This window comes from Hymenobacter arcticus (assembly GCF_054779975.1).
The window spans coordinates 1-50948 of the sequence record NZ_BAAGXF010000024.1; the positions used below are offsets into that span (position 1 = coordinate 1).

At 60.0% G+C, this 50948-nt stretch carries 50 protein-coding genes and 1 riboswitch; of the genes, 19 read left to right on the plus strand and 31 right to left on the minus strand.

Annotated elements, in window-relative coordinates; all coding sequences use genetic code 11:
• Positions 1 to 257 precede the first annotated feature (257 nt).
• The 4 genes from ACYVGC_RS23355 to ACYVGC_RS23370 all read left to right on the plus strand — a co-directional run bounded on the left by ACYVGC_RS23355 (position 258) and on the right by ACYVGC_RS23370 (position 3093).
• Positions 258 to 518, plus strand: coding sequence for a hypothetical protein (locus ACYVGC_RS23355; protein ID WP_460586258.1), 261 nt, complete (start codon positions 258 to 260; stop codon positions 516 to 518).
• 22 nt (positions 519 to 540) lie between these two features.
• Positions 541 to 1260, plus strand: a complete 720-nt coding sequence (locus ACYVGC_RS23360) for a hypothetical protein (protein WP_460586259.1) — start codon at positions 541 to 543, stop codon at positions 1258 to 1260.
• Positions 1261 to 1285: 25 nt separating this feature from the next.
• Positions 1286 to 2047 carry an SHOCT domain-containing protein gene (locus ACYVGC_RS23365; RefSeq protein ID WP_460586260.1) on the plus strand — a complete coding sequence of 254 codons (762 nt, stop codon included), beginning with the start codon at positions 1286 to 1288 and terminating at the stop codon, positions 2045 to 2047.
• Positions 2048 to 2124: 77 nt separating this feature from the next.
• The gene (locus ACYVGC_RS23370) at positions 2125 to 3093 is read left to right on the plus strand and encodes a DUF3089 domain-containing protein (protein ID WP_460586261.1); all 969 of its coding nucleotides are present in this window, start codon (positions 2125 to 2127) and stop codon (positions 3091 to 3093) included.
• Here the strand turns inward: ACYVGC_RS23370 and ACYVGC_RS23375 are convergent.
• From ACYVGC_RS23375 to recA, 11 genes are all read right to left on the minus strand, one after another.
• A complete protein-coding gene (locus ACYVGC_RS23375) occupies positions 3090 to 3413 on the minus strand; it encodes a hypothetical protein (protein WP_460586262.1) in 324 nt (107 codons plus the stop codon). The two genes, ACYVGC_RS23370 and ACYVGC_RS23375, sit on opposite strands and share 4 nt — an antisense overlap.
• A gap of 69 nt (positions 3414 to 3482) precedes the next feature.
• Entirely contained in the window at positions 3483 to 4319 is an 837-nt protein-coding gene (gene tsf / locus ACYVGC_RS23380; RefSeq protein WP_460586263.1) for a translation elongation factor Ts, read from the minus strand.
• A gap of 167 nt (positions 4320 to 4486) precedes the next feature.
• A complete protein-coding gene (gene rpsB / locus ACYVGC_RS23385; RefSeq protein WP_460586264.1) occupies positions 4487 to 5260 on the minus strand; it encodes a small ribosomal subunit protein uS2 in 774 nt (257 codons plus the stop codon).
• Between the two features lie 18 nt (positions 5261 to 5278).
• The gene (gene rpsI, locus ACYVGC_RS23390; protein ID WP_283562669.1) at positions 5279 to 5665 is read right to left on the minus strand and encodes a 30S ribosomal protein S9; all 387 of its coding nucleotides are present in this window, start codon (positions 5663 to 5665) and stop codon (positions 5279 to 5281) included.
• 45 nt (positions 5666 to 5710) lie between these two features.
• A complete protein-coding gene (rplM, locus tag ACYVGC_RS23395) occupies positions 5711 to 6163 on the minus strand; it encodes a large ribosomal subunit protein uL13 (RefSeq protein WP_460586265.1) in 453 nt (150 codons plus the stop codon).
• 151 nt (positions 6164 to 6314) lie between these two features.
• On the minus strand, positions 6315 to 6884 hold the full coding sequence (locus tag ACYVGC_RS23400) for an SMI1/KNR4 family protein (RefSeq protein WP_460586266.1): 570 nt from the start codon (positions 6882 to 6884) through the stop codon (positions 6315 to 6317).
• 23 nt (positions 6885 to 6907) lie between these two features.
• Positions 6908 to 7621 (minus strand): RluA family pseudouridine synthase, encoded by a 714-nt coding sequence (locus tag ACYVGC_RS23405; protein ID WP_460586267.1) that lies wholly within the window; start codon positions 7619 to 7621, stop codon positions 6908 to 6910.
• Positions 7622 to 7769: 148 nt separating this feature from the next.
• The gene (locus ACYVGC_RS23410; RefSeq protein WP_460586268.1) at positions 7770 to 8840 is read right to left on the minus strand and encodes a sensor histidine kinase; all 1071 of its coding nucleotides are present in this window, start codon (positions 8838 to 8840) and stop codon (positions 7770 to 7772) included.
• Positions 8841 to 9004: 164 nt separating this feature from the next.
• Complete coding sequence (locus ACYVGC_RS23415) at positions 9005 to 9667, minus strand: response regulator transcription factor (RefSeq protein ID WP_460586269.1); 663 nt, start codon at positions 9665 to 9667, stop codon at positions 9005 to 9007.
• Positions 9668 to 9869: 202 nt separating this feature from the next.
• Positions 9870 to 10679, minus strand: a complete 810-nt coding sequence (locus ACYVGC_RS23420; RefSeq protein WP_460586270.1) for a DUF3108 domain-containing protein — start codon at positions 10677 to 10679, stop codon at positions 9870 to 9872.
• Positions 10680 to 10840: 161 nt separating this feature from the next.
• Positions 10841 to 11956: a recombinase RecA gene (gene recA, locus ACYVGC_RS23425; RefSeq protein ID WP_460586271.1), complete on the minus strand. Its 1116-nt coding sequence runs from the start codon at positions 11954 to 11956 to the stop codon at positions 10841 to 10843.
• Positions 11957 to 12259: 303 nt separating this feature from the next.
• Here recA and ACYVGC_RS23430 point away from each other — a divergent pair, with 303 nt between their 5' ends.
• The gene (locus ACYVGC_RS23430; protein ID WP_460586272.1) at positions 12260 to 13420 is read left to right on the plus strand and encodes a hypothetical protein; all 1161 of its coding nucleotides are present in this window, start codon (positions 12260 to 12262) and stop codon (positions 13418 to 13420) included.
• A gap of 87 nt (positions 13421 to 13507) precedes the next feature.
• On the opposite strand, the gene ACYVGC_RS23435 is transcribed toward ACYVGC_RS23430, so the two are convergent.
• The 11 genes from ACYVGC_RS23435 to ACYVGC_RS23485 all read right to left on the minus strand — a co-directional run bounded on the left by ACYVGC_RS23435 (position 13508) and on the right by ACYVGC_RS23485 (position 27164).
• On the minus strand, positions 13508 to 14074 hold the full coding sequence (locus ACYVGC_RS23435; protein WP_460586273.1) for a GNAT family N-acetyltransferase: 567 nt from the start codon (positions 14072 to 14074) through the stop codon (positions 13508 to 13510).
• 89 nt (positions 14075 to 14163) lie between these two features.
• Entirely contained in the window at positions 14164 to 14577 is a 414-nt protein-coding gene (locus ACYVGC_RS23440) for a hypothetical protein (RefSeq protein ID WP_460586274.1), read from the minus strand.
• 99 nt (positions 14578 to 14676) lie between these two features.
• Positions 14677 to 15642 (minus strand): AAA family ATPase, encoded by a 966-nt coding sequence (locus ACYVGC_RS23445; RefSeq protein ID WP_460586275.1) that lies wholly within the window; start codon positions 15640 to 15642, stop codon positions 14677 to 14679.
• A gap of 183 nt (positions 15643 to 15825) precedes the next feature.
• On the minus strand, positions 15826 to 17217 hold the full coding sequence (locus tag ACYVGC_RS23450; RefSeq protein ID WP_460586276.1) for a peptidylprolyl isomerase: 1392 nt from the start codon (positions 17215 to 17217) through the stop codon (positions 15826 to 15828).
• 98 nt (positions 17218 to 17315) lie between these two features.
• Positions 17316 to 19706, minus strand: coding sequence for a peptidylprolyl isomerase (locus ACYVGC_RS23455; protein ID WP_460586277.1), 2391 nt, complete (start codon positions 19704 to 19706; stop codon positions 17316 to 17318).
• 244 nt (positions 19707 to 19950) lie between these two features.
• A complete protein-coding gene (locus ACYVGC_RS23460; RefSeq protein ID WP_460586278.1) occupies positions 19951 to 20370 on the minus strand; it encodes an ATP-binding protein in 420 nt (139 codons plus the stop codon).
• An 86-nt stretch (positions 20371 to 20456) separates the two neighbouring features.
• A complete protein-coding gene (locus ACYVGC_RS23465) occupies positions 20457 to 20786 on the minus strand; it encodes an STAS domain-containing protein (RefSeq protein WP_460586279.1) in 330 nt (109 codons plus the stop codon).
• 21 nt (positions 20787 to 20807) lie between these two features.
• The gene (locus ACYVGC_RS23470) at positions 20808 to 22913 is read right to left on the minus strand and encodes a PP2C family protein-serine/threonine phosphatase (protein WP_460586280.1); all 2106 of its coding nucleotides are present in this window, start codon (positions 22911 to 22913) and stop codon (positions 20808 to 20810) included.
• 207 nt (positions 22914 to 23120) lie between these two features.
• A complete protein-coding gene (guaB, locus tag ACYVGC_RS23475) occupies positions 23121 to 24599 on the minus strand; it encodes an IMP dehydrogenase (protein WP_460586281.1) in 1479 nt (492 codons plus the stop codon).
• 692 nt (positions 24600 to 25291) lie between these two features.
• Positions 25292 to 26143 (minus strand): FRG domain-containing protein, encoded by an 852-nt coding sequence (locus ACYVGC_RS23480; RefSeq protein ID WP_460586282.1) that lies wholly within the window; start codon positions 26141 to 26143, stop codon positions 25292 to 25294.
• A gap of 187 nt (positions 26144 to 26330) precedes the next feature.
• Entirely contained in the window at positions 26331 to 27164 is an 834-nt protein-coding gene (locus tag ACYVGC_RS23485; RefSeq protein WP_460586283.1) for a Rossmann-fold NAD(P)-binding domain-containing protein, read from the minus strand.
• Positions 27165 to 27370: 206 nt separating this feature from the next.
• On the opposite strand from ACYVGC_RS23485, the gene ACYVGC_RS23490 reads away from it, so the two are divergent.
• Positions 27371 to 28486 carry an SGNH/GDSL hydrolase family protein gene (locus tag ACYVGC_RS23490; RefSeq protein WP_460586284.1) on the plus strand — a complete coding sequence of 372 codons (1116 nt, stop codon included), beginning with the start codon at positions 27371 to 27373 and terminating at the stop codon, positions 28484 to 28486.
• A 107-nt stretch (positions 28487 to 28593) separates the two neighbouring features.
• Here the strand turns inward: ACYVGC_RS23490 and hrpB are convergent, their stop codons facing one another.
• From hrpB to ACYVGC_RS23520, 6 genes are all read right to left on the minus strand, one after another.
• Positions 28594 to 31308, minus strand: a complete 2715-nt coding sequence (hrpB, locus tag ACYVGC_RS23495; RefSeq protein ID WP_460586285.1) for an ATP-dependent RNA helicase — start codon at positions 31306 to 31308, stop codon at positions 28594 to 28596.
• Between the two features lie 73 nt (positions 31309 to 31381).
• Positions 31382 to 32095: an RloB family protein gene (locus ACYVGC_RS23500; RefSeq protein WP_460586286.1), complete on the minus strand. Its 714-nt coding sequence runs from the start codon at positions 32093 to 32095 to the stop codon at positions 31382 to 31384.
• Positions 32074 to 33432: an AAA family ATPase gene (locus ACYVGC_RS23505; protein WP_460586287.1), complete on the minus strand. Its 1359-nt coding sequence runs from the start codon at positions 33430 to 33432 to the stop codon at positions 32074 to 32076. The genes ACYVGC_RS23500 and ACYVGC_RS23505 overlap by 22 nt, the downstream gene beginning before the upstream one ends.
• 107 nt (positions 33433 to 33539) lie before the next feature.
• Positions 33540 to 34301: a YqjF family protein gene (locus tag ACYVGC_RS23510; RefSeq protein WP_460586288.1), complete on the minus strand. Its 762-nt coding sequence runs from the start codon at positions 34299 to 34301 to the stop codon at positions 33540 to 33542.
• Positions 34302 to 34428: 127 nt separating this feature from the next.
• Entirely contained in the window at positions 34429 to 35337 is a 909-nt protein-coding gene (locus ACYVGC_RS23515) for an SMI1/KNR4 family protein (RefSeq protein ID WP_460586289.1), read from the minus strand.
• Positions 35338 to 35409: 72 nt separating this feature from the next.
• Positions 35410 to 35733 carry a rhodanese-like domain-containing protein gene (locus ACYVGC_RS23520; RefSeq protein WP_460586290.1) on the minus strand — a complete coding sequence of 108 codons (324 nt, stop codon included), beginning with the start codon at positions 35731 to 35733 and terminating at the stop codon, positions 35410 to 35412.
• A gap of 52 nt (positions 35734 to 35785) precedes the next feature.
• Here ACYVGC_RS23520 and pnuC point away from each other — a divergent pair, with 52 nt between their 5' ends.
• The 3 genes from pnuC to ACYVGC_RS23535 are packed head-to-tail and all read left to right on the plus strand — an operon-like array spanning position 35786 to position 37891.
• Entirely contained in the window at positions 35786 to 36439 is a 654-nt protein-coding gene (pnuC, locus tag ACYVGC_RS23525; RefSeq protein ID WP_460586291.1) for a nicotinamide mononucleotide transporter family protein, read from the plus strand.
• Positions 36440 to 36461: 22 nt separating this feature from the next.
• The gene (locus ACYVGC_RS23530) at positions 36462 to 36995 is read left to right on the plus strand and encodes an AAA family ATPase (RefSeq protein WP_460586292.1); all 534 of its coding nucleotides are present in this window, start codon (positions 36462 to 36464) and stop codon (positions 36993 to 36995) included.
• 11 nt (positions 36996 to 37006) lie between these two features.
• Positions 37007 to 37891 carry an aldose 1-epimerase family protein gene (locus tag ACYVGC_RS23535; RefSeq protein ID WP_460586293.1) on the plus strand — a complete coding sequence of 295 codons (885 nt, stop codon included), beginning with the start codon at positions 37007 to 37009 and terminating at the stop codon, positions 37889 to 37891.
• 34 nt (positions 37892 to 37925) lie between these two features.
• On the opposite strand, the gene ACYVGC_RS23540 is transcribed toward ACYVGC_RS23535, so the two are convergent.
• Positions 37926 to 39485: a DUF4139 domain-containing protein gene (locus ACYVGC_RS23540; protein ID WP_460586294.1), complete on the minus strand. Its 1560-nt coding sequence runs from the start codon at positions 39483 to 39485 to the stop codon at positions 37926 to 37928.
• A 111-nt stretch (positions 39486 to 39596) separates the two neighbouring features.
• On the minus strand, positions 39597 to 39827 hold the full coding sequence (locus ACYVGC_RS23545) for a hypothetical protein (protein WP_460586295.1): 231 nt from the start codon (positions 39825 to 39827) through the stop codon (positions 39597 to 39599).
• 163 nt (positions 39828 to 39990) lie between these two features.
• Positions 39991 to 40096: riboswitch (TPP riboswitch) on the plus strand.
• 58 nt (positions 40097 to 40154) lie between these two features.
• Between ACYVGC_RS23545 and ACYVGC_RS23550 the strand changes: the two genes are divergently transcribed.
• From ACYVGC_RS23550 to queG, 10 genes are all read left to right on the plus strand, one after another.
• A complete protein-coding gene (locus tag ACYVGC_RS23550) occupies positions 40155 to 42644 on the plus strand; it encodes a TonB-dependent receptor (RefSeq protein WP_460586296.1) in 2490 nt (829 codons plus the stop codon).
• Positions 42645 to 42817: 173 nt separating this feature from the next.
• Positions 42818 to 43585: a molybdate ABC transporter substrate-binding protein gene (gene modA, locus ACYVGC_RS23555; protein ID WP_460586297.1), complete on the plus strand. Its 768-nt coding sequence runs from the start codon at positions 42818 to 42820 to the stop codon at positions 43583 to 43585.
• A 184-nt stretch (positions 43586 to 43769) separates the two neighbouring features.
• A complete protein-coding gene (modB, locus tag ACYVGC_RS23560) occupies positions 43770 to 44447 on the plus strand; it encodes a molybdate ABC transporter permease subunit (protein ID WP_460586298.1) in 678 nt (225 codons plus the stop codon).
• Positions 44448 to 44458: 11 nt separating this feature from the next.
• Positions 44459 to 45271 (plus strand): P-loop NTPase family protein, encoded by an 813-nt coding sequence (locus ACYVGC_RS23565; RefSeq protein ID WP_460586299.1) that lies wholly within the window; start codon positions 44459 to 44461, stop codon positions 45269 to 45271.
• A gap of 122 nt (positions 45272 to 45393) precedes the next feature.
• On the plus strand, positions 45394 to 46629 hold the full coding sequence (locus tag ACYVGC_RS23570) for an acyl-CoA dehydrogenase family protein (protein WP_460586300.1): 1236 nt from the start codon (positions 45394 to 45396) through the stop codon (positions 46627 to 46629).
• 42 nt (positions 46630 to 46671) lie between these two features.
• Entirely contained in the window at positions 46672 to 47283 is a 612-nt protein-coding gene (locus ACYVGC_RS23575; protein WP_460586301.1) for an acyl carrier protein, read from the plus strand.
• 83 nt (positions 47284 to 47366) lie between these two features.
• Positions 47367 to 47702, plus strand: coding sequence for a hypothetical protein (locus tag ACYVGC_RS23580; protein WP_460586302.1), 336 nt, complete (start codon positions 47367 to 47369; stop codon positions 47700 to 47702).
• Between the two features lie 103 nt (positions 47703 to 47805).
• Positions 47806 to 48144: an HIRAN domain-containing protein gene (locus tag ACYVGC_RS23585; protein WP_460586303.1), complete on the plus strand. Its 339-nt coding sequence runs from the start codon at positions 47806 to 47808 to the stop codon at positions 48142 to 48144.
• Between the two features lie 106 nt (positions 48145 to 48250).
• Entirely contained in the window at positions 48251 to 49303 is a 1053-nt protein-coding gene (ruvB, locus tag ACYVGC_RS23590) for a Holliday junction branch migration DNA helicase RuvB (protein ID WP_460586304.1), read from the plus strand.
• 150 nt (positions 49304 to 49453) lie between these two features.
• Positions 49454 to 50410, plus strand: a complete 957-nt coding sequence (queG, locus tag ACYVGC_RS23595; protein WP_460586305.1) for an epoxyqueuosine reductase — start codon at positions 49454 to 49456, stop codon at positions 50408 to 50410.
• On the opposite strand, the gene ACYVGC_RS23600 is transcribed toward queG, so the two are convergent.
• Complete coding sequence (locus ACYVGC_RS23600) at positions 50393 to 50608, minus strand: hypothetical protein (RefSeq protein ID WP_460586306.1); 216 nt, start codon at positions 50606 to 50608, stop codon at positions 50393 to 50395. The genes queG and ACYVGC_RS23600 overlap by 18 nt on opposite strands.
• Between the last annotated feature and the right edge of the window lie 340 nt (positions 50609 to 50948).

A 50948-nucleotide genomic window follows, 5' to 3' on the forward strand; every position in this document is an offset into this window, starting at 1 on the left:
GCCTGGCTGCTCATTGCCAACATGACCATGTGCCTCAACCGCTTAGCGCCTGCTTAATTCCCTAACACCCTCTTAGGTAGGGGCCCGGCGGTGGTACCTCCCCACCTTTAAGGGCTCAGGACACTGAAAACGTAGTCGTTGGTGGGCGGCTAACCGGGGGCGGGCACTAGCCTGGGCGCGCTATCACATTAAAGCTGAGTTTAACCAGCCGGGCCAACCGCCGTATTACCTTCGGCTAATTCCATCTTGCTTTCTTCATGCGCCACGTTGCCGACATTCCGTATCCGCAAGTCAAAATCACCCTGCTGGCCTGGAACGGCAAATACCTGCTCAAGCTGGAGCAAGGCCCCCTGGAGCAAACCTACAAGGTGGCCGACCTCGACCTGAGCGGCGTAGCTCCGCCCGACGTGGAGATTCGCCAGCTCCTCGACGATGAGTTTCTGGCCGCCGCCGTGGCCCGCTTCCAGCTTATGCAGCAGGATATGCGCGCCGCCTTTGCCCGCCACGACTTGCGCTAGCTCCACCATTACCTTTGCCAACATGCTTAATTTGCGATTATTACTCCTCGGGGGTGCCTTATGCGCCAGCGCACCAGCCTGGGCCCAAAGCTACCAGGTGCGCCAGGGCCAGCTGCCTTACGCGGGCCACACCCAGGCCAGCGTCAACGTAGTAGTGGACGGTAACGAGGACGACACGCGCGAATTCTTGCAATCCTACATGAAGAGCAGCCAGCGCCTTTCTCTGAAGGGCGGCCTGGCGGGCTTGCTGGGCAAGAAACCCGTGCTCTCGGCCAAGCAGGTGAGCGGCACGGCTATTTCGAGCCGCCCCATCGACGTGTACGCCGCCACCACAGCCCTCACCGACTCGACTACTGAGGTGGCGCTGTTCGGCGCGTTTGGCGATAAAACCTACTTCTCGCCCGACCTCACGCCCGCGCCATTCAAGCAGCTGGAAGCGGTGCTGACCAAGTACGCGCCCGCCGCGCGCACTAATTTCTACCGCCAGCAGGTAGCCGAGGCCGAGGCTAAAATCGCGGCCATTGACAAGGAAAAGGAGAAGCTCAACCGCCACGCCGATGCCACCCGCGCCAACACGGCCGCCAACCTCAAGCGCATCGACGAGCTGCTGCGTCAAAACGAAGCTAACGCCAAAACCCTCAGCCAGGACAGTGTGCAACTCGTCAACAACGGGTTGCTGCGCGAAGCTGGCGTGAAGGTGCTGGAGCGCCGCCGCACGCGCCTTACCATTGTAACGCCTTAACTACTAGTCGCTTTCGCCTTTCGCTATGAATCCGTCCGATGCCCATTCATCGCTCGCCGCCCTGCGGCAGCTCAAAGACATGCTGGACGCGGGCACCATCACCCCGCAGGAGTTCGAAACCCTCAAGCGCCAGCTCATTTTTGGCCTAGAGCCCGCCCTGCCGCTCTCCCCGGCCGATGGCAGTTCAGTTACGGCAACGTTGCCGGCTAATGATTTGGGTAACAAGGTGTTGCCCGAGGCGCCCGCGCCCATCCCCGAAGCTACGATAGCCGCCTACGACACGGTAGCCCCCAACCCCGCCGAGCTGGCCCCGCCGCCCCCCGCTGCCACGTCCGACTGGCTAGCTGCATCCGCCGGGAGTACTCCGGATACTGAACCCGACCTCCGCCTTGCCGAAGAGGGCCGCAACCCGCTGAATCTTGTCTTTATTATCGGCGGGGCCCTGGTAGTACTGGGCCTCGTGCTCTACCTATTCATGGGCCGTCCCGCTGCGCCCGATGAGCACTTGACTAGCAGTAGCCAAACCTCTGCTGATTCTACCACCGTGGCCCCCGAAGTGGGCCCCCAGGCCGAGCAAATAACCCTGCCGCCCACCACCGTCCCCGAAACCATTCGCGTAGCTCCCATGGCCCGCCCAGTAGTTACTGCCGCAGCCAGCCAGTTCAAAGCCGATTCGGTGGCTGCCCCGGCAGCAGCCATGCCGCCCGCTAAAGCGCCGGCTTCTACGCCCGCTGCTACCACGCCTACCACCACGATGTCTACCGATTCTGCTTTTAAAATACCCTAACTGTGTCGGTTATTCGCTGGGCTTTGCTGGGGGCTAGCTTCTGCGCCTTAGGTGCGCTCAGTAGTTGCCTCACGCTATTGCGGCCTGTACACCAGTTTTCGGTCAAGGCGGCCGGGCCCGCCCCCGATTATGCCGATTCGGTTAATTGGGCGGCGCTGCCCGGCTACCGTAGTGCCGCCCGGCAGCGCCCGCCCGGCCTGCCCGCCACCGCGCCCGATACGGTAGCTGACGTGTTCTACGTGCATCCCACCACCTATTTCTGGCGGTTGGGCTACTGGAATGCCCCGCTCCGCCTGCGCCGGTTGCAGCGCTTCACAGCCCGCACCTCCCTGCGCAACCAGGCCAGCTTGTTTTATGACGTAGGCCGGCTGTACGCCCCGCGCTACCGGCAGGCCACGCTCTACACATTCTTCGCCACCGAAGACCCCAATGCCCAGCCCGCCCTCGACCTGGCTTATGCCGACGTCAAGGCGGCCTTTCAGTACTACCTTGCGCACTACAACCACGGCCGGCCCTTTATTCTGGCCAGCCATAGTCAGGGTACTACCCACCTCACACGGCTCCTGCACGAGCTAGTCGATGATAACCCACAGCTACGTAAGCAGTTAGTAGCGGCGTACCTGATTGGCCGCCTGGTAAAGCCCAACGAGTACCAGCACCTGCCCGCCCTGCGCGATTCGCTCCAAACCGGCGGCATCATCGGCTGGAACACTGCCGTGCGCGGCACCGACTACCAGCCCTACCACGGCCTGCTCGTCACCAACCCCCTCACCTGGACGCTCGACTCCGCCAACGCGCCCGCCACGCTGAATAGGGGAGGCGTGCCGCTCAATTTCCGGCGCATCGACCCCCACCTCACTACTGCCCAGCCCCACCGCGGCGTGCTCTGGGTCGATGACCCGCACCGCGCTGGCTACCGCCGCCTGCACATTCCAGGCCGCCGAGAGTTGCGCGTTTCTTTCCACATTGTCGATTATAACTTGTTCTACCTCAACGTGCGCGCGAATGCGCGGGCCCGAGTACGGGCGTGGATGCGGCAACGTTAATCAACGCTTGCTAGCAACTCTTTAATGACCGTTTCAGTGAGTCCAGCCCACCTATCAGCAGGAAAATCGTGTCTAAATCGTCTATAATCTTCCCAGAACAATTCTTCTTTGAAGCCCTCAAAATCAACAGCAGAATATAAAGCAGTGTTATGCAGCCAGTTATTCATAGCGTGAATGAATTGAATCACTTTAAGGCGGCCAGGCCTACGGTTCGTAAATAACCGTAGCAAGCCGGTAGTTGCCGATGCGCTATGCATCCGCATGTCTACCATCGCCCACCTCAGCAAATCACGGTAAAGAGCCTTCTTTTTCTGGGTCATAACCAAAAATAGAAAGCCCGCTGGCAATGCGCCAGCGGGCTTTCTATTTAAAGCGAATCAGGCTAAAAACTAAGCGCCGATTGCTACGCGCTTGAAGTCCGATACCGTCATGCCTTTCGACATTTTGTCGAGCAATTGGGCGATGGTCAGCGAGTTATCTTTTACGAACTCCTGGTTCAGCAAGGTGTTCTCCTTGTAGAACTTGTTGAGTTTGCCCTGGGCGATTTTCTCCAGCATCGCTTCGGGCTTGCCTTCGGCACGCGCCTGCTCTTTGCCGATTTCGATTTCGCGCTCTACCGTGCCAGCGTCCACGCCGTCTTTGTCAACGGCAACGGGCTTCATAGCTACGATTTGCATAGCAACGTCGCGGCCGATGGCAGCAACGTCGGCATCGCCTACGTTCTTCAGGCCCACGAGTACGCCCTTCTTGTTATCCGAGTGGATGTACGAAGCCACTTTCTCAGCGGTGATGGTGGTGTAGATGAGGTCGAGTTTCTCGCCGATTTTGCCGGTCAGCTCGGTGATATGCTCCTGCACGGTGCGGCCGTCGGCCTCCGTAGCGGCCAGCAAGTCTTCCTTGGTGCCCACGTTGGTTTTCACCGCCGTGTCCAAAATTTGCTGCACCAGCGTGCGGAAGTCAGCTACTTTCGCTACCGACTCCGTTTCGCAAGCTAGGGCCACCAGCTTGCCGGTAGTGCCATCAGCGCTCACGTTTACCAGTACCAGGCCTTCCGACGTAGCATTGTCGGCGCGCTTATCGGCAATTTTCTGACCCTGCTTACGCAGAATGTCGCGGGCGGCTTCGAAATCGCCATCGGCTTCGGTCAAAGCTTTTTTGCAATCCATCATGCCTGCACCGGTCATGGTGCGAAGCTTGTTTACATCTGCGGCGGTGATAGCGGCCATAGTAGTAGCGTGGACTCTGCGAGTCCGCGAGTTGGTGGGTGAATGGAATCTTTGAACTACGCAAGCGCGGACTGCAAAGTCCGCACTATTCTTAAAATTGAAAAAGGGAACCGCCAAGCATTTGCCTCGACCGTTCCCTTCTTCGTCAAGCTTTGACAGCGAGCGGCTTAGGCTTCTTTGTCAGCCTCAGTCTTCTCCGCTACGGCAGCCTCATCGGCTTCCTTGCGGTCGGCATCTTCTTTGTCAACTTTACGCTCCGACAGGCCATCTTCGATAGCCTTACCGATTACGTTGATGATGAGCTGAATAGACTTCGAAGCGTCATCGTTGGCCGGAATCGGGAACTGCACCAAGTCGGGGTTCGAGTTGGTATCCACGATAGCAAACACCGGAATGCCCAATTTCTGAGCTTCTTTCACGGCAATGTGCTCGCGCTTCACATCTACTACGAACAGGGCAGCGGGGAGGCGGCTTAATTCCGATATACCACCCATTACGCGTTCTAATTTGTCACGCTCGCGCGACATCATCAGCTTCTCACGCTTAGCCAGGGCGGCGTAGGCGGTGTTTTCTTTCACCATCTTGTCGATGGTGCTCATCTTCTTCAAGCTCTTGCGGATGGTGGCGAAGTTCGTCAGCATCCCGCCCAGCCAGCGGTCCGTCACGAAAGGCATCTTGAGGCGAACTGCCTCCGTCTGCACAATCTCCTGGGCCTGCTTTTTGGTGGCAACGAACATGATTTTGCGGCCGCTTTTCGCAATGTTGCGAATAGCGTTCGACGCGTAATCCAGCGAAGCCAGCGTCTTGTTGAGGTCGATGATATGGATGCCGTTCTTCTCCATGAAGATGTACGGCGCCATTTTCGGGTCCCACTTGCGCGTAAGGTGACCAAAGTGGGCACCCGCGTCAAGCAGCTCTTTGTAGGTGGTGGACTGAGCCATAATAGTCTGCTTCGAATATTAGCGTTTGGAGAACTGGAACGAGCGACGTGCCTTGCGCTTGCCGAACTTCTTGCGTTCAACCATGCGGGGGTCGCGGGTCATGAATCCTTCCTTGCGGAGAGCCGACTTCACTTCCTCGTTATCGCTTACCAAAGCTTTCGAGATGGCAAGGCGGATAGCCTCGGCCTGGCCGGCGATGCCGCCGCCCTTCACGTTCACTTTGATATCGTACTGGCCCACCTGCTCGAGGGTAGCCAGGGGCTGGTTCACGATGTTCTCCAACAGTTCGTTGGCGAAGTAGGACTTCATGTCCCGGTCGTTGATAGTGATATTCCCTTGCCCGGCCTGCATGTAAATGCGGGCCACCGAGGTTTTTCTTCTACCAGAGGTGTTAGTAGCTGCCATTTAGTGGGAAAAATATGCGGCCAAAAGTGGCCGTAAAGCAATGATTTACAGGTTCTTCAGCTCGTAAGGCTGGGGCTGCTGAGCTTCGTGCGGATGCTCGGTGCCGGCGTATACGTACATGTTGCGGTACTGGGCAGCGCCGAGGCGGTTGCCTTGCAGCATACCTTTCACGGCGTGCTCAATAGCCTTGCGCGAATCGCGGTTCATCTGCTCGCGCAGGGTGCGCTGCTTCTGGCCGCCGGGGTAGCCCGAGTGGCTGATGTACAGCTTCTCGTTCATTTTCTTGCCCGTCACGTGCAGCTTGTCGGCGTTGATAACGATTACGTTATCGCCGCAGTCGGAGTTGGGGGTGAACGAAGGCTTATGCTTGCCGCGCAACAGGTTGGCGATTTGGCTGCACACGCGGCCCAGCGGGGCCACGCTGGCGTCTACGATAACCCAGTTTTTCTGGGCGTTGGCCTTGTTGACGTGGGTCGTCTTGAAGCTCAGGTGGTCCATAGGGATGGTAAATATTTACCGGCTAAACAATTGACAATAAACCCCAAGCCGTATGGGGCTGGGGAAAAACGGACACAAAGGTACCATTTTTCTACTACATTACCAAATGCGACCGACTGATTTCTAGGGAATCAGCCGGCGGCACGAGGAATTACTCATCCAAGTCATCGACTAATACGATGCCGTTGTAGTCCTCACTAAACACGTATTCACCGGCTTCCAGGGCTGTTACGTACCGCGTAATCCACTCGGTAAAGGAGGAGGCAAGCAGCGTGCGCTCGTCAGCGTCGTGCCACATCCGAATTATTTGGCCGCATGCGCCGCCCGGCGCAGGCGATAGGTCGAGGCAGCAGTGGTTGCCCGCGCCGTCATGGGTGAGGGGCAGCCAGAGCGGATTCCACCAGTCGGCGCGCACGCCAGCGTCGGGCATGGAAGCGGCCCCCTCAAAATCGCCGCCCTTGAGCAGGTCGTTCCAGATGGTCCACTCGTCTAGCATCCGCGGTACAGATAACAATTCTTCCCCGTCGAACAGGCCACTAGCTTCGGTTTTTTGCCCGTTGTGAATGCGGTAGAAAGCCAGAAAATCGGCCGGTAGCTCGGTGCCGAGTGTCGTAGCCAGTTCGCCTAGCTCTGCGTCGGTTGCGCCAGCGTTTAGCTCAGTTAACAGCTGCGGCGCGCTCACTGCCAACCAAGCCTCGAAGCGCTTCCAAATACTTAGCATACTGTGAGTTGATTCAAATGGATTTACCGGTATTGCGCCAGCGTTTCCACCAGTACCCGGAAGTCTTTGGGGTACGGGGCATCTACTTTAATTAATACCCCATCAAGTCCCGTAAACTCCAGCTCCTTAGCGTGCAGCGCAAAGCGCTTGATGAAGGGCTGCTCGGTTTCGCCGTCCTTGAGGTTGAATTTCTTCTTGATGGTGGACAAGAAAAAGTCTTCGCCGCCGTAGAGGTGGTCGCCCACGATGGGCGCTTGCACATAGGCTAGGTGCAGGCGAATCTGGTGCATGCGGCCAGTCACGGGTTCGCACTGCACCAGCGAGTGGCGGGCGTAGGTGTCGAGGGTGGTGAAGCGTGTTTCGGCGGGCTTGCCTTTGAAGGCCAGGCGGGCCTTGCCGCTCTTGGTGGTTTCGATATTGCGCTCTACCACAAACTGTTCCAGCGGCGGGGCACCCCAGGTTACGGCGTGGTACACCTTACGCACCTCGCGGTTTTCGAACTGCATCGAGACGTGGCGGTAGGCCTCCGGGTTTTTGGCTATCACCAGCGCGCCGCTGGTGTCACGGTCGAGGCGGTGGCCCACTTGAGCGTCGTCGGCGTATTCGCGGGCCATGCGCAACAGGCTGGCGGCCACGCCAATGCGCTCGTCGAGCGTGGAGAGGAACGGGGGTTTGTTGACGACGATATAATCGTCGTTCTCAAACAGGATAAGGTCTTTGAACTTAGGTGGCTTCATGCGGACCGCAAAGGTAGCGGGTAGCGGGGGGTAGCGTAAGCTTTAGCTAGCGAGGGGGCGGGGGCATCGTGGGCCGGGCTATGCATGATTCACAGAGCGGCGCGGTGCCGGCTGCTCGCTGGCGCTCGCTCGCAAGCTGAAGCTTACGCTACTTCACTTCCTTGGGGCGGGGCAGCTTGAATTCCATCGTGGTGCCTTCATCCAATACGCTCTTAATGTGGATATTCGACTTGTGCGCCTCCACAATATGCTTGCTGATGGCTAAGCCCAGCCCCGAGCCGCCGGCCGAGCGCGAGCGGCTTTTATCGACCCGGTAGAAGCGCTCGAAGATGCGCGCCTGGTGCTCGGGCGCAATGCCGGGGCCGTTGTCACGCACGGCCACGCGCAGGCCGCTGCGGCCCGGCGTGAGGGTTACCACCACGTGGCCATTTTTTTCGCGGCCATACTTTATCGCGTTATCAATCAAATTGATAAGTACCTGGCGAATGCGGTTGCGGTCGGCCACTACGAGTACTTCCTCCTCGGCCAGGTGCGGCGGAAATAGCTCCAGCGTGGTGCCGCGCCGCTGGGCTTGCTGCTCCAGCAGCTCAAATAGCTCCTGCACCAGGGCTACGAGGTCGAAGCGCTGGCGGCGCATGCGGATAACGCCTTTTTCAAGCTGCGAAATGGTGACCAGGTCTTGCACCAGGGCGTCGAGGGCATCGAGGCTGGCGGCGGCGCGCTGCAAAAACTTGCGGCGGGTGGCCGGGTCCATGCCGTGCTCCTCGTTGTCCTCCTCCTCGTCCAGAATGGTATGCACGAAGCCTTGCGCGGCGAAAAGCGGCGTTTTGAGCTCGTGCGACACATCGGCCAGGAACTCGCGGCGCAGGGCTTGCAGGCGCTTGAGCTCGTCAAGCTCCTGCTGGCGGCGCTCGGCCATTTCGACTATCTCATCGCCGATTCGGCGCAGGGGTTCGGGCCGAAATAAAAACTTGTTGCTCAGACGCTTAAACTCTTTGCGCTTGATGTGCTCCAGGCGTGAATAGATGCCGTTTATCTCCCGAAAAATCAGGGCTTCAAACGATAAGTACACCAGTAAAAAGCACGCCGCCACCGTGATACCAGCCGCTAGAAAAGCCTGGTGCGAGGGTAGCGTGGGGGCCACGTAGGCGAATGTGGTGAGCACCCCCGCCACCAGCAGCGCGATGAGAACGGCAATGGTGCGCGAGGAGAAATTCATTTAACAATTAGCAGTTATCATTTAACAAGTTGCGAATAAAGAACGTCATGCTGACGAAGGAAGCATCTCCACCGCGTAACCAACTTTAAACGTTAGGATTACTTACGCGGTAGAGATGCTTCCTTCGTCAGCATGACGTTCTTCTTTTTTACTACGGCAGCTGGCTAGTCGGCGTTAAACTTATAGCCCACGCCCTTAATGGTTTGGATGTGGTGGTCGCCCACTTTTTCGCGCACTTTGCGCACGTGCACGTCCACGGTGCGGGCCAGCACGAATACGTCGTTGCCCCAGATATTTTGTAGCAGCTCGTCGCGGCTGAAAACCTTGTGTGGGGCGGCGGCCAGGAAGGCCAGCAGCTCAAACTCTTTCTTGGGCAGCGTGATTTTGCGGCCTTCCTGGTACACGGCGAAGGCGGTGCGGTCGATGCGCAGGCCGTTGATATCGATGGCCTCCACGCCGGCGTGGGGGTCTTGGTCGCGGCGCACAATGGCGGCTAAGCGGCTCAGTAAGGCCCTGGGCTTGATGGGCTTAGCCAGAAAGTCATCGGCACCGGCCTCGAAGGCGGCTACTTCCGAAAACTCTTCGGCGCGGGCCGTGAGGAAGAGGATGTAGGTATCCTTGAACTTGGGTTGCTCGCGCAGCAGGCGGCAGGTGGCAATGCCGTCGAGGTGGGGCATCATCACATCGAGCAGGATGATGTCGGGGTTGAATTCCTGGGCGACGGCCAAGGCCTGGCGGCCGTCGCCGGCGGAGGCGGTGAAGTAGCCTTCTTTCTTGAGATTGAACTCCAGCAGCTCCACGATGTCAGGGTCGTCGTCGACGACCATAATCTTGTAGGCAGCGGACTTCGCTGGCGCTGACCGTTGGTTGGCGGGGGTTGCCACGGCGGGTAGGGCGGAAGGGGTAAGAACTTTCGCGGTGCAAAATTACCAGCTTCGGCGCGGCGGCCATGTTACGTTTGTGTGACGCGCTGGTTACTAGCCGGCTAAATAAAGGTAGTAAGTGGTTAACTATCTGTTGGGTAATGGGTTATTTGGCTAAGCTGAGCCGGTATTTCAACCCCTCATACTTATACATATCCACCTTCACCGAGCCTACGAACAGCTCGGCCTGGAAGAGCACCGGAATCTTATTACGGTCGTCGGAGAGGTAAATCTTGATGGCTTCTTCGCCCTGGAAAATGCGGTTGGGCGGCATTTTGGGTATCAGCTTCAGCACGCGGATAACGCCGGCTTTGGTTTGGACCACCTCGCGGCCCCGGAAGGTAACGTCCAGGTTAAAAGTGGCTTCGTCGAAGAAGCCGCCCATGTGAATGACTTCGCCCACCTTCATGTGGTCGTAGTTGAGGGTGCGCAGGTAGTAGAAGCCGCTCACCAGCTCCTGCACGTTGTTGGGCACCTTGAAGGTGTAGCGGATGGGCTCTTTGGTGTGTGTTTGCAGCACGTTGACCATATCGTGCTCTTGGTCGAAATCCACGACTTCCTTCTTGCGGTAGGTGGCTTCCTCAATGTCGCGCGAGGAGCGCAGGGGCAGGATGCTGGCGGTGTCGATGTAGGAGCGCCACTGGTCCTTCACGTGCAGAAAGAAATCGACCGAGCCGGTGGTGCGGCCGCTCACGGTGGCTTTGTAGCAGGGGCGGTCGGCGATGCGCTCCAGGTTGCCGGAGGTTTCGACGACGGCCTCGGCGGCATTCAGCACGCCGTAGTGCACCTTGTAGCGGATGGTTTCGCCGGCCCGGAAGCTGGCGTTGGGCCAAAAGCGCACCGGCTCGGCCAGGCCGCGGGGTTGCGTCCAGGCGGCACTCAGAAGGAGAAGCGGAACAAGTAGCCAGCGGCGCATACGCTAAAACAACGAAAGAGAAGCCGAAACAGATTTACAAACAAAGTGCCAGCCCGTAAAACTACGGGGCAATTTCGCCGCCCGCCGTACCGGCCCGCTACAAAAAATGCCCCGCTACCGGGCGGTAGCGGGGCATTCATTTTACGAAGCAGCCGGAAGGCTTACAGCGTGTCGTCGCCGTCCTCGGGGCCGCTCATATCCACGGGGATAACGTCGGTATCGCCCTTGGCCATGTTGCGGATTTTGGCTTCGATTTCGTCGGCCAGCTCGGGGTTGTCGAGCAGCAGGGTTTTCACAGCCTCGCGGCCCTGGCCAATCTTATTGGCGCCGTAGTTGAACCACGAGCCCGACTTGCCGATGATGCCCATGTCAACACCAAGGTCCACGATTTCGCCGACTTTGCTGATGCCCTGGCCGTAGATGATGTCAAACTCGACCACCTTGAAGGGCGGCGCTACTTTGTTTTTCACCACCTTCACCTTGGTGCGGTTGCCGGTTACGTTATCCTTGTCTTCCTTGATTTGGCCGATACGACGGATGTCGAGGCGTACCGAAGCGTAGAATTTCAGGGCGTTACCGCCGGTCGTGGTTTCGGGCGAGCCGAACATCACGCCGATTTTCTCCCGCAGCTGGTTGATGAAGATGCACAGGCAGTTGGTCTTGTTAATCGTGCCGGTGAGCTTGCGCAGGGCCTGGCTCATGAGGCGGGCGTGCAGGCCCACTTTCGAGTCGCCCATGTCGCCTTCGAGCTCGCCTTTGGGCACGAGGGCCGCCACGGAGTCAATTACGATAATGTCGATAGCGCCCGAGCTGATGAGCTGGTCGGCAATTTCGAGGGCCTGCTCGCCGTTGTCGGGCTGCGCGATGAGGAGGTTGTCCACATCAATGCCCAGCTTTTTGGCGTAGGCGGGGTCGAAGGCGTGCTCGGCGTCGATGAAGGCCGCCGTGCCGCCCGCCTTTTGGGCTTCGGCAATGGCGTGCATCGTGAGCGTCGTCTTGCCACTCGACTCGGGGCCGTAGATTTCGACCACGCGGCCGCGGGGCAGGCCGCCGATGCCGAGGGCGATATCGAGCGAAAGCGAGCCGGTGCTGATGGCCGGAATGTCGTTCACTTTCTGGTCCGAGAGCTTCATCACGGTACCTTTGCCGAAGGCTTTATCCAGCTTCTCTAGCGTGAGCATGAGCGCCTTTTTCTTCTCGGCGATGGGGTCGCCGCCAGTGGTTTTTTCGGCTTTCTCGGCCTTTTCTGGTTTTTCGGCTTTGGTTGCAAAGGCCATAGACGGGGGAGGGGGTTTGAAAAGAAACTTAGGTTTGTAAAACTACGGTATTTTGATTTATCGCACCGGAGCACGGTAGCAGCAGACTAGGCCAGCTACCGTTCTGTTTTTCGGTGGCCATTTGTAACGCATCTGCTCCCGGTTTTGTGCCGGATGATGCGCAAATTTATGAGGAAATTTCTAAAAATTTTAGTTAGCATTGGTGCTGTGTTGTTTACGGCTGCGCCAGCGTGGGCGCAGTTGAACAATCAGGCGTTTGTCTCACCATACCCAGGTTTTCCGAGGGGGTTAAGTTCATGGAAGATGACGACTATAAGTGGCTCGATGGACAATCAGCCCCCAATAATGGAAGTAACAAAGGACTCCTTATCGGTAGCTGCTGAAAATGCTTGGGCGAGACTTGAATCGGCTGGTAAGGTTCAAACAGGTGACCTGCGTATTTCACTAAACGCCTTCACGTTCTTCAAAGACAACGAGTATTTCAACGATATCGTCCAAGGCTACACGCTATTCGGCACGCAGCTGAACCCGCAACTCGTCTATTATCCTACTAAGGAGTTGCGCCTGGAAGCCGGCGTTTTTCTGTGGAAAGACTTTGGCACTCCGCAGCTGCGGCAGGTGCGCCCCACCTACCGCGCCACCTGGACGCATGGCAGCAGCCAGTTCATTTTTGGCAATATCAAGGCCAATCTCAACCACGGCTACATCGAGCCGCTGTTCGATTTTGAGCGCGTAATGCTAAAGCCGTTGGAGGAAGGCTTGCAGTACCGGCTGAACACCAAGCGCGTGGTGCTCGACGTGTGGGTAGACTGGCTGCGGCAGGAATACGCGGGGGTAAACTACCAGGAGCAGATTGCCGGCGGCCTCAGCAGCAGCTTCCGCCTCACGGGTGATAACAGCCCGGTGCAAGTATCTATCCCGCTGCAATTTACCGCCCGGCACGAGGGGGGGCAGATTGATACACTGCACGCGCCTATCCAAACTTTGCTGAACTATGCCACTGGGATAGTAGCCCGCAAGACGTTTAATAATCCCACCTTTCACGCGGTGCGGCTCAACGCCTACGGCCTGCTCTTCGACGACCATTCGTTTGCTAATTATCGGCTGCCTTTTCAGAATGGTAACGCGCTGTACATCAATGGTACGCTCGAAACCCGCTACCTGGATGTGATGCTGAGCTACTGGCAGGGCAACAAATTCTTTGCGCCGCTGGGGGGTAATTACTACCAGTCCATCGCCTCGCGCTACGGCACGCCCGGCTTCACCGATGCCGAGCGCCGGCTGCTGTTGGTGCGCTTAATGCGCGACTTCCGCATTTCCGACGCGGCGGCCGTGACCGTGCGTGTGGAGCCCGTGTATGACTTTAATAAGCAGCTGCTTGACTTCTCCTTTGGCGTTTACCTCAACTTTCGGCAGGAGTGGCTGCTGGGCAATGTGGGCCGGCGCGTGCGCGTGGGGCAATAGGCTGGGGTAGGGTAATCTTTAGCTTGCCAATCGTTGCTCGTCGTTCTTAGTAAGCACCGATTGGCAAGTTGAAGCTTACCCTACGTTCTAATCACCGGCTGACCAGTGCCGTACGAAATGCAGAATGGTCGGAGCGGGTGGCTTGCTGTCCCAGAAATTGAACCGAAACCACGCCGGAGCCTCCGGCTGCTCAGGCTCTTGCAAGGCAAAGCCTAGGGCCCGCGCCACTGCTTGAGCCCGCGCGTTGTCGGCAAAGCAGCGGATGAGTAGCCGCTGCGCCTCCACTTGCCGCCCAAAGCCAAAGTGGCACACGGCGGCCAGCGCCTCGCGGGCGTAGCCCTGGCCTTCGGCTTCGGCCGCCAGGTAGTAGCCGATTTCGGCCTGCCCACGCCGTTGGGGCATCAAGCAGATATCACCCAGGTAATCAAGGCTTTCGCGTAGCCAGATTCCCAATACGTAGAAGCGGCCAGTGCGCCAGTCGTCGGCAAAGGCGGCGAGCTGGGCGGGGGCCTCCGCCAGCGTGGGCACGGCCCGCAGGCGGTCCGGAAACGACGCCTTCAACCGCTCCCGGCTCTGGTCGAGCACCCCAAAAAAGGCCGCCGCATCGGCGGGCTCATAGGGGCGCAAGAGTAAGCGGGGGGTTTCAAGCACCATAAGTAGCTGCTGATAAAGTAGTTATACTAAAAGACTATGTTGTTAAAAGCTTTTGCTATAACTGCCTAATTACTAACTAGCTGTGCTAGCTATACGTATTGCCGCGGGCTGCCCAGGGCTTGCTGCGTACGCATTACATTCACTTGCCGAGCGGCCTCGTTGAAGAACTCCAAGCGGCGAATCAGCATTTCCTTGGTGAACACGCGGCCCTCGGGCGTACGCATGATGGACTGCTTATCGGCCAGCACGCGCTGCATGGCGGCCAGCGTTTGGTCCTCGTGCTTCATAAACTGCTGCTGAAACTCGGCCAGGCGGGCCACGCCGGTGGCGTTGAGCGTGAAGTGCTCGCCAGCGCCCTGGTTCAGCACTTCGCACAGCACGTAGACCTCAATGGGCAGGCTGGTTTCGAGGGCAGTGGTGCGCAGGTCGAGGCCGGCGGCCAGGGCGTCGAGGATGATGCGCACGTTGCGCTCAAATTGCTGGTAGTATGCTTGGGCTTCCATGCTTTTCATTTAACATTTAACAATTAACAGTGAACATTCAGGTGGCGGGACCTACCGAATGGCGGACTATTAACTGTTAAATGATAATTGTTAAATGACTTAAAGTAGTTCTTTAATAATCTGTTCCACCGTCATGCCTTCGGCTTCGGCTTTGAAGTTGCGCACGAGGCGGTGGCGCAGGATGGGCAAAGCTACGGCGCGCACGTCCTCGATATCGGGCGAATACTTACCGGTGAGCAAGGCGTTGCATTTGGCGGCCACAATGAGGTACTGGCTGGCGCGGGGGCCGGCGCCCCACTCCAGCAATTGCTGGGCGCGGGGGGCAGTGCGGGCGGTATTGGGCCGGGTTTTGTGCACGAGGCCCACGGCGTATTCCACCACGTTGTCGGCCACGGGTACGCGGCGTACCAGGGCCTGATAGGCCTGTATATCAGCCGAATGTAATATCTTGCTCACCACTGGCTTGCGGTCGGAAGTCGTGTTCTTGACGATGTTCAATTCTTCCTCGTAGCTGGGGTAACCGAGCTGGATGTTGAACATGAAGCGGTCGAGCTGCGCCTCGGGCAGGGGGTAGGTACCTTCCTGCTCGATGGGGTTTTGGGTGGCCAGCACGAAAAACGGGCGCGCCAGCGGGTAGCGCTGCCCGGCCACCGTCACGGCGTATTCCTGCATGCTTTCGAGCAGGGCGGCCTGGGTTTTGGGCGGCGTGCGGTTGATTTCGTCGGCCAGGATGATGTTGGCGAAAATCGGGCCCTTCACGAACTGAAACTCGCGCTGCTGGGTCAGCGTCTCCGAGCCCACAATGTCGCTGGGCATCAGGTCGGGGGTGAACTGAATGCGGTTGAACGACAGGTCGAGCGAGTCGGCAATAGTTTGGATGAGCAGCGTTTTGGCCAGGCCGGGCACGCCCACCAGCAGGCAGTGTCCCTGCGCAAACACGGCCGTGAGCACCAGCCGCACCACCTCGTCCTGCCCCACGATGACCTTGCCAATTTCCTGGCGTAGCTGCTGGTAGGCTTGTTTCAGCGCGTCGGCCGCTTCTTTATCGTTTTGAAATGGAGTCATTGGTTGAATAAGCGCGCTAACAAGACGATGATAATAATGCTATAAAGAACGTCATGCTCATCTAGCGTCCGCTTGTCGAAGCCTCTCTACCGCTTCGTTGGGCTAGTAACCCCGGCGGCGTGGTAGAAATGCTTCGACAAGCGGACGCCAGATGAGCATGACGTTCTTTTGGTCAAACAATAGCTATTCCGTGCTGGCCGTGAGTACTTTACACTGCGTATATTCGGGGGCTACCTCCAGGTATACCGTGCCACGGTTCTTTTCGTACCACGCATCGAGTGCCTGATTTTTCTTCTGTGTAAGAGCAGCCTGCGATATTTTCTGGTAGTCGTCGAGCAGGTTGGCCTGGTGGGGCGGAATGTTGCTCTTGAGGTAGAGAATGCGCATGGCCTCCTTACCGTCGTCGGTGCGGTAGGGCAGGGGCGGGGTGATGTGGCCCACCTTCATAGTGTCGATGATGAAGAAGATGGCCGGGTCAAGCTTGTCGAGGGGCATACGCGAGCCGCCGTCCTGGCGGTTGGCGAGCAGGCCGCCGTTGCCGCTGGTACCCTTGTCGGTGCTGAAATCCTTGGCCGCTTTAGCAAAGGAAATGCTGTCCTTCAGAATCTGGGTGCGCAGGCGGGTGAGTTTGGTGGCGGCCACGCTGGCATCGGCGGTGCCGGTGGCGGGCTTCAGCAAAATGTGGCGTGTGGAGTACGAATCCCCCTTACGCTCAATGAATTGAATAAGGTGAAAGCCGAACTGCGACTCTACCACCGGCGACATCTGGCCGGGCTCCAGCTTGCGCGAAGCAGCTTCGTACTCGGGTACCAGCTCGCCCTTTTTGAAGAAGCCCAGGTAACCACCTTGTGCGCCCGAGCCGGGGTCCTGTGAAAACTGCTTGGCCAGGGTTTCGAAGCTTTCGCCAGCCAGGATGCGGCCGCGCAAGTCGTTGAGCTGGGCAATGGCGGCCTGCTTGGCTTGGTCGTTGACCTGCGCCGGAATCACAATCTGGCCCACTTCCACCTCGGTGGAGAAGTAGGGAATGCTGTCCTTGGGCACTTTGTCGAAGTAGTCCTTTACCTCGCGGGGCGTCACGGCTACCTTGCCCGAAATCTGCTCCTGCATTTTTTGCTGCACCAACTGGTCGTGCACCTGGCCGCGCAGGTCCTCTTTGAGGGCGCGCACGGGCTTATTGTACATTTCCTCCAGCTTCTTTTCGGAGCCTACCTGCTGCACGAAGTAGTTCATGCGGCGGTCGAGCTCGCTGCCCACCTGGGCATCGGTCACGGTCACGGAGTCAACCTCGGCACGGGCAATCATCAACTTGTTGAGTACCAGGCTCTGCAATATTTTGCAGCGCAGGTCGGGCGGCAAGGGCTTACCCTGGGCCCGCGACTGTTCCTGGGCCATGATACTCTCGACATCGGAGCGCAGGATAATCTGGTTATCCACCTTTACGATGATGCCGTCGAGTATCTGCTGGCCCGTGGCGCGGCTGATGCCGAGCTGGGCGTGGCTGGCCTGCGGCAGCGCCAAGATGGCGCCGAGCACGAATAAGGAAAGGGAGGCTAGGCGCCGGGAGATACGTTGCATAAAATAGAGAGGCACGAAGACGGTAGAGGGTTGCCGCCCGCCCGGCAATAACGTGAAGTGGCGGGTAGAAAATTCGGCTCGAAGCCAGGTATAAGCACTTATTTGGTAATGAGCTTGCTCACCTCGGCGTCGTTGACCTTCACCGGGTACTGCTGGCGTAGTTGCTCAATCCACTGCTTTTCGAGGTAGTTCTGGTAGTCGCTGGTGGCCTGGCCGCGGGCATCGCCGAGGGCCTTGGGGCCGGCGGGTAGGTTTTGCTGCACCACCACGGCGTAGTAACGCCCGTCGCGCTTCATTTTGTACGTGCCCACGGGCTGAGTGAGGTAATCGTCCATCACCTTGTTGTCGCCCTTCTGAAAAATGCGCTGCTGAATCTGCACCGCCAGGGGATTTTGCTGGTTGAGGTTGGCTTCCAGCGCGCTGGCTGAGTTGCTGGCGAAGGTCAGGCGCGTATCACCAGTAGCCGTAGTGGCCGCGCCGGTGGTAGCCGCCATGAGGCGGCGACGCTCCACTTTGCCGGTTTTGGCTAAGTAGTCAATGGCGGCGTCGGTGCGCTGGCGGGCGAGTGCTTTGCTTTCGCCCCGGCGAATGTGGCCGGCTACGGTTACCGAGAGGGCCGTGTCCTGGGCCATGCGTCGGGCTACGTCGTCAAGCACAGCCGAGCCGCCGGTGTTAGCTGGCGTGGCGGTGCCCAGCTGGAAGTGCACGAGCGCCGAACCGGCCTTGCCCGCCACAGAGTAGCGGCCGGCTGGCAACGCACGCTGGGCCTTAGCTAGCAGCTGCGGCGAAGCAGCTGAGATAACCGTGCCGCGCACCCGCTGCCCAAACTGGTAGTTGGCCTGATTAGCCATGAAGTACTTCTTGAGGCCGGCGGTGTCCTCAATTGCCTTGCTCCATACCTTGCTGTCCATCAGCTGAAAGAGGAGGATACCGTCGCGGTATTCCTGCACCAGCATGCGGTAGTCTTCATACTTGGTGGGCAGGCTGGCTTTCTCGAACTCGGTCAGGCTCTGGTCCACGTACTGGTCGTAGAGCTGCTGCATGGCAAAGGCGGGCTGCGCGGTGGGGCGCGGGCGCTGGTTTTGCTGCGCAAAGGTCAGGAAATCGGCCACCGGGTAGGGCTTGCCCATGATGGTGAAGAGCGGCAGCTTGTCGCCGCCAGCCTTTTTGGTGGCTTTCGAGGCCTTGGCCCCGCTGGCCGTCATAGTGGCGGGGTTGAACTTGTAGCGGCCTTTCAGTAGGGCGGTATCGGCCTGGGCAAATGCCAGGGTCTTAGCCGCCGGAATCTCCACAAACTGGTCTTCCTGGCGCACGCGCTTGAGGAAGGCGGCGCGGTTAAGCTCCGAGCGCGAGTCTTTGGCCACCTTGCTTTTCAGCGTGGGCTCCATAGCAGCGAAGGCGGCCAGGGGCTGCTTCTCCACTAGCTTGATGATGTGCCAGCCGTAGGGCGTTTGCACTGGGGGCGCAATTTCGCCGGGCTTTTGCAGCTTAAAGGCCACTTCCTCAAACGAGGGAATCATGCGGCCGGTGCCGAACGCGGGCAGCTCGCCGCCGTTGGGGGCCGAGCCGGCGTCTTCCGAAAACTGGGCCACGAGCTTGTTCCAGTTTTCGCCCTTGCGCAGGCGGGCGTACAGCTCGTTGATTTTCTTGTGGGCGGCCGCCGAGTCGGCCTTGGGGGCCTGGGGCGTCACGCGCACCATGAGGTGGGCCACCTTGATTTCGCCCTGCGCCGCGCGGCGGTCATTCACCTTGATAATGTGGTAGCCGAAGCGCGTGCGAATGGGCTGGCTCACCTGCCCCACCGGCGTGCGGTAGGCGGCCGACTCAAACGGGTACACCATCTGCATGGAGGTAAAATAGCCGAGCTTGCCGCCGTTTTCGGCCGCCGAAGGGTCTTCGCTGGTGGCGCGGGCCACGGTGCCAAAGTCCTCACCGCCGGTTACGCGCTGGCGCAGGGCCACCACTTTTTGGTAGGCAGCCAGGGTATCGGCCGGGGCGGCGTCGGGCGCCACCCGAATGAGGATGTGCGAGGCGTTGACCTCCTGGCTCATGCGGTCGTAGGCTTCGTGCACCAGCTGGTCGGTCACGCTCTTCTCGGTGAGGTAGGGCTGGGCCAACTGCTGCCGGTAGCCATCGAGCTCGCGCCGGAAGGCCTGGGTGGTATCGAGGCCCTGCTTCTCGGCGTCGAGCACCTTGAGGCGGAAGTTGGTGTAGAGCGTGAGGTAGTCCGTCACGCCGGCGCGGGTGCCATAGTCGGGCGCGGTGCTGTTGTTCTTTTTATAAACGTAGGCAAACTCGCGGGCCGACACCGGGTAGGTGCCCAGCGTTTCGATGGCGGGCCCGGTAGCCACTGGCGCGGCCCCGGTGGCCGTGGCCAGCGCCGAGCTGGCGGAGGTAGTCGAGGCAGTAGTCGGCTTGCTGGTTTGGCAGGCGGCCAGCTGGAGCAGCGTGGCAGCAGCGGCACCGGCCAACGGGAGGCGGGAGTGCATAGAGAAAAGAAGGGAACCGGCCCAGTTAAGGTTGCAAGGCAAAACGCAACGCTTCAGGCACAATGCTGGTGCAATTTTACGAAGAAAAGACTGGTTGAGCGCCGAAGCCAGCGGGCGCTACCGACCAGCCAACGGCTAAGCTCCGCATTGGAGCCAGCCTTGTGAGCGGAGCAAGCCCCAAAAAACACGGGCGGACGACCGTGGGGCCGTCCGCCCGCGGCGGATGCAAGAGAAGTGTAAAGACTCAGGAAGCAAGCGTTTTGCTCAAGTGGCACACCGTGTGCGAATTGCGCTCAAAAAACTCTACCTGGTCCATAATGCGCGATACCAGCGCCATGCCCATGCCGCCCTTGCGGCCCTGCTGGATGTAGGCTCGCAGGTCGGGATTAGCCACTTTTCCCAAGGGCAGGAACAGCGTGCTGCCGTGGTCCTCAATCTCGATGTCGAGGTGGTGGTCGGCTAGTACCAGTAGCAGGTCCAGGAACTGGCTGGCGTCTTCCCCATTGGCGTGAATGATGAAGTTGGCTACTACCTCATCCACGGCCAACACTACCTGATTCACTACCAAGTCACTACGATGAGCCGCCAGCAAAAAGCTACGCACGAAGTCGCGCACCTGCTGGAGGTTCTGGCGCGAGCAGCTGATGCGTATGCGGTCTTGCATGGGAGAGGGGAAAGTGAGTAAGTGAATAAACGAGTAAGTCTGGCGGTTGCCAATTTACCCACCTACTCATTTACTCACTTACTGAATTAAGCAGTTTGGGCTTCTTGTTCGGTAGGTACGATGGTCATCAACGAGTCAAGGCCCAGAATTTCGAATACGTTGAATACTTTTTCTTGCATATTAAAGAAAATCATCTTTACTCTGGCATCCTGCAAGCGTTGCAGATGCGAGATAAATACGCCCAGGCCAGCCGAAGAGATATAGCTAAGCTTCTGGCAATCAATCAGTACTTTTTTGTAGTTGAGCAGCTCGGGTTTGTTGAGTTCAGTATCGAGTACAACGGCCGAGGAGGCGTCCAGCTCCCCATCGAGGAGCAGGGTGAGGGTGGTGTCAGCTGGTTGAGCGGTTACTTTCATAATAGGCCCCATACGGGGTAGCTAGGCCTGGGGTTGGGAGGCTTTGAACTTGATAACGAGCAGCGTCTGGTCGTCGTGCAGGGGCAGGCCCTTGCTGAATTCCTGCACGTCGCGGCGAATGTGCTGATTTATTTCCTCGGCCGATTGGTAAAACGACTCGCCCAGCATGCGGGCCAGGCGGTCTTCGCCGTACTCGTTGCCGTCGCCGTCGCGCGCCTCCGGAATGCCGTCAGTGTAAATCACCATCACGTCACCGGGGTTGTAATCCCAAAACTGGTTTTTCACGTGGCGGCCATAGCTGGCATTGCGCAAAATGCCCAGCCCCAGGCCCTCGCTCTGGAAGTAGCTAACCTCCTCTTTAATAGAGTGATAGTAAAGCGTGTGGCAGTGCCCGGCGCGGGCAAAGCTGAAGCCACCCGCCTCATAATCAATGAGATAAAAAGAGGCTGTGATGAACGACGAGCGCTCCAGGCAGTGCGTGAGGGCCTCGTTGGCCAGCACCATAAAGCGGTGGGGGTCGGGGTAGCGGTCGCGGTCCTTTTTGGCCAGTGGGTTGGGCTGCATGAGGGCGTGAAAAATACCCTTCATCTGGGCCGTGTGGAAGGCCGCCGTCACGCCCTTGCCCGACACGTCGCCGATGAGCACGGCCAGCTGCTGGCCCGGCAGGTGCAGGAAGTCGTAGAAGTCGCCGCCCACCTCCTTGGCCGCCTGAGCGTAGGTGGCAATCTCAAACCAGTTGTCGGTAGGCAAGTGCTTGGGGATGAGGCGCTCCTGCACGAGTGCCGCAATGCGTAGCTCATCCTGCGCACTCTGGCTGACGCGCGCCTCCTGGGCCAGCTGGAGGTTTTCGAGGCTGAGTACAGTTTGGGTAGTGAAGGTGTGCAGAATGCTCAGGTCCTCGGGGTCGAAGCCGGCCTGCTCCTTTTTGAGCAGTACCAGCACCCCGTAGTCGTGCGTGAGGCTGCGCAGGGGCAGCATAGCCATGGAGCCGTAGGGCTGGCTGAGGCCGGGCAGGCGCTGCGAGTGTGCCACATCGTTGTCGATGAGCTCGGTTTGGTTCTCGGCCAGTAGCGTTACCAATTGTGCCTTCATGGCAGCCCGGTCGGCGGTCGTCAGCTCATATAGCAGCGGGGCGGGCAGCGGGCTCACGTGCTCAGTGGGTTGCAGCTGGGCATCGAGGAAGCCGGCGTCGGCCCGGATGGTTTGCACGGCCGAGGTAAAGAGCGCTTGGTAGATTTCGGGGGCCGTTTGGCCGCGCTGGATAATCTGGCTGAGCTGCTGCAAGCTCAAAATCTCGGCCCGGCGCTGCTCATACACATCCGCAATGGGCAGGTTGAAAAGCGTGACCAGCAAGCCCGCCACGGCATAAAAAACCGCAAAAAAAGAAGTCAGTACTAAAAAGGCCTGCTGCGTAGGCGGTACCACAATAATGGGGTTGGCCTGGGCCCCACGCAGATAAAACAGAAAGGCCGAGAGGAAAGCTAAAATGCCCAGTTGCAGCATAATAGCTTGGGCTTTCTGGCCTTGGCTGAGGTAAGCTACCCAGCGCTGGTGGCCACTCAGGTACACTCCAAACAAGCCCAATCCGGTAACTATGCCAACTCGTAGAAAATCAGGTGCTTGCCACACAAATAGCTGCACTAGCAACATCGCGCCCAGCAGCAGCTCAAACGCTAGCCACTCGCGTTGGAGCCGCGCGCCCCCTCTAAAGCTCACCAGCGCCCGCCAGATGTAGAGCGTTTGGGCGAGGAGCACAATAAACAGCGCTAGGCTAACAGTGTAGCCCACCGCGGCCGTGGCATCGCCAGGCAACGGTAGCTTGCGCGCGGCCGCCAGCTGCACCAGCGTTTGCACGCTCACCAGTAAAATGGTGAGCACCAGCCCGCGCCAGAACAAGCGCTTGAGCAGGGGTAAAAAGCCGTGCCCCACCAGCGGATTGGGCTGCACGCGAGCGTACATAAACACGCTGGCCGCAAAGCCGCCCTGCGCCAGCAGCAGCAGCCACCGGGGCCAGTCGGCCGGCAGGCCAAGGATGGAGTGGCCCTGGCTGAGCGTGCCGAGTAGCAGCACCAGCCAGCAGCCAACCGCCAGGATAATCAGCCAAGCTGCGTGGCGAAATATGGGCATAGTGTGGTAATCGAAGGCAAGAACAATGCGAAGCGGCCCATCCTCCCAACGCCTGCCAGCTGGCCAGCCAACGCAAAGCACAAAACTACGCAGAAGCGTGCCAGGTCCGGCCCGCCTACTATTGTTTGCTCCTAAATAGTTGTCCCTCAGTCATAAGTAGCATCCTGGTGCTGCTTATGACTGAGGGACAACTGCTTACTGCTCAGGTTAGCGGCTCGAGTAATTGGGCGCTTCGCGGGTAATCTGCACGTCGTGGGGGTGGCTTTCGCGCAGGCCGGCCCCGGTGATGCGCACAAACTGCGCAGCTTGCAGCGCGGCCAGGTCGGCGGCACCCACGTAGCCCATGCCGGCGCGCAGGCCGCCCGCCAGTTGGTAGAGCACCTCGCTCACGCTGCCTTTGAAGGGCACGCGGCCCACAATGCCCTCGGGCACGAGCTTCTTCACATCGTCCTCGGCATCCTGGAAGTAGCGGTCCTTCGAGCCGTCCTCCATGGCCTCCAGCGAACCCATGCCGCGGTAGGACTTGTACTTGCGGCCTTCGTAAATGATGAGCTCACCCGGCGATTCCTCTGTGCCGGCCAGCAGCGAGCCCACCATCACGGCGGCGGCCCCGCCGGCCAGCGCCTTCACAATGTCACCCGAAAACTTGATGCCGCCGTCGGACACCAGCGTTACGCCGGTGCCGGCCAACCCGCGGGTAGCTTCGAGCACGGCTGAGAACTGCGGCATGCCAATGCCGGCGATGATGCGCGTGGTGCAGATACTGCCCGAGCCCATGCCCACCTTCACGCAGTCGGCCCCGGCGTCGGCCAAGGCTTTGGCCCCGGCGGCGGTGGCCACGTTGCCGGCCATCACATCCAGGTTGGAGTGCGCGGCTTTGATGGCGCGCACGGCGTCGAGCACGCCTTTCGAGTGGCCGTGGGCCGTGTCGAGGCTCACCAGGTCTACGCCGGCCTCCACGAGGGCGGCCACGCGCTGGAGCAGGTCGGCGGTAACGCCCACGGCGGCCCCCACGCGCAAGCGGCCCTGGCCGTCCTTGCTGGCGTGCGGCGTGCGGCGGCGCTTGCGGATATCTTTGTAGGTCATCAGGCCGGTGAGGCGACCTTCGGCGTCCACGAGGGGCAGCTTATCCACCTTGCGGTCTTGCAGCATGTCTTCGGCGGCCCGCTGGTCGATGCCGGCGGGGGCGGTTACGAGGCGGTCGAGGGGTACCATCGCGGTGGTGACGAGGGCGTTGAAATCCTTCTCGAAGCGCAGGTCGCGACTGGTGAGAATGCCCACCAGGCGGCGGTCGGCTTCCACTACCGGAATGCCCCCGATGTTGTGCTTGCGCATCAGCTGGCGGGCATCGGCCAGGGTGGCGGTGGGCGGCAGCGTAAACGGGTCCTGAATGAGGGCCGACTCGCTACGCTTCACGCGGCGCACCTGCTCGGCCTGCCTGTGAATGCTCATGTTCTTGTGCACAATGCCGAGGCCGCCGGCCTGGGCCAGCGCAATAGCCATGTCGGCCTCGGTCACGGTGTCCATGGCGGCCGAGATGAGGGGCAGGTGCAGCCGGATGCGGGGGGTGAGCTGGGTGCCGGGGTCGCAGTCGCGGGGTAGCACCTCCGAGTAAGCGGGCAGCAGTAGTACGTCGTCGTAGGTCAGGGCCTCGAAGGCGATTTTGGGGGTGGCGTGGTCGGCCATAGCAACAGGGGGTTTGAGTAGAAAACCTTATTGCCAGGCAAATATACGGCGCAAAACCACGATGGAGAACGGCAACACCTCGACTAACTGGCTAACGATACCCGTGGCAACCACGTTTAAGAACCATACGAGTACTGTCTCTCTTCTTTCACCTTCCCAATTACTGTTATGATTAAGGTATTGCTTCAGCGCGTCCTGCCGCTTGTTTTGCTCGGCTCCCTCACGCTTAGCTCGTGCGTGGTGCACGACCACGACCGCGGCCCCCGGGGGCCAAGAGGCCCGCGCGGCTACCATGGCCGCGGCCCCGGCCCTGGGCGCTACTAGTGCCCTGCCAAGCTACCGAGCCACATAAAACCTAAGCGCCGCTGCCTGTATCAGGCAGCGGCGCTTGCACGTTGGGCCAAAAAAAAGACTCGTCCCAAGCGGGGCGAGCCTTTCCAACAGGTTCCTTTTCCACAAGAAAACCAAACTTTTTGCCCAGGTAAGCCCGGTGCGATGCTGGTAGCCCGAGCGCGGCACTAAGTGCCGCTGCCTGAGCCAGTTAAGAAGCGCTTTTCTGCGTGCTGGGTAAGCAGCTTCTTAACATTTACAATACAAAATTAACATTAAACTCCTGTAGCAACACCAAAAGAATCGCTCAGTGCACAAGTATTCTCGCTGAATGCACGCCCCCACCTACCGAATGGCGGAAACTAGCCAGGCAGCTCGGCACCTTCGCCGGTGGCCGGGCGGCCCTGCGCCGATGAGTAGTGCCGGTGCAGCCAGCTGCTGAGGCCGCCTAGCCCCGGCATGAGCACCCGCTCCGTGATATTGGCCTGGTCGAGCTTGTCGCGCACCTCCCATTTGAGGCGGGCCGGCAGGCGAATGCGGAAATAGAGCTCGGGGCGCTGGGCCAGCCAGGTGTGCAGCGTGGCCTCGGGGGTGCTCATGAGCGAGAATAGCGCGTACTGGTGCACAATGCGCGCATCAAGCGAGGGCGGCTCCAGGAAGAGCACAAACGGCTCGGGCTGCAAGCTACCCAGGCTGCCCAGGCTAGGCACAGTAGGTGCTAACAGCTCGGTAGTGAACACGTTGGAGCCTTCGGTGGCCAGCGCGTCGCGCAGGGCGGGCGGCAGGTGCTCGGCGGCCTTCACGTAATTGAGGGCCCAGATGATACCGTCCTGGTGGTAAGCGTGCAGGTCGTCGGTGGCAAAGTGCAGCGCCACGTAGGGCGAGTACGTCCAGTCGAGCAGGCGGGTGGGCAGGCCGTGGTGCTGGGCCAGGGCCAGCCAGTCCCACACGGTAGCGCTGGGCGGGGTGGTAGTGTCGCGGGCATACTTGCGGAAGTTGCGCAGCAAGTGGTGCTCCAAAGCTGCGTAGTTGCCGCCCAGCCGCTGCAAGCTGGTGCTGAGCGTGTAGCCAAAGCTGCGCATGCCGCGGTACACAAACGGCGAGCGGTAACGTCCCAGGCGGGCATCCCAGGTGTCGTGGAAAAGCAAGTCTTGCAGGTGCTGCCAGCTCTGGGCTTCGAAGTCGTTGGCGGCGGGCGGGGTAGCAGTGGGCATAGAGTGAAGGTACGGCTAGGGGCTGGGGTGGCTTGGGCTATTCGAATGAAAAAAGAACGTCAGGCTGAGCTTGCCGAAGCATCTCGCTCGCTTCGTTGGATTACTTCCCCCAACGGCGCGAGCGAGATGCTTCGGCAAGCTCAGCCTGACGTTCTTTAGGTGCGGCTGAATTACTTACTGCGAAGCGTTAGGTCGGAAAATCGGCCCCGTTGCCGATGTGGGCGTACTGCTCGATTTCCTTTTTAATCTCCGTAAACTTGTCGAGCGCACCCTTCACGGCCGCTTTGCCCAGGGGCAGGTGCACGGGCGGGTTTTCCATGCGCACGAGGTCAAACATGGCCTGGGCGGCGCGCTCGGGGTCGCCGGGCTGCTTGCCGCTGTAGTCTTGGATTGCAGCCATATTCTTGCCAGCCGTGTCGTTGTAGTCAGCTATTTTGGGCTGGGCAAACGTGGCCGAGCGGCCGGCCCAGTCGGTGCGGAAGCCGCTGGGCTCCACATTGGTCACGTGAATGCCCAGCGGGCCTACCTGCTGCGCCAGGCTCTCGCCAATGCCTTCGAGGGCAAACTTGGAGCCGTGGTAAATGCCCACGCCGGGAAACGTTTTAAGCCCCCCGATGCTGGTAATATTGAGAATGTGCCCGCTCTTGCGCGCGCGCAAGTGTGGCAGCACCGCCCGGATAACCCGCAGCGGCCCAAACACATTGACGTCGAACTGGCGCTGCACCTCTGCATCGTCAATCTCCTCTATGGGGCCCATCGAGCCGTAGCCGGCGTTGTTCACCACCACGTCGAGGTGGCCCAGCTTGTCGATGGCCGTGGCCACGGCCTGCTTCACGGCGGCTTCGTCGGCCACATCAGCCACCAGGCCGATGCCGTTAGCGCCGGCTTTTTGGGTGAATTCGTCGGCTTGCGCTTGCTTGCGGAACGTGGCGGCTACTTTATCGCCCTGGGCGAGGGCCAGGTCGGCGAGGTGCTTGCCAAAGCCGGTGCTGACGCCGGTAATAAACCAATGCTTGGTCATGGGAAAGTCAAATTAAAAACAAGAAAACAGTGGCGCTAAGACGTTGGAGCCGCCGCTAATGTTTGCCGCCGCCCGAAAGGCGGGTGAGTTTTCTGAAGCTGCGGCGGCTTTCGAGGAGGCGGGGCCGCTGGGACCTGCCTGGCACTAGGCGCTACATTTGAATAGAGCGCCCGGTGAATTGGGTAGGTAAAATCAACTAAATCAGTATGTTAACTAAGAAGAGCGTGCGCTATGGCCTGCTGCTGGTGACCGGCGGCCTGTTGCTGGCCTGTGCCCCCGCCCGCGTGGCCACCCAAAGCACTGATACTTTACCAGCAAATGCTTTGCAGCCGCTGGGCCGCTCGCTGCTCAACCGCGCCCAGCAGCTCGAATTGATAAGCTCGGCGGCGCACGTTGGCTTCAGCTTTGAGGGCCGGGAGTGCCGCATTTTTGCCGCGCTGCCCTCGGGCCAGGGGCACAACTACTTGCAGTACGAGCTAGATGGCGTGTACCAAAAGCGCCTGCGCGTGGAGGGCACTTCGGCCGCGCCGCTGGTGCTCACGGCCCCCACAGCGGGCCGGCATACCGTGTGGATTTACAAAGCCACCGAGGCGCACACCGGCCCCATTGCCATCCAAAAAATCAGCGCCAATAACATCAAAGCGCTCCGTCCGCCCACGGCTCCACTCATCGAGTTTATTGGCAACAGCATCACGTGCGGGGCGGCCGCCGACCCCTCAGAAGTGCCCTGCGGCACCGGCGACTACCACGACCAGCACAACGCCTACCAAGCCTACGGCCCCCGGGTGGCCCGGGCGCTGCACGCCAATTTTTTGCTGAGCAGCGTGAGCGGCATTGGGGCCTACCGCAACTGGAACAGCGACGGCCCTACCATGCCGCAGGTGTACGAGAAGGTCGATTTTCAGGCGGCCAATTCGCAGCGCTGGAACTTCGCCACCTACACGCCGGCCGTGGTCAGCATTGCGCTGGGCACCAACGATTTCAGCAACGGCGACGGCAAAACTACCCGCCTGCCCTTCGACAGCGTCCGGTTTGTAACGAGCTACGCGCAGTTTGTGCAGCTCGTAAAAGCGAAATACCCCCAGGCGCGCATCGCGCTGCTGAGCAGTCCCATGATTTCGGGCAAGAGCCGCGCCACCCTGCAAAACTGCCTGACCGCCATTAAAAGCAAGACTGACGCCGCCTACCCAGCGGCTAAACCCGTGGCCGTTTATTTCTTCCAGCCCATGACTGCCCACGGATGCAGCGGCCACCCCAATGTAGAGGACCACGCCATTCTGGCTAAAGAATTAGCCCCTTTCTTCGAAAAGCTGTTGAAGTAAGTTGCTATATAAAAGCAAGTTGCGTTTATAACGAATGACTTATTTTTAATACTAGCACAACTATTTTTGTACTAGTTTCTGAACTTCTTGTGCCAGCATAAGAAGTTCTAGGACGTTCCGAGCCGCTTTTTAGTGAGCTTAGTTGGAATGTGTTTCATGGGTTCGTCGGGCCAGGGATGGCGAGGATACTTGCCTTTCAGGTCTTTGCGCACCTCAAAATACCCCTTTTCCCAGAAGCTGCGCAGGTCACGCGTTACCTGCGCCGGCCGCCCGCCCGGCGACAGCAGGTGCAGCAGCAGCGGCACTCGGCCGCCGGCCACGGTGGGCGTTTCGGTGAGGCCAAATAATTCTTGCAGCTTCACGGCCAGCACCGGCGCGGCAGGGTCGGCATAATCGAGGGTGACGTGCGAGCCGCTAGGCACTTCGAGGGTGGCGGGGGCGAGGCGGTCCAGCTCCTGGCGCTGGGCCCAGCCGCCGGGCAGCCGCGCCAGTAGCGGCTCGTAGAGGTCGAGACGCTGCACCTGGTCGAGGCTTTTGAGGCCAGCCAGGTGCGGGCCTAGCCAGGTGGGTAGGTCGGCGAGCAAGGTAGCTTCATCGAAAGCTGGCCACTCGATGGCGGCTGAGTCGGTGGCAGCAGGCGGCGCGAGCAACTGCCGCAAAAACTCCAGCCGTTGTTGCAGCTGGCGGGCAGCAGGTGTCCAGTGCAGCTTGTCGAGCCCCGCTTCCTGCAAGTAACCTAGCAGGGCTTGGGTTACCAGCTCAGCATTGGGCTGGCCCATGGCGTTGTCGGCTAGCAGCAGCGCGCCCAAGCGGCGCACCCGGCGGCCCGTTACGCGCTGGGTGGCGGGGTCAAAGCGCACTTCCTCCGTAGTGGTAATCTGCTCGCCGAAAGCCAACTCCAGCTCCTCGCGGTCGAGGGGTGCGGCCAGGGTAGCGCGGGGCGCGCCGGCCGCGCCCGCCAGGTGGGCCACGGCAAAAAAATCGGCCTGCGGGTCCACGTCCTCGGTGCGCAGGCTCACGCGCTGGCCGGTTACCAGGCGCAGGCGGTCGGGGGCCTCGCGTTGGGCCAGCCGGTCGGGGTAAGCGAGCGCGGTGAGCAGGCCTACGGGTGCATTGGTGAAGGAGTGAATGGGGGAAGTCTCTTGCTTAGAGCCCAAGCGGCTTTGCAGGTGGCGGGCCACGTCGCGCACGCGTTGGAGGGTGGCGTGGTGCAAGGCCAAGCCAGGCAGCGGGGCGCGGCCGGTGGCGAAGGCTTCGAGGCGCAGGCGCAGGTCGGGTGGCAGGGGGCGCGGGTCGGTGGGGGTGGCCCAGCGCAGCAGGTCGCGCTCGGCCAGCAAGGCGGCCAGTGCGGCGGCGGCCGGGCCGTGGCCCAGCGCCGCGCCGCGCACCACTAGGTGGCCCAGGCGCGGCGGCAACCCCAACTTGGCCAGTTGGCGGCCGTGGGCGGTGGGCTTAGTTGTTGGGCTAGGAGGGTGGGAGGGTAAGGGGGTAGAAGGAAGTTGGGTAATTATTCCGGCTTGCACTCCCTTTTCCTCATCCTCTTCTACCCCTTTACCCTCTTGCCTTAAAATTCCACCCTGCTCTGTCAACGCCCCCAGCCGCACCAATAGCTCCCGGGCCTGGGCTACAGCAGCGGCGGGCGGCACATCGAGCCAGCGTAGGCTGGTGGGGTCCGTGGCGCCCCACAGGGCCAACTCCAGCACGAGGCCGCTGAGGTCGGCGGTGTGGATTTCGGGGGGGCGGTGAGCGGGTAGGTTGTGGTGCTCGGCTTCCGTCCAGAGGCGGTAGCAGGTGCCGGGAGCGAGGCGGCCGGCGCGGCCCCGGCGCTGGTCGGCGGCGGCGCGGGCTACGGGAACAGTTTCGAGCGAGGTGAAGCCGGTGCGCGGCGCAAAGCGCGGCACGCGCGCAAAGCCACCGTCAATTACCACCCGCACGCCCTCGATGGTGAGGCTGGTTTCGGCAATGCTGGTGGCTAGGATAACCTTGCGCCGGCCGGCTGGGGCGGGGCGCAGGGTGGCGTCCTGGGCGTCGAGTGGCAGTTCGCCGTGCAGCAGGTGCAGGTCGGTATCGGCCGGCAGGCTGTTGCCCAATTTTCTATCGACGCGCTGCAAGTCGGCCACGCCGGGCAGGAACACGAGCACGTCGCCGGCGTGGGCGACCAGGGCGGCGCGTACCTGCGCGGGTACCAGCTCGGCCAGGCGCTCGCCGGGCTTGTTGGGCAGGGCGGCGGCCCGGCGCGGGTCGAGGTAAATTGTCTCCACCGGAAACAGGAAGCCCGCCGACGACACCACCGGCGCGGGTAGCCACTGCCCCAGCCGCTGCGCCTCTAAGGTGGCCGACATTAATAGGATGCGCAGCTCGGGGCGCAGCACGGCCTGGGCATCGAGGGTCAGGGCCAGGCCGAGGTCGGCATTGAGGCTGCGTTCGTGAAATTCGTCAAACACCACGCAGGCCACGTCTTCCAGGGCCGGGTCGTCTTGCAGCATCCGGGTCAGAATGCCCTCCGTAATTACCTCAATGCGCGTGGCCTGCGATACCTTGTTGTCGAGCCGAACGCGGTAGCCCACGGTGCGGCCCACGGGCTCGCCCAGTAGCTGGGCCAGGCGGGCGGCAGCGGCGCGGGCGGCCAGCTGGCGCGGCTCCAGTACCAGTACTTTCTGGTGGGCGGGGCGCCACGCGGCCGCCAGCAGGGCCAGCGGTACTACGGTGGTTTTACCCGCGCCGGGCGGCGCTTCGAGCACGGCGCGCGGGTGGTTTTCCAGGGCCGCCAGCAGCTCGGGCAGCGCAGCTACGACGGGTAAATTGGGGAAAGGTGGAAGCATTAGCTCATAAAGGTCGCCGATATTATTCCTTCCATAAAGTAGATTGATTGAGTAGCAGACGTACGAAAGTGAGCTATTGGTAATATTCTACCCAGCCTTGTAGACTCTGTAGCAGTAAATGAACGCGGGTGCTGGGGTTAGTTTCTAGCAAAGGCTTTTCGCCGTGAGCCGCTAGCAACGCCTCAGCACGGAAATGGGCTTGAGCCTTGTCGCCTAATTCAGATACTGCTTTCAACACAGCAGCCCCTTTGCTCTTTTTGTGGTCGTAACCAGTGGTGGTAAATGAAGAATGTGGACTTAGAGCTTTCGCAAACTGTTTATATATCTCTGCGCGGGTTAGCGGCACAGTGGCATCTACTTCTACGAAATGTAATAGCAGCCACAACTCAAATACTTCGTTGCTGAAGGCCAAGTACATATTTTCTTTCTCCGCCAACTGTAGGGCCTGTGCGAAACGTTCTAGCTTGCCCGGTTCGCGGTCAGCGTCGTCTTTGTCGAAAACAAGCCATACTTCATCTACCTCCTTCTTGGCTTTTAGGCGAAGTGCTGCACGTTCAATAAGAGCCTGCTCTGCCACGCCCATGGGGTCGCGGCCTGTGCCGATAGACTGCACGAAGACCGTATTCTCGGGCAGGTCGGGAAATGCTGTTTCAAAATAAAGCTTTTCAGTAGCCTCGTCTTCACACACAATCAGCACTATGTGTTGATACTGACGCCAGCGCACGGGACGCTTATCCTCTGCAGGAGTACGGCCGCGCCGACTTTTTACTTTACCGGCGTTGGCCATGCAGTGTGTTGTGCTACAAAACGTTGAAAATCAGCGCTGGCCGGAATGGCTCCATAGCGGCCTTCAAGATAACGTTTTTCTTTATCAGTGTCAGGGCGTTCTAAGCCAGCAGCCTTATCATTCCGCTTACCGTTACCAGTCAGAGGTAGGTATTGAAAATCTGATAAAGCGTAGGTCTCGGTACCTTCCCAATTATTTTTCTCCGCAAAGCAAATCTGGTCACGTCGTAATTCAAGATAAGTCAGTAGGTTAGTGTCATGCGTGGCAAAGAGTAATTGGGCCCCCTGAGTATTGGTGGCCGGATTAAGAAATAGATTGACCGTATTCTGGGTGAGTTGTGTGTGCAGGGAAGCCTCAATCTCATCAATTACTAGCACGCCGCCATAAGCCAGCGTCCATATGATAGGGCCGCTTAGTTCAAGTGCTTTCTTGGCTCCAGCCGATTCACGGTCCTCCCATTCCCAACTGCGAGTATGGGTAGTAGGCAGCCCCTTTATATCGTACACTTGATGCGTGGCCATTACTACCGATTTGGTGGCACCTTGTAAAGTTTTCAGCATTTCTCGCCGCATAGCTTTCGGCAGATTAATGGGAAGAAGCTTCTCCTCAAATTGAATACGTTCTACCTCCACACCAAGCACCTGTAGTCCCAATGAGGTTAGATACTCCTGTATAGGTTTAGCCAGGGTGGAATCATGTAGCATCTCGGCAGTAGCCATGCCCTCAAAGTGGGTGTCCAGCCCATCTACTGAACGCAGGCGGGTAAACCACTGCCTCAGTTGTTTCACTTCGGCCACATTATAGCTGTCGCACCACGATAGAAACAGTGAGTTAGGTCGGGTTGACTCAATAGCACCTGATAGCACAGCGGGTTTAGCTTCTAGCCCTGGCTTGGTTTCGATAGTATCTCCTGCGCGTTCGAATAGTGGTACCTCACGACCTATGCTTTTACGGTAGAGCCACTCGCTCACAACCTCAGTGGCATTATAGGCCAGCCCATAACGGTAACGATTATCGTTAACAATAAAAGTTATTTCGAATTCAGTCGGTTTTTTCTCCCAGCCTTGGCGCAACAAAAAAGGGTCGTAAGGTAGCAGGTCTGTTGAAGAGCCTTTAGTCGAACTGCTTATCAAGGCATCTAGTTGACTAATGGCGGCCAATAGGTTGCTTTTGCCACTATCATTAGGTCCGTAAAGCGCTAAAGCATTGAGTGCATTGTGTTTGCCACGCGTTAGTACGTTAGTGGGTATATCTTTATGTTTGGGTTCAGGACGCAAGCTTAGTATTTGCTCTTCGCAAACCGACCGAAAGTTGGTGACTTTAAATTCGAGCAACATGGCGCTTGTTGTTGGTTTTTGTTCAAAACTACACTAGTTCGTGTTAAAAACTGCGTTTATCGCCAGTTGGTCTCAGTGTTCTTGCGCCTAGTGTTAGCTGTTGGCTTCTACACCCGCTGCAAGCGCCACAAGTCCACGCTGAGCGGGCCGCCGGCGTGCAGAATGGGTGGGCTCACTGGCGTGGGCAGGCCGTGGCCCTCGATGAGGTCGGAGTCGTAGTGCAGCAGCTCGGCGGCGCGCAGGGGCCAGGGCTGGTGCGCAATGCGGCCGCGATACAGCTTTTCGCCGCGGCCCGGGCCCTGGCCGCCGGCCGCGTACAGGGCGTAGCGCTCGGTAAGGAAAAACGCCAGCGAGCCCGGCTCGGCGGGCGGCAGGGCCGCGCCCAGTTGCCAGGTGGCGTCAAAGTGGCCGGCGGGCGCACCGTTGTGCACGCGGTCGCCGGTGTAGTGCAGCTGGTCGGCAGCGGGGCGGGCTAGGCTGAGCCGCGCCCGGAAATAGGGCAGGTGAAAAAACGTGCGCGCCGCCCACACCGCCAGCGGATTGCTGGCATCGAGCGAAAAAAACCACACGCCCGGCACGCCATCCAGGTGCACGTAGGTGCGCACGTTGAGCTCCAAAAATTCGCGCACGCCGGGCACGGGAGGCGTCACGCGGCTGCGCACGTCCCACATCCGAAACGGCACCACGGCCAGCCAGGCCGTGCCATCGTGGATATCCACTTGCAGGCGCGCCGGCAGGTGCGGCTGAATGAGCTCGGCCGGCACGGGCCAGTGCATAAACAGCAGGTCGCCCCACTCCTGGTGCATGAGGGGCCGGTCGGCGGGGCGGTCGCGCAGGGCCAGGCGGCCCGGGAGGGTGGGGGAGGACATAGGCAGGGAAGCTAGAGCGAAGGCAGGATGCGCCAAAGGGTACGCCGCCAACCCAGTGGCCGCGGCAGCTGACCTATTAACATAGCCGGGCAAAAAACCGCACCATTACCAACGTAAAAGATACTATCTAGGCCGCCGCCGCGGTAAGCCCCGCGCAAAAATCGGCGAAGGAATCGGCCAGGAAATAGGTGTCGCCTTCTTCCTCCGACGACTCGGGGAACTGCTGGTTGCAGTCCCAGAAATAAACGCCCTGGTCCTCGCCAGTGACAATGTACAGGAGTAGCCCGTTGCTGGTAGCCTTGCCAATAACCAAGGTTGCGGGCTCCAACTCCTCCCGGTACTCCCGCAGCCAAAACCGGGCGTCCTGCGTGCGCTCGGGTTGATTGATACCAAACAAATACTTGATTTTAAGCTGCTTGCCTAATTGCTTGGTGGAAAAGGACCGCTTGTTTAATGCTGAGTTGTCGGCTTGCCGCAAGAAATCCTGGTAGTCGGGCGGCAGCGCGTGCCCCAGCTGTTGCGTCAATTCTTGCAGGGCGCGCTCATTTTCTTGCAGCTGCTCGGTGGCTGATACCACAGCTGGCTGCCACTTATAATCAGTCAGCAAGCCGCAAAACTCGGTGAAGGACGATGCCACCCGAAACGTGTTAGGGGACCCTTTGGCGGTATGCGGGGAGAGGAAGTTATTGTGGTCCCAGTAGTAGATGCCCTGGTCCTCGCCCGAAACGGTGTAGAGTATAAAATTTCCGCCTGGGTCACTGCCGATTAGCAGCGTTTCTTCCGCTATCTCATCCTGGTATTCTTGCAGCCAATAATCCAGCGTGAGTGATTCCGATTCGAGGTTAGTAAGCCCGAAAAAGATATGCATCAGCACATCCTGCGTCAAATCACGCACGAAAAAAACCTGGTTATTCACCTTAGCCCCATTGGTTTGCAGCAAAAACTGGCGGTAGTCGGCGGGCAGCTCAAATCCTATTTCCTCCTCGAAAGCCGCCAGTTCCGGCGCGGTTGTGGTACCCCAGGCAGTGATATTCATGCAGATTGGGTAGGTGGATTAAAGATGCTTGCTCTACTGAGTAGCAAAGATAATTATCAGTAAATGTGCAGTTTAATAAACTGCCACGCTCGGGTCTACCTGAAGGCTCCAGGCGTCGATACCGCCTCTTAAGTTAAGCAGGTTTTCACGGCCCAGGCGGTGCTGCAAGTAGCCCAGTGCCTGTGCCGAGCGCACGCCGTGGTGGCAGATGAGCACCACCGGCCCAGTGGTGCGGATTTCGGCGGCGCGGCGCGGAATTTCGCCCAGCGGAATAAGCACACTGCCCGCAATGCGGCAGTAGTCAAACTCCATTTCCTCGCGCACATCAACGAGCTGGATATCTTCGCCGGCGGCCAGGCGGGCGTGCAAATCGGCAGGGGTGAGGTCGGGCAGCATCACGCAAAAGTACCCCGGCCGGCTACCTTGCGCGGCTTTTTGTGCCTTCGTTATGCTACTGTTTACCCTTGCCAGCCTCTCGGCTGATATCGTGGCCGCCGTGCGCGCCACCACCGCGCTCGAGTGGGTGGCGGTGCTCACGGGCTTTGCCTGCGTGTGGCTGGCGGCCCGCGAGTCGCTCTGGAATTTTCCGGTGGCCATTGTCAGCTGCCTGCTCTACGTGGCTATTTACCACCGGGCGGCCCTGTATTCTGACCGCAATTTGCAGGGGCTTTTCATCGCGCTCAGCGTGTATGGCTGGTACGAGTGGCTGTTTGGGGGCCGGGGCAAAACCCCGCTGGCCGTCACGTACACCTCCCCGGCCGAGTGGGCGCTGGCGGTGGCCTTCGCCACGGCCTACACGCTGGGTTTCGGTTACTACCTGGCCCACCACACCGACTCGGCTTTCCCGTACCTCGACAGCTTTACCACGGGCGTGAGCCTGGTAGCGCAGTTTTTGCTGATGCGTAAGCGTCTGGAAAACTGGTGGTTGTGGATATTGGTAGATATTATCTACGTGCCCATCCTGTGGGTGAAGCACCTGTACCCCACCAGCTTACTCTACGCCCTGTACCTGGCGCTGGCCGCCTACGGCTACTGGCAGTGGCGCGCCGACCTGGGCAAAAAGCCCAGCGTGCCGCTGGCTACCCCAACGGGCGAAAATTAGGATGCTAAATAAGTAATTGTAAATGAGTATTTTGCGAGTTTCTATTACGGGCCCTGAGTCGGCGGGCAAAAGCACCCTGGCCGCGCAGCTGGCGGCGCATTACCACACGCTGTTCGTGCCCGAATACGCCCGCGAGTACCTCGAAGCCCACGGCCCCGCCTACACCCTGGCCGACCTGGAGCTGATTGCCCGCGCCCAACTGGCCGAGGAGGAGCTGCCGGTAGTGCCGAGCCACGGCCTGCTTTTTTGCGATACCGACTTGCTGGTGATTAAAATCTGGGCCGAGAATGCGTTTGGCACCTGCCCAGCCTGGGTGCTGGCCGAGCTGGAAAAGCCCCGCTACGCCCTCACCCTCCTGCTGGCCCCCGACCTGCCCTGGACGCCCGACCCCCTGCGCGAACACCCCGACCCGGCCCAGCGGTGGCACTTTTACGACCTTTATCGGCTCGAATTAGTCCGGCGGCAGTGGCCTTTCGTTAGCATTAGCGGGCCCCCGGCCGAGCGCCTGGCCACTGCCCAGGCGGCCGTCGATGTCCTGCTCGCCCTCTCTACTTAATCGCTGTTTTTATGCCAACGCTCACCTCCGCCACCGCCCACGTCGAAATAGCCCTGCACGGCGCCGAACTCACCAGCTTCACCGACCTGGCCAGCGGCCGCGAACACCTCTGGCAGGCCGACCCAGCGCAGTGGGCCCGCCACGCGCCGCTGCTGTTCCCCATCGTGGGCAAGCTGCCCGGCGACACGTATCTGCATGACGGCCAAGCGTATAAATTGCCGCAGCACGGCTTCGCCCGCGACCAGGAGTTTAGGCTCATCGAGCAAGACGCCCACAGCCTCACCTTGCAGCTAATGGTCAGCGCGGCCAGCAAGCAGGTGTACCCATTCGAGTTTGAGCTGCGGGTGCGCTACGAGTTGCGCGGCCGCGTGCTCACCGTGGGCTGGCACGTGCGCAACCCCGCCGCCGCCAGCCAGGATTTACTGTTCAGCATCGGCGCGCATCCGGCGTTTGTGTGCCCCTTGCAGCCCGCGGCGGGCGAGCAATTTGGCGACTACGCCTTTCACTTCGACCACCCCGTCACCTTGCAGCGCCATCTGCTAGCCAGCGGCCTGCGCAACGGCGAAACTGCACCCGTACTCACTCAGCAAGCTGCGCTACCGCTGAGTTATGAGCTGTTTGCCGACGATGCGCTGGTGTTCGACCAGTTCGATTTCACCCGCCTCACGCTGCAAAAAGCCGACAAAACCGGCCCCTTCGTGCGCATGCAGTTCGACGGCTTTCCTTACCTCGGCCTCTGGACCAAAGGCCCCGGCGCGGCGTTTGTGTGCATTGAACCCTGGCAGGGCGTGGCCAGCCCCGTGGGCCAGCCTCAGGAGTTGCGCGACAAAGAAGGCATTCTGACCCTAGCGCCCAGCCAGATGTTCGATACCAGCTATACCATTGAGATTGGGTAAGTCCTGAGTGTAGTAAAAAGCACGCCAGTCGGTGTTATCGAAACTTCGGGTTGGAGATATGCACCCGGTGGTTAATTATTTCCACGTTCTTATCCTTGGGGTAATCGACCTGGAAAGTGAAGCGCAGGCGCTGGCTGGTGCCGGGTGGCAGCGCCACCAGCCAGGTGAGCTTGCCGCTGCGCTCGTCGAGCTGCGCCCCACTCATTTCGAGCACCTTCACATTAATTTCCTTTTCCTCGGAAATGGGTACCTGGTCGAGCAGGCGCAGGCGCACGGCTTCTGGGTGGTTGTTGCGCACGTTCAGCTCGTATACCAGGCGCACGCGGCGCTTGTCGCTCAGTGGCACGTTGCCGCTAAAATCTTCGAGCTTGGCGCGGCCCACTACCAGCAAGGGGTCATGGCCCAAGGCCACTTCGAGCGAGTCGTTGTAGGCGCGCTCATCAAGGTCGGTATTTCCTACAAACACGCCATCGTGAAACACGCGGGCGTGGTCGGCCAGCTGCAAGCCCTCCCAGCCCGAGACTTTGGTTTGCAAAAACACGTTTTCCGACACGCGCGGCACCGCCAGGTATTCGGGGCGGCCGGGCAGGGCCACGGCGGGCAGTGTCAGCTCGCGGCGGCCATTTGCGGGCAGCGTCACTAGCTCGGGCACTTCGTAGCGCACGCCCTGCGTCACCACGGCCGGGCGGCCCTTGGCGGTGCCCTTCACCACAAACTCGTCTACGCGGCCCTCGCCACTATGGTCGCCACCCCTAAAGTCTAGTTCCCAGGGCTGTAGGTCGGGCCGCGATACATCGTCTACGGCGTAGCGCATCAGCACCACCCGCACGCGCTGCCAAGGCAGCCCCGAGCGGTTGGCGAGCCGCCCGTGGGTGATAAATTTCACCTCGCTGCCGCGCTCATTGGCCCGAATATCGAGCCGGGGCAGCCACGGGGAGCGCGCCGCTAAGTAATAGTGCACCGTTAGGGCTACGCTGCCGGCGCGGGCGGCCCGCACCACCAGCACCTGCCGGTCGCCATCGCCCCGCTCATTGGCCCGCGGGCCGAGCTGTGTCACCTGCGTTTTGAGCGTACTCAAGCGGCTTTGCAGGCGGTCGGTTTCCTGCTGAATGATGGGCAGGCGGGTGCGCATCAGGGCGGCCCCCTTCTGCACCTCGGCGCTCCAGTTGGCCTGGGTGCCCGAGGGCAGCGTCTGATTAGCCAGCAAAAAGGCTTTTTCCTGCTGCAAGCCTTGCAGCTCGCCTTCCAAGGTGTGTTGCTCGGCCTCGGCGCGTGCCAGGCTATCGACGGCAGTGGGGTTGAGCGCTACCGAGGCCGGGGCCTGTTCGTCGTCTTCGTCAATGGACAGTAGCTCGGCGCCGTCGCCCAGTTGCACCTCCATGGCATCGGCATCGAGGCGGGGCGAGAGGCCACTCACCAGCACCCGGTTGAGGCCAGCGGCCAGCGTCACCGGGGCTTGGTGCTCAAGCGCCGTACCGTTGAGGTACACCGTGACGCGGGTGAGCGGCGGCTTCACGGTTACGCGGGGCGTTTGGGCCGCACCCATGAGGGCCGCCAGCAGGCCCGGAAAAAGTAATAGGTAGCGATGGGGCATAAAGGGCAAACCGGCCAGAAAAGCCAGTGCCGCAAAGCTGCATCACAAAATTTAGTTAATGTAATAATTCAGCAGCCGCCAGCCAGAATGAACGGCTGAAACCTTGGTTGCTCACACCTCCACCGGGCGGCGGCGGTTGTAGTCGGGCTCCCAGTCGTTGATGGGGCGCGAGATGCCGGGCGGCAGGTCGATATCGGGCAGGCCGGGGTCGTGGGGCTCGCCGCCACCATCGTCGCCGCCCGAGGAGGGCGGCGGGGGCGGCGGCACCCGGCGGCGCCTAGGCAGCACCAGGAAAAAGGTGAACAAAGCCAGCAGGAAAACGGCGCAAAGGAGCTGGTGCATAACAAGAAAGCCGATAGCGAGTACGCGAAATAACGAGCGGGTGCTGCCCCTCCCCAACGCAAGAAATCAAGTCTGCGTTGCTGGTTGCCGCATCTGCTAAGATAACTACTAGCTAGTAAACCAACCTTGCCCGGCGGGCGGGGCGGGGCAGGCCGTATCTTTGCGTCATGTTTAGGGGTGCTGGCCAGGGAAACCCGGCCGGCTGAGATGACACCCATTGAACCTGAACCGGGTAATGCCGGCGCAGGGAACAAACAATCCGCGAACGTTTTTGCCTGCGCGCCGACCCCTGGCGGGCGGGCGCGTGGTTTTTTTCGTCGTTATTTTTTGAAAACTGTACGTATTGCGGGTACGGCGCTGCTGGCGCTGGCCGCCGCTTCGGCGTGGGCCCAAGGCCCCGTGGCCGGCACAATTACCGATGCCCAAACGGGCACGGCGCTGCCTGGCGCCACCATTTTGCTCGATGGCGCGGCCATTGGGGTCACCAGCGCCGCGGGCACTTTTAATCTATCGGCAGTGGGGGCGGGCAGCCATGAGCTGCGCATCACGTTTTTGGGCTACGAGCCACTGGTGCGGCAAGTGCAAGGACAAGTAACTGAGCAGCAAATTGTTGCCAGGCTTCGGCCGGGGGGCGTGCTCACGGGCGAGGCGCTCATTACGGCTACGCGGGCCAGCGACCGTACCGCCACGGTGTACACCAACCTCAGCAAGCAGGACCTCAACAAGCGCAACTTCGGCCAGGACCTGCCTTATCTACTTGACCAAACGCCCTCGGTAGTTGTGACGTCCGATGCCGGGGCGGGCGTGGGCTACACCGATATCCGTATTCGAGGCACGAGCAGCACGGGCATTAACACCACCATCAATGGCGTGCCCTTGAACGACCCAGAATCGCACGGCTCTTTCCTGGTGAATCTACCCGATTTAGCGTCCTCCATCAACAGCATTCAGGTGCAGCGCGGCGTGGGCACCAGCCAGAACGGGAGCGCGGCCTTCGGGGCCAGCCTCAACATCTCGACCCTCGACAACCGCCGCGAGGCCTACGCCGAAACCCAGAACAGCTACGGCTCCTTCAACACCTGGAAAAATAACGTGTCGTTTGGTACCGGGCTGGTAGGCAAGTACTTCACCGTGGATGGCCGGCTCTCGCGCATCAGCAGCGATGGCTACATGAACCGGGCGGCCTCCGATTTAAAGTCGTATTACTTCGCCGCGGGCTACCAGCAGAAGAATACGCTGATTAAGTTCATCACCTTCTCGGGCCGCGAAAAAACCTACCAGGCCTGGAACGGCGTGCCCGAGCCGGCCCTCACCGGCAACCAAGCCCAGCTTCAGACCTACCTCGACAACGGCGAGCTGAGTGCCGCCGATGCGGCGCGGGTGCTAGCCGAAGGCCGCCGCTACAGCTACTACACCTACGACAACCAGACCGACAACTACCAGCAAAACCACTACCAGTTGCACCTCTCGCAGGGCCTGGGCAGCAGCTGGAACCTGGGCGCGGCGCTGCATCTCACGCGTGGCTTTGGCTACTACGAAAGCTACCGCGCCAACCGCAAATTTGCCGATTATAACTTGCCCGACGTGGTGCTGGGCGGCGATACCCTCACCCGCACCAACCTCATCGACCGCAAGTGGCTTGATAACTACTTCTACGGCGGCACCTTCGCGCTCAATTACCAGCCCAAGGACAACGACAAGTTCCAGGCCACGCTGGGCGGCGGCTGGAACCGCTTCGACAACGACCACTACGGCGAGATAATCTGGGCCCAATACGCCAGCACCAGCTTCCCCGGCCAGCGCTACTACTTCAACACGGCCCGCAAAACCGACTTCAACGCCTACGCCCGCGCCACCTACCAGGCGCTGCCCTGGCTGGGTTTGTACGGCGACATGCAGGTGCGCCGTATCCTCTATCGTATTGACGGCGTGGAGGATAGCCAAAACGACGTAGCCACTCGCGCCAACTACACCTTCTTCAACCCCAAAGCCGGCGCCACGGCGGCCCTCGGCCACGGCCAGCAGCTCTACGCCAGCTTCGCCGTGGGCCAGCGCGAGCCCGTGCGCGCCGACTTCACCGACCGCCAGGTCGGCTACGCCCCCGCCCAGGCCGAGCGTCTGCTCGATTTTGAGGCCGGCTACCGCTTCACCCGCGCCGACCTCATCCTGCTGGGCCCGCGCACCGCCGTGCGTGTCGAGGCCAATTACTTCGACATGACCTACCGCAACCAGCTGGTAGCCACCGGCCAGCTCAACGACGTAGGCACCGCCCTGCGCACCAACGTGGCCCGCAGCTACCGCCGCGGCGTGGAGCTCACCGGCTTCATCTCGGCCAATGATAAAATCAGCCTCAGCAGCACCGTCACGCTCAGCCGCAACCGCATCCTGGACTACTACGATGTAACCTACGATGCGAATTACGCGCCCGTGGTGGCCGCCGAAGGCCGCACCACCACCATCTCCTACTCGCCCTCGGCCATCACGGCGCACACCCTGGAGGGCCAGCCGCTGAAAGGCCTGCGCCTGGCGCTGCTCTACAAAACGGTGAGCCGCCAGTACCTCGACAACTCGACCAACGAAGGCCGGAGTATCCAGCCGTACCAAGTGCTCGATTTCCGGCTACGCTACGCGCTGCACCCATCGTTTATGAAGGAAATCGAACTGGCTTTACTGGTTAGCAACGTGCTCAACCGCGAGTACGCGGCCAATGGTTACACCTACGGCTACGTGGGCGCCAGCGGCAACCAGGAAACATTCAACTGGTACTACCCCCAGGCCACCCGTAATTTCCTGGCCTCGGTGAATTTGCGGTTTTAGTGGGGGTGTTGCCAAGCTGCATTTCCCGCGAATCTCCGCGGAAAATATACAGTGCGTAAAGTGCATAAGTAAAGCCTGGGTCTGACGGCTCAGGCTTTCTTGTGCCCAAAACCTTGCGCTGGTCAGGGTTGTATATTCGCGTACCTAACGCGCTGGCCTTTGGCGGCTCTCCCATGCTTCGATTATTTCTTCTTTTACTCCTGCTGCTGAGCAGCTGGCGGCCCGCCACCGCCCAGGCCAGCAGTGCCAGCACCGCGCCCATCACCATTGCCGCCGCCGCCGACTTGAAATACGTGCTCGATTCACTGGTCACGATTTTTAATCGCCAGCACCCGCAGGGCCGCGTCACGGTCGTGTACGGCTCGTCGGGCAAGTTCTACGAGCAGCTGAGTCACGGCGCGCCGTTCGACATGTTTTTCTCGGCCGATAGCGACTACCCGCGCCGCTTGCAGCAGGCGGGTCTCACAGCCGGCACGCCGCAGCCCTACGCCCTGGGCCGCCTCGTGCTGTGGAGTAAGAAGCTGAACCCCAGCGCAAAATGCCTGAATACGTTGCTCGACCCGCAGGTGAAGCACCTTGCCATTGCCAACCCCGCCCACGCGCCCTACGGCCGCCTTGCCGAAGAAGTGCTGCGCCGCTATAAGCTCTACGACCAGGTGAAACCCAAGCTGGTGATGGGCGAAAACATCGGCCAGGCCGCCCAATACGCCGCCACCGGCGCGGCCGACGCTGGCCTGCTCGCCTACTCGCTGGCCCTTAGCCCCGAGCTACGCCGGGCCGGCAAGTTTTACCTCATTCCGGTTACCGCGCACTCGCCATTGCAGCAAAGCTTTGTAGTGCTCAAGCAGGCCAAAGGCAATGCTAGCGCCGCCGCTTTCGCCACGTTCATGGCTAGCCCGGTGGCGCGGCAGGCATTAAAAAAGTATGGGTTTGGCTTGTGAAAGCTTTGGCATTTTGACACTTAAAAACGCCTGTTATTGCGAGCGCAACGCAGTGGAGCGCGGCAATCTTTCCTGGTTGTTTGCTTCATTAGGTTAGTACCCCAGCGTGAAGGAAAGATTGCCGCGCTCCACTGCGTTGCGCTCGCAATGACAATCAATGCGTTGATAATAAAATACTTGCTTAATGCCCTCCGATTACTGGCAAACCTTACGTCTTACCCTAGCCCTGGCCGCTTGCACCACGGCGCTGCTGCTGCTGCTGGGCTTGCCGCTGGCCTACGCGCTGGCGCGGTCGCGTAGCCGCTTGCGCCCGCTGGCCGAGGCCGTGGTGAGTTTGCCGCTGGTGCTGCCGCCCACCGTGATTGGGTTTTACCTGCTACTGGCCTTCAGCGACAGCACCGCGCTGGGCCGGTTTCTGATTAACCAGCTGGGGCTTAGCCTTAACTTCACGTTTCCTGGTATTCTGGTGGGGTCGCTGGTGTATAGCCTACCGTTTATGGTGCAGCCGTTGCAGGCGGGGTTTCGACAGCTGCCGCGCTCGCTCAGCGAGGCGGCTTATACGCTGGGCAAGTCGCGCGGCACCACGCTATGGCGCGTGCTGCTGCCCAATATGAAGCCCGCCCTGCTCAACGGCGTTGTGCTCACGTTTGCCCACACGCTGGGCGAGTTTGGGGTGGTGCTGATGATTGGCGGCAGCCTGCCCGGTCGCACCCGCGTGGCCTCCATCGCCATCTACGACGAAGTGCAGAGCCTGCACTACGACCAGGCCAACGTGTACGCTATCACCTTATTAATAGTGGCATTTGTTATCTTGGTGGGTTTGTACTGGTTCACCAAGCGCGACGCGGCGCGCCTGTCGTAACTACGAAATCTGTGTTAGATTTTCACCTCCTCAAAGCCCTGCACACCGCCGCCGGCCCGCGCACCCTCGACGTGCGCCTCACCCTGGCCCCCGGCGAACTGCTGGCCATCAGCGGCCCCTCGGGCGCGGGCAAAACCACGCTGCTGCGCCTGCTCGCCGGCCTCGACTGGCCCGACGGGGGCTTCCTCACCGCCGATGGCCAGCCCTGGTACCGCCAGCAGCCCCGCCAATGGCTGCCCCCCCAGCAGCGCCCCCTGGGCTTCGTGTTTCAGGACTACGCGCTGTTTCCCAACATGACGGTGCGCGAAAACCTGGCTTTCGCCACCGCCGGCCGCGCCGAAGATAAGGTATTGATTGATAAATTATTAGAAGAATTGGAGCTGAATGAGTTGGCCCAGCGCCGGCCGGCCGTACTCTCGGGCGGGCAGCAGCAGCGGGTGGCGCTGGCCCGCGCCCTGGCCGCCCGCCCGCGCCTGCTACTGCTCGACGAGCCCCTCTCGGCCCTCGACCTACCCACCCGCCTGCGCCTCCAGCAAGTGCTGGCAAATTTGCATAAGCAGTTCAGCCTCACCACCATCCTCATCAGCCACGACCCCGCCGAAATAGCCCGCCTCGCCGACCGCGTGCTGGAGCTGGAGCTGGGTGAGGTGCGCCGCCTGGGGCCGCCCGTGGCCCCGGCCGCGCCCGCTACGGTGGCCGGCCGCGTGCTGGCCGTGCTGGCGGCCGGCCGGCTGCTGGTGCAATTGCCCGGCGGGGCCACCGTGGAGGTGAGCGGTACGGCCACGGTAAGGGAGGAAATCGCCCTGACGGTTGTTTACCAATAGGTAGCGTGGACTCTGTGAGTCCGCACGTGGGAACGTTGAATAACGACACCACGCGCGGACTTGCAAAGTCCACGCTACACGCAGCCACGCTACATTTGCTAAAACCCTAGCCCACCCCGCCCATGTCCTCCATTGCCGACGTTCTCAGCCCCGAATCCAAAGCCCACACTGCTCAAAAAGGCAGCACCAACGCCAACGGGTTCACCGATTATTTTGACCTCGACGGCCTGCTCACCGAGGAGCACATCCTCATTCGGCAGAGCATCCGCGACTTTGTTAAAAAGGAGATTTCGCCCAGCATCGAGAAGTGGGCGCAGGACGCGCATTTCCCCTCCGAAATCGTGCGCAAGTTTGGCGACGTGGGCGCGTTCGGGCCCACCATTCCGCAGGAGTACGGCGGCGGCGGCCTCGACTACATCAGCTACGGCCTGATAATGCAGGAGATTGAGCGCGGCGACTCGGGCATGCGCTCCACGGCCTCGGTGCAGGGCTCGCTGGTGATGTTCCCCATCTACGCCTACGGCTCCGAGGTGCAGCGCCAGAAGTATTTGCCCAAGCTGGCCAGCGGCGAGTGGCTGGGCTGCTTCGGCCTCACCGAGCCCGACCATGGCTCGAACCCCGGCGGCATGACCACCAATATCCACCAGGAGGGCGACCACTTCGTGCTCAACGGCGCGAAGCTTTGGATATCCAACTCGCCTGAGTGCCAGGTGGCCGTTGTCTGGGCCAAAAACGAGCAGGGCCGTATCAAAGGCGTGCTCGTCGAGCGCGGCATGGCCGGCTTCACCACCCCCGAAATTCACAACAAATGGAGCCTGCGCGCCAGCACCACCGGCGAGCTGGTGTTTGATAACGTATTGATTCCCAAGGAGAACATTCTGCCTAATATTGACGGCCTGAAAGGCCCGCTCAGCTGCCTCGACTCGGCCCGCTTCGGCATTGCCTGGGGTGCCATCGGCGCGGCCATCGACTGCTACGAGTCGGCCCTGAAGTACTCGTTGCAGCGCGAGCAGTTTGGCCAACCCATCGGCGGCTTCCAGCTCCAGCAAAAAAAGCTAGCCGAAATGATTACCGAAATCACCAAGGCCCAGCTGCTCGTCTGGCGCTTAGGGGTTTTGAAGAATGAAGGCAAAGCCACCAGCGCCCAAATTTCGATGGCCAAGCGCAACTCGGTCGAGATGGCCCTGCACGTAGCCCGCGAAGCCCGCCAGATTCACGGCGGCATGGGCATCACGGGCGAGTACCCCATCATGCGCCACATGATGAACCTGGAATCGGTGGTCACCTACGAGGGTACGCACGATATCCACCTGCTCATTACGGGTGCGGATATTACGGGTATTCAGGCGTTTAAGTAAAAAAATACTTTGTTTGAAAACAGTGGCTACTTCTACTTAGGAGTGGCCGCTGTTGCTTTAGCCAGTTTGGTTATGGGGCTTGATTCGGTAGAGTTGTTGGTGCGCTTCGAAAAGTATTTTGAGGTAGACGTGCCTGATTCGGTAGCTGAACAATTAGCCACGCCAAGCGACGTGGCTAGTTGGGTCAGTCAATTTTTAGGCATTAGCCTGGCGCATGATTCTGCTAGGCGCGCAGCTGTCGCGCAACAGTTGAAACTGCTTTTTGGCCCGTTGATGCCAGTTGCCACCACTCAACTAGCTGACCTATTACCCAACGGCGAAGCCTGGGCGCATTACGCCCAACTGCTAGTCAGCCAAACGAGCTGGCAGCTACCAGAAATTGACTGGTTACGCCCACCTCGGGCACGCGGCTGGCTTAATCAATTGTTTAATTGGGTAACGTCTGTCGAGCCACCCGAGCCAAATTCATACAGCTTCGCAGATTTAATTGACTGGACGCTGGCCCGTAATTACGAAGCTCTATTGCCGAAGCCTTGGCAAAGCTACTATGAAGTATTGCAGGCCGTTATGGGCATAACAAGCAATTCAAGTGGACTGGACATGAGCGAGATAAAGAGTAACAGTCGATTCACATCTGATTTGGGAATAGACTGACAATCAAGTAGAAGAGTAAGCTCGGCTTTAACGGATGAGTTTTAGCTACGTACAAGTTAGCTATACCCTTTCCTTTTCCACTCATGGCTACTGAACCTGAAAACCACCACGAAAACGCCGAAAGCCGCCGCGCCGAGCGCCGCGAGCATGACAACGCCGAGTACCGCGAGCAGGGCGATGACATGCGCCAGGGTGACCCCGACCCCGACCTGGCTCACCGCCTGCGCACCCGCTCGGGCGATAGTGATTTTGACCCCAACGTGCAGGCCGAAGATGGCACCAGCGATGGCGTGGCGGCCCACATCGGCAGCAGCGGCCAGGGCGCCAGCAAGCGTGGCCACGACACCGAGCAAAATAGCAACAAAGCCCCCGACCGCCTCGACCAGCACAACGTGGATGGCGGCGATTTAAAAGACTAACCGCCCCAAAGCAATTGACTAAAAGCCTATCGTGTTCAGTGCGATAGGCTTTTTTAGCGCTGGGTTTCCGGCCCTTTCCCGCGCTGGGGCGTAATTTGCCCGCATGAAGCCCGCCACGCCCCTCGTTTTGCTGGAATGCCTCGTTGCCGGCACTTCCCACCGCCCTGAACTTCCTGCCCAGGAAAAAAAGCTTAAAGTTGGCCAGGCCCTGCGCCTTGAGCGCGAAGCCGACAGCAAGTACGACGACTGGGCCGTGAAAGTGCACTCGGGCGCTGCCGATGACAAAGCCAACTACTGGCTCGGCTACCTGCCCGAAACCCGCAACGAAACCGTGGCCCGCCTGCTCGACGCTGGCTACCCTCTCACCGCCCGCCTAGCCCACAAAGCCTGGGAAGATGACTGGCTGCACCTCGAAATAGAGGTGCTGCTACCCCGCGAGTAAAGCTGCCTTTGCGTACGTAGCGGGAGCTTTTTGCTAACTAAAATGGTTAGCTAATAGTCCGTTGCCAACGGCCAGTTTTTACTCATCAACCGACCACCTATTTACCATGCGCGAAGCCTATCTTACTGGCGGCAACGAAAACTTCGATGCCACCGACAAGGACATCGACAAGGCCCTGCGCCCGCTGAGTTTCGACGACTTTACGGGCCAGGAAAAAATTCTCGAAAACCTCAAGGTGTTCGTGGCCGCCGCCAAGCAGCGCGGCGATGCCCTCGACCATGTGCTGCTGCACGGCCCCCCCGGCCTAGGCAAAACCACGCTCTCGCACATCATTGCCAACGAGCTGGCCGCAGGTATTAAAATGACCAGCGGCCCGGTGCTCGACAAGCCCAGCGACCTCGCCGGCCTGCTCACCAACCTGGAGCCGCACGACGTACTCTTCATCGATGAGATTCACCGCCTCAACCCCGTGGTGGAAGAGTACCTCTACTCGGCGATGGAGGACTACCGCATCGACATCATGCTCGACTCGGGCCCCAACGCCCGCTCGGTGCAGATTTCGCTGTCGCCCTTCACGCTCATCGGGGCTACCACGCGCTCGGGCATGCTCACGGCCCCGCTGCGCGCGCGCTTCGGCATCTCGGCCCGGTTGGAATATTATGATTCCAAGCTATTGACCACCATTGTGTTGCGCTCGGCCGAGATTCTGCAAACGCCCATTCATGAGGATGCGGCCTACGAGATAGCCCGCCGCTCGCGGGGCACGCCCCGCATCGCCAATAACCTGCTGCGCCGTACCCGCGACTTTGCCCAAATCAAGGGCAACGGCACCATCACGGTTGAAATCGCGCAGTTTGCCCTAAACGCGCTCGATGTGGATGCCCGCGGCCTCGATGACATGGACAAGCGCATTCTCACCACCATCATCGACAAGTTCAAGGGTGGCCCGGTGGGCATCAGCACCATCGCCACGGCTTGCGGCGAGGAGGGCGAAACCATTGAGGAAGTGTACGAGCCCTTCCTGATTCAGGAAGGCTATATCAAGCGCACGGCGCGGGGCCGCGAGGCTACTGAGGCCGCGTACCAGCACCTGGGCCGCCTGCTGCCCAACCACTTACGGGGTAACAACGGTGACCTGTTCGGTGAGATTACGGCGTAGTTTGTAGCGTGGACTCTGTGAGTCCGCGCGTGGGAACGTCTGATGCTACTACGCGCGGACTCACAGAGTTCACGCTACCTTCCCTAACGGAACGCGCCGCCCACAGCGGCGCGTTCTTCGTTTCTTCGTGGTTCAATTACTTCAAAAACTATGTTGCTGCACGCCGAATGGACGCCCTACATCAAGCGCCGCGCCGCCGAGCTGGGCTTCATGGCCTGTGGTATCTCCAAGGCTGAGTTTTTGGAAGAGGAGGCCCCGCGCCTCGAAAACTGGCTGAAAAAAGGCATGCACGGCCAAATGGCCTGGATGGAAAACCACTTCGACAAGCGACTAGACCCACGTCTGCTCGTGGATGGGGCCAAGTCGGTTATCTCCCTGCTGCTCAACTACTACCCGCCCGCCGAACAGCAGCAGCCCGACGACACGCTGAAAATAAGCAAGTATGCCTATGGGCGTGACTATCACTTTGTTATCAAAGACAAGCTCAAGACGCTGCTGGCCGATATGCAGGCCAACATCGGCGAGGTGGGCGGGCGCTGCTTCGTCGATTCGGCCCCGGTAATGGACAAGGCCTGGGCCAAGAAAAGCGGCCTGGGCTGGATCGGCAAAAACTCCAACCTCATCTCGCCCAAGTCGGGCTCGTTCTACTTCATCGCCGAACTGATTGTGGACGTGGAGCTGGCCTACGATGGGGCCATTCGGGACTACTGCGGCACCTGTACCAAATGCCTCGACGCTTGCCCCACCCAGGCCATTACGGAGCCCTACGTGGTGGATGGCAGCAAATGCATCAGCTACTTCACCATTGAACTGAAGGACCAGTTGATACCCCAAAGCGTGGCGGGGCAGTTCGGCAACTGGGTATTTGGTTGCGACATCTGCCAGGATGTGTGCCCATGGAATCGGTTTTCCAAACCCACGCAAGAGCCTCAGTTTCAGCCTGATGCGGAATTGAGTAAGCTATCGGTGAGCGACTGGCAAGAGATTACGCATGAAGTTTTTCAGGCGCTGTTCAAGCAGTCGCCTCTCAAGCGCACGGGTTACGAGGGGCTGAAGCGCAATATCCGGTTTGTGACCGGGCAAAGCCAGCTAGCTACCGGCAGCTAGGCGAGGCAGGGCGCTGTACTGAATAAAAACACGCTTGAGCACGCGGCGATAAAGCCGCGCAAACTTTAGGTAGCACCAGGTTTTGAAGTCGGCCAGGTCGTCGGGCAAAATCTGGTGCAGAGCCTTGCGTAACTCCTTCTCGAAGAGCGCTTTGCTGAAACTTACTTTCAGCAGTATCATTTTCGCGTAGTCTAACATAGCGGGTGGGAGGGAGAGGATAGAAAACAACTAAGACGACGGCCAACCTTTACGTGAAAAAAGCAGCCTGGGCTACTTTTTAACGCGCTTTTAACGTGGCTAGTACGCACAAATATCGGGAATAATCTGATTTCCCGGCTCTTAGCTGATTAGCTATATCCGTGCGGATTGCGTGCCGGCTGGTTGTCGCTGTTGCTGAGCTAGTGGCACATAAAAAAAGGCGACCCCTAAAGGTCGCCTTTCTGAAAAATCTGCAACAACTAGGTTGAACTAGTTGAAGTAGGTGCCGCTCACGGAGAAGAGGTTGGCGATTTTGGCCACCGTGCCTACGTCCAGGCCT

Coding starts and splice junctions, on each gene's coding strand:
- ACYVGC_RS23355 (WP_460586258.1), top strand. CDS start 258: ATGCGCCACGTTGCCGACATTCCGTATCCGCAAGTCAAAATCACCCTG.
- ACYVGC_RS23360 (WP_460586259.1), top strand. CDS start 541: ATGCTTAATTTGCGATTATTACTCCTCGGGGGTGCCTTATGCGCCAGC.
- ACYVGC_RS23365 (WP_460586260.1), top strand. CDS start 1,286: ATGAATCCGTCCGATGCCCATTCATCGCTCGCCGCCCTGCGGCAGCTC.
- ACYVGC_RS23375 (WP_460586262.1), bottom strand. CDS start 3,413: ATGACCCAGAAAAAGAAGGCTCTTTACCGTGATTTGCTGAGGTGGGCG.
- tsf (WP_460586263.1), bottom strand. CDS start 4,319: ATGGCCGCTATCACCGCCGCAGATGTAAACAAGCTTCGCACCATGACC.
- rpsB (WP_460586264.1), bottom strand. CDS start 5,260: ATGGCTCAGTCCACCACCTACAAAGAGCTGCTTGACGCGGGTGCCCAC.
- rpsI (WP_283562669.1), bottom strand. CDS start 5,665: ATGGCAGCTACTAACACCTCTGGTAGAAGAAAAACCTCGGTGGCCCGC.
- rplM (WP_460586265.1), bottom strand. CDS start 6,163: ATGGACCACCTGAGCTTCAAGACGACCCACGTCAACAAGGCCAACGCC.
- ACYVGC_RS23400 (WP_460586266.1), bottom strand. CDS start 6,884: ATGCTAAGTATTTGGAAGCGCTTCGAGGCTTGGTTGGCAGTGAGCGCG.
- ACYVGC_RS23405 (WP_460586267.1), bottom strand. CDS start 7,621: ATGAAGCCACCTAAGTTCAAAGACCTTATCCTGTTTGAGAACGACGAT.
- ACYVGC_RS23410 (WP_460586268.1), bottom strand. CDS start 8,840: ATGAATTTCTCCTCGCGCACCATTGCCGTTCTCATCGCGCTGCTGGTG.
- ACYVGC_RS23415 (WP_460586269.1), bottom strand. CDS start 9,667: ATGGTCGTCGACGACGACCCTGACATCGTGGAGCTGCTGGAGTTCAAT.
- ACYVGC_RS23420 (WP_460586270.1), bottom strand. CDS start 10,679: ATGCGCCGCTGGCTACTTGTTCCGCTTCTCCTTCTGAGTGCCGCCTGG.
- recA (WP_460586271.1), bottom strand. CDS start 11,956: ATGGCCTTTGCAACCAAAGCCGAAAAACCAGAAAAGGCCGAGAAAGCC.
- ACYVGC_RS23430 (WP_460586272.1), top strand. CDS start 12,260: ATGACGACTATAAGTGGCTCGATGGACAATCAGCCCCCAATAATGGAA.
- ACYVGC_RS23435 (WP_460586273.1), bottom strand. CDS start 14,074: ATGGTGCTTGAAACCCCCCGCTTACTCTTGCGCCCCTATGAGCCCGCC.
- ACYVGC_RS23440 (WP_460586274.1), bottom strand. CDS start 14,577: ATGGAAGCCCAAGCATACTACCAGCAATTTGAGCGCAACGTGCGCATC.
- ACYVGC_RS23445 (WP_460586275.1), bottom strand. CDS start 15,642: ATGACTCCATTTCAAAACGATAAAGAAGCGGCCGACGCGCTGAAACAA.
- ACYVGC_RS23450 (WP_460586276.1), bottom strand. CDS start 17,217: ATGCAACGTATCTCCCGGCGCCTAGCCTCCCTTTCCTTATTCGTGCTC.
- ACYVGC_RS23455 (WP_460586277.1), bottom strand. CDS start 19,706: ATGCACTCCCGCCTCCCGTTGGCCGGTGCCGCTGCTGCCACGCTGCTC.
- ACYVGC_RS23460 (WP_460586278.1), bottom strand. CDS start 20,370: ATGCAAGACCGCATACGCATCAGCTGCTCGCGCCAGAACCTCCAGCAG.
- ACYVGC_RS23465 (WP_460586279.1), bottom strand. CDS start 20,786: ATGAAAGTAACCGCTCAACCAGCTGACACCACCCTCACCCTGCTCCTC.
- ACYVGC_RS23470 (WP_460586280.1), bottom strand. CDS start 22,913: ATGCCCATATTTCGCCACGCAGCTTGGCTGATTATCCTGGCGGTTGGC.
- guaB (WP_460586281.1), bottom strand. CDS start 24,599: ATGGCCGACCACGCCACCCCCAAAATCGCCTTCGAGGCCCTGACCTAC.
- ACYVGC_RS23480 (WP_460586282.1), bottom strand. CDS start 26,143: ATGCCCACTGCTACCCCGCCCGCCGCCAACGACTTCGAAGCCCAGAGC.
- ACYVGC_RS23485 (WP_460586283.1), bottom strand. CDS start 27,164: ATGACCAAGCATTGGTTTATTACCGGCGTCAGCACCGGCTTTGGCAAG.
- ACYVGC_RS23490 (WP_460586284.1), top strand. CDS start 27,371: ATGTTAACTAAGAAGAGCGTGCGCTATGGCCTGCTGCTGGTGACCGGC.
- hrpB (WP_460586285.1), bottom strand. CDS start 31,308: ATGCTTCCACCTTTCCCCAATTTACCCGTCGTAGCTGCGCTGCCCGAG.
- ACYVGC_RS23500 (WP_460586286.1), bottom strand. CDS start 32,095: ATGGCCAACGCCGGTAAAGTAAAAAGTCGGCGCGGCCGTACTCCTGCA.
- ACYVGC_RS23505 (WP_460586287.1), bottom strand. CDS start 33,432: ATGTTGCTCGAATTTAAAGTCACCAACTTTCGGTCGGTTTGCGAAGAG.
- ACYVGC_RS23510 (WP_460586288.1), bottom strand. CDS start 34,301: ATGTCCTCCCCCACCCTCCCGGGCCGCCTGGCCCTGCGCGACCGCCCC.
- ACYVGC_RS23515 (WP_460586289.1), bottom strand. CDS start 35,337: ATGAATATCACTGCCTGGGGTACCACAACCGCGCCGGAACTGGCGGCT.
- ACYVGC_RS23520 (WP_460586290.1), bottom strand. CDS start 35,733: ATGCTGCCCGACCTCACCCCTGCCGATTTGCACGCCCGCCTGGCCGCC.
- pnuC (WP_460586291.1), top strand. CDS start 35,786: ATGCTACTGTTTACCCTTGCCAGCCTCTCGGCTGATATCGTGGCCGCC.
- ACYVGC_RS23530 (WP_460586292.1), top strand. CDS start 36,462: ATGAGTATTTTGCGAGTTTCTATTACGGGCCCTGAGTCGGCGGGCAAA.
- ACYVGC_RS23535 (WP_460586293.1), top strand. CDS start 37,007: ATGCCAACGCTCACCTCCGCCACCGCCCACGTCGAAATAGCCCTGCAC.
- ACYVGC_RS23540 (WP_460586294.1), bottom strand. CDS start 39,485: ATGCCCCATCGCTACCTATTACTTTTTCCGGGCCTGCTGGCGGCCCTC.
- ACYVGC_RS23545 (WP_460586295.1), bottom strand. CDS start 39,827: ATGCACCAGCTCCTTTGCGCCGTTTTCCTGCTGGCTTTGTTCACCTTT.
- modA (WP_460586297.1), top strand. CDS start 42,818: ATGCTTCGATTATTTCTTCTTTTACTCCTGCTGCTGAGCAGCTGGCGG.
- modB (WP_460586298.1), top strand. CDS start 43,770: ATGCCCTCCGATTACTGGCAAACCTTACGTCTTACCCTAGCCCTGGCC.
- ACYVGC_RS23570 (WP_460586300.1), top strand. CDS start 45,394: ATGTCCTCCATTGCCGACGTTCTCAGCCCCGAATCCAAAGCCCACACT.
- ACYVGC_RS23580 (WP_460586302.1), top strand. CDS start 47,367: ATGGCTACTGAACCTGAAAACCACCACGAAAACGCCGAAAGCCGCCGC.
- ACYVGC_RS23585 (WP_460586303.1), top strand. CDS start 47,806: ATGAAGCCCGCCACGCCCCTCGTTTTGCTGGAATGCCTCGTTGCCGGC.
- ruvB (WP_460586304.1), top strand. CDS start 48,251: ATGCGCGAAGCCTATCTTACTGGCGGCAACGAAAACTTCGATGCCACC.
- queG (WP_460586305.1), top strand. CDS start 49,454: ATGTTGCTGCACGCCGAATGGACGCCCTACATCAAGCGCCGCGCCGCC.
- ACYVGC_RS23600 (WP_460586306.1), bottom strand. CDS start 50,608: ATGTTAGACTACGCGAAAATGATACTGCTGAAAGTAAGTTTCAGCAAA.